This window comes from Streptomyces sp. NPDC003027 (assembly GCF_053591435.1).
Genome location: NZ_JBSFTU010000042.1, coordinates 1 through 52,792, shown reverse-complemented (window position 1 = coordinate 52,792; position 52,792 = coordinate 1). Strand labels below are relative to the sequence as shown.

Here is a 52,792-nt window from a genome sequence, read left to right as displayed (position 1 = left end):
CCCCAGATCGACCCCGAAACCGGCTGCTTCCCCCTCCCCCACACCCCCGGCCTCGGCATCGAACTCGACACCGACGCAGCAGCCGAACACCCCCAACAACAAGCCCGCTTCGACCTCTGGGCCGAAGGCTGGGAGCAGCGCAAGCCTCGCCCGGTCACCCGTTGAGCACCGCCGAACGTCCAGGAGGCCCCGTGCCCGACTCCCCCGTCCTCCCACCCCGGCGACCGGGCGAGCGGATCCTCGGCCCGCTGGGCCTCGCCGCCCCGGCCCTCTCCCCCGAGGACGCCTCCCCGCACGCCTTCCCGGACGGGGGGCGGTGGCGTATCGAGATTCCCTCCGTCGAGGGTCCCGAGGCGCTCGACACGGTGCTCCGGGAGGCGGAGCGGCTCGACGTCCCCGTCCACCGGGTCAGCCAGGGCAGCGGCGTCTGGATGCTCACCGACGCCGAGATCGACGAGATGGTGAAGTCCGCCGCCGGTTCCTCCGTGGAGCTCTGCCTGTTCACGGGCCCGCGCGGCACCTGGGACATCGGGGCCGCCACCCGGACCGACTCCCGGGGCGGCGGGCTGCGCGCCCGGGGCCACGACGCGGTCGCCGGCTGCGTGGAGGACGCCGTCCGCGCCACCTCCCTCGGGGTCACGTGTCTGCTGGTGGCCGACGAGGGCGTGCTGTGGACGCTGCACCGGGCGCGGGCCGCGGGCCTGCTTCCGGCCGACACGACCCTGAAGGTGTCGGCGCTGATCGGTCCGGTCAACCCCGCCTCGTACGCCGTGCACGAGCGGTTGGGGGCGGACTCGGTCAACGTGCCCAGTGACCTGACGCTGGATCAACTGACCGAGATCCGCCGGGTGAGCGGGGCTCCGATGGACATGTACGTCGAGGCGCCCGACGACCTCGGTGGCTATGTGCGCATGTACGAGGTGGCCGAGCTCATCCGCCGAGGTGCTCCTCTCTATCTGAAGTTCGGTCTGTCGAGGGCTCCTTCCGTCTACCCGTCGGGGGCGCACCTGCGGGAGACCGTTCTGGCGACGGCGCGCGAACGGGTGCGGCGCGGCAGGCTCGTCCTGGACCTGCTGGCGCGGCACGGGGCGGACGGCGCCATGTCGCCCCTCGGTTCACGTCTGCCCGGACCGCTGCGCAGGTTCCCCGCGGACGCCTGACCCGCCGGGGGCTCTCCTTCGCCCCCGGCGTGACGACGGCTCGACGTGCCGCGGGCCCGCACCCCACAAGGGGGTGCGGGCCCGCGGCACGTCGTGGTGATCACTGACCGGCCAGACCGGTGTGCGCGATTCCGCGCACGATCTGACGCTGGAACAGCGTGAAGACGATCAGCAGGGGCAGGCCCGCGATCACCAGCGAGGCCATCACCTGGGCGTACCGGACTCCGAAGCCGGACTGGACGTTGACCAGCCCGACGGGCAGCGTCATGGCGTGGGGGTCCGTGGTCACGAGGAACGGCCAGAGGAAGTTGTTCCATGTGGAGATGAACGTGAAGATCGCGACCGCGGCGAGCACCGGTCGTGACAGCGGCATGACGATCGTCCAGAAGACCCGCCAGCGGCCGGCGCCGTCGACGAAGGCGGCCTCCTCCAGTTCGCGCGGCACGCCTTCGAAGAACTTCACCAGGATGAACACCATGGCCGGCACGGCGACCTGGGGCAGGATGACGCCCCAGTAGGTGTCGACGAGCCCCATGCGGACCATCTGGGTGAACAGCGGTGCGATGAGGACCTGGGGCGGCACCACGATCCCGGCGAGGACCAGGCCGTACAGCAGCCTGCGGCCGCGGAAGTCGGTGCGCGTGAAGCCGTAGGCGGCCATGGCGCACAGGACCACGGTGAGCAGGGTGGTGGCGCCGGAGACGATGAAGGAGTTGACGGTCCAGCGCAGCAGTGTGCCGGACTCCCACACCTTGGCGTACGCCTCGAAGGTGATCCGCGAGCCGATCCACTCCAGCGGCGTCCTGGTCGTCTCCCCCTCCGGCTTGAGCGAGGTGGCGACGGCCCAGAGGAGTGGCAGGAGCCAGGCGGCGGCCGTCAGGAGCGCGGTGGCGAGCAGGGCGATCCGGCCGGCGGTCCAGCGAGGGCGTCGGCCCTCGGTCCGTCCGGTGCGTCCGGCACGGTCACGGGCGGTGGCGAGGCTCACTTGCCGGCCTCCTCTTTGCGCCGGGCCAGCCAGGGCTGGACCAGGGAGACGGTCAGGACGAGGGCGAAGAAGATGTAGGAGACGGCGGAGGCGTAGCCGATCCGGTAGCCGGTGAAGCCCTGCTGGTAGACGTACTGCAGGATCGGCCGGGTGGAGTCGTCGGGTCCGCCGCCCGTCATCAGGTAGACCTGGTCGAAGATCTTCAGCGAGGCGAGGACCTGGAGCACCAGGACGAGGCCGGTGGTACGGCGCAGGAGCGGCAGGGTGATGAGCCGGAGCCGCTGCCACGCTCCGGCGCCGTCGAGCTCGGCCGCCTCGTACAGATGCTGCGGCACGGCCTGGAGGGCCGCCAGGTAGAGCAGGAAGTTGAAGCCGACCGTCCACCACACGGTGGTCAGGACGATGGACAGCATGGCGTAGCGCTCGTCGCTCAGCCAGCCGATGGCGGGATCCAGGCCCACGGCCGCGAGGAGCTGGTCGGCGAGGCCGAAGTCCGGCGGGAAGATCATCTGCGAGAAGAGGAGGCACACGACGCCGGACGGCAGCAGGAAGGGGGCGAACCAGCTGATCCGCCACAGCCACTGGACGACGCGCAACTGGTGGGCGAGCAGGGCGAGGACGAGGCCGGCGGCCACCAGCGGGACGGTGGAGAGCACCGTGAACCACACGGTGTTCCACAGCGAGGACCACATCTGCGGGTCGGCCAGCGCCTCCGCGTAGTTGTCGAGGCCGACGTACTCCCCTCCCGTGCCGGTGATGTTCTCGCTGGTCACACTCATACCGAGGCCGCTGATCAGGGGCCAGACGAGGAAGAGGCCGTAGACGAGGAGAAAGGGGGCGACGAAGAGGAGCCCGTGCTCCGTCCACCCGCGCCGGACGGCTCCCGGCCGCGACGCCGCGCCGGCCGCGCGGCCCGTCCCGGCGGTCGGCCGCGCCGGGGCGGCGCTGGGGGTGAGAGTGGTCATGACGCGGCTCCGGGAAGGGGGTTGCGGGTGTCGAGAAGGCGCCGGAGCCGGAGCTTGGCCTCGGCCAGTGCCGCGCGGGGGGTGCGAGCGCCGATGAGGAGGGTGGAGAACACCTCGCCGAGTTCGATCCACATCCGGGAAGCGGAGCCGGCGAACCAGGCGGGCTCGTCGAGCACCACGTCGTCGATGACGTCGCGGTACGCCGACTGCGGTTCGAGCGCCAGATAGGCGGGATCGGCGAGGACGGGCCGGTACGCGGGGACGTGGCCGCCGGCCGCCCACTCCACGGAGTGCTTGAGCATCCAGGCGACGAAGGCGCAGATCGCCCGGTCCGTCACCGCGTCGCGGTCGCGCTGGTGCGGCAGTACGAAGGCGTGGGAGTCGGCCTGGGTCGTGGCCCGCCCGAAGAGGGCGGGAACGCGGGTCATCGAGAAGGGCGTCCCGTTGGTGCGGAAGGTGGTCACCTCCCAGTCGCCGTTGAGGTGGAAGGCGGTACGCCCCTGGCTGAAGATGCCCACGGAGGCGCCGTAGTCGGCGCGGCGCGCCCAGAGTCCCTCCTCCACGAGCGAGGCCATGAACTCCAGGACCCGCAGGGCCTTGGCGTCGTCGAGGGCGAGGCTCTTGCCGTCGGGCGAGAGCACCGCTCCGCCGGTCTGGGAGTAGAAGGTGGAGAAGAGCCGCCAGGGCGTGATGCAGTCGGGGCCGAGCGTCTCGGTGACGAGAGCGGGGGCCCCGGTGGCCTTCTTGGCGGCGCGCAGGGCTTCGGTGAACTCCGCCGCGCCCCTGACGGTCCTGAGCCGGTCGCCGTCCATCAGGCCTGCCTCGCGGCAGATCTCGGTCTGGTAGTAGAGCACCAGCGGGTGGGTGTCGAGGGGGACGGCGTACTGCCTGCCGTCGATCTGCCCGCGCCGCCAGAGATCCGGAGGGAAGTCGTCCGCGCGTATGCCGGCCTCGGCCAGCAGGTCGGACGGGAAGGGGTCGAGCAGCCGGCCGGGCCCGAAGCCCGCGAGCCGGGCCATGTGGAGGGCGGCCACCTCGGGGGCGCGTCCGCCGGCTCCGGCCATGCCGAGCTTGGTGTAGTAGGGAGCGCCCCACTGGAGGGTGGTGGCCTCCAGTTCGATGTCCGGCCGGGCGGCGCGGAAGGCGCCCAGCATGTTCTGCATGTTGACGCCGTCTCCGCCTCCGAAGAGGTGCCAGAAGCGCAGCGGCGTGCGGCCGGACGCCGCGGCGGAGGGCGCCGCGCAGCCCGTGGCCAGCGGGCCGAGCGCGCCGGTGGCGGCGAGGGCGCCCAGGGAGCCGGCGACCACACGGCGCCGGCTGGGGTGGGGTGAATGCATAGCGGCTCGTCTTCCCAGGGTGCTGGTCGATGGGACCGGGGACGGCGCGGGACCGCCCCCGGCAGGGCTTCACGGGGACCGGCGGCGGGCCGGGCGCCCGCGCCGGACAGAGCACTCTCGGCGCCCGCGACGGACAGCGCTGCCGGCGCCCGGCGGGGCGGCGACGGGCGCCGGCGCGAGGCCGGGGTGGACCCGCCGTACGGAGAGGCCGGCGTCCGGCCGGGTCGCGTGACGGGCCGTCAGACCAGGCGGATCATGGTCCAGGAGAGCGGCTCCAGGGTGACGGTCAGCGCGGAGTCGGCCAGCTCCGCGCCCTCACCGGCGTGGGGCGTGACCCGGTCCGGCGCGTCGAGGGTGTTGCGGGCCTCCGGGTCGGCATCGGCGAGGACGGTGTGCTCGACGATCTCACCGAGGTCCAGGCCGTTGAGCGCGACGCGCAGCGGCAGGGGCCGCTGCCGGTCGCGGTTGACGGCGAAGACGGTGATCGCGCCCGTGCGCGGATCGCGGACCGCCGTCGCGTGCAGCAGGGGCACCTCTCCGTACGCCGCCGTGGGGTACGTCGGGGAGTCGACCCGTACGTCGAGCACCTCGCCACGCCCGTGGCGAGCGGTCTGCGCGAAGGGGTGGAAGGTCGTCTGGCGCCAGGCGGGGCCGCCCGGTTCGGTCATGATGGGCGCGATGACGTTGACCAGTTGGGCGAGGCAGGCGACGGTCACCCGGTCCGCGTGGCGCAGCAGCGCGATGAGGAGGGAGCCGAAGACGACGGCGTCGGTGACGGAGTAGTTGTCCTCCAGGAGCCGGGGGGCTTCCGGCCAGTCGAGCGGGTTGGCCCGCGACTCCGCCTCGAAGCGGCTCATGTACCAGACGTTCCACTCGTCGAAGGAGAGGTTGATCTTCTTCTTCGACTTCAGCCGGGCGCCCACGTGGTCGCAGGTGGCGACCACGTTCTCGATGAACGACTCCATGTCCACGGCGGATGCCAGGAAGGAGTCGCGGTCGCCGTCCTTCTCCTCGTAGTAGGCGTGGAGGGAGATGTGGTCGACGAGTTCGTACGTCTCCTCAAGGACCTTCGCCTCCCACGCGGCGAAGGCCGGCATGGCCTGGCTGGACGAGCCGCACGCGACGAGTTCGACGTCCGGGTCGATCTGCCGCATGGCGCGCGCGGTCTCGGCGGCGAGCCGGCCGTACTCCTCCGGCGTCTTGTGACCGGTCTGCCACGGGCCGTCCATCTCGTTGCCCAGGCACCACAGCCGGATGCCGTAGGGCTCCTTGTCGCCGTGGGCGATCCGCAGGTCGGAGAGCGCGGTGCCGGAGGGGTGGTTGGCGTACTCCTGGAGTTCGATCGCCTCGGCCACGCCGCGCGTGCCGAGGTTGACGGCCATCATCGGCTCCGCCTCGGGGCCGGCCTTCTTCAGGAACGCCATGAACTCGCTCAGGCCGAACCGGTTGGTCTCCGTGGACCGCCAGGCGAGGTCGAGGCGGCGCGGCCGCTCCTCGACGGGGCCGACGGAGTCCTCCCACCGGTAGCCGGAGACGAAGTTGCCGCCGGGGTAGCGGATGGCGGTGACGCCGAGTTCGCGTACGAGGTCGAGGACGTCGGTGCGCAGCCCCGTCTCGTCCGCCGTGGGGTGGCCGGGCTCGAAGACACCGGTGTAGACGCAGCGGCCCAGGTGTTCGACGAAGGATCCGAAGAGGCGGGGGTTCACCTCGCCGACGGTGAAGGCCGGGTCGAGGGTGAAGCGCGCCGCGTGGGCCGGGGTCGGGGACATGACTTCCTTTCGGGGTACGGGGTTCGCCCGGTGGTGCGGGCGTGGGGATCAGCGGGCGAGCGCCGGCCAGCCGTCCGGGCGCCAGGAGAGCGGGGCGAGGCCGAGCTTGGGCGTGCCGCCGTCCCGCGCGTCGTAGTAGTGGTGGACGAGGATGTCGCGGCCCTGGTCGCGGAGCACCGACTGGCCGCCGGGGCCGATGTAGGTGCCGTGTCCGGCGAGGAGGACGTCTCCGCCGCCCCGGGTCATCGGCGTACCGTCGCGTCCGGTGTAGGGGCCGGTCGGTGAGGTGGAGCGGCCGACCCGGATGTTGTAGGTCGAGTCGGTGCCGGCGCAGCAGCGGTCGTAGGAGACGAAGAGGTAGTAGTGACCGCCGCGGCGCACGATGGACGGCGCCTCGACCGCGTAGGGCGCGTCCGGCCGGGTGGCCAGGTGGTGCACGGCCGCTCCCGCGACCGGGCGGCCGGTGCGGCCGTCGAGTTCGACCATGCGGATGCCGGTCCAGTGGGAGCCGAAGGACATCCACACCCTGCCGTCGCCCTCGACGATGCCGGGGTCGATGGCGTTGTACGGGTCGGCGGAGCCGCTCTCGAAGATCTTGCCCTGGTCGGTCCAGGTTCCGGGCCGGCCGGTGGGGGAGGTGGCGAGGCCGATGGCGGAGTGGTTGGAGCCGAAGGAGGACACCGCGTAGTAGAGCCAGTAGCGGCCCTGGCGGTGGACGATCTCGGGTGCCCAGGGGTCGCTCTGCGAGGAGTAGGCGCGCCACCAGGAGGGGAGGGCGGTGAAGGCCGATCCGGAGCGTTGCCAGTGGCGCCCGTCCCGCGAGGTGCGCGCCTCCAGCCCTCCGTGCGTGGAGTAGACGACGTAGGTGCCGTCCTCGAGCCTGATCGCCGACGGGTCGTGGACCACGGTGTCGCCGGTGACGGGCAGCGGATCGGGGTAGCCGGCGCTCGGGGTTGGTGCCGGCGCGGCGATCGCCGCGGGGGCCAGGCAGGCGAGGACGGCGGCGCCGGCGGCGAGGAGGGTCGCGGTGCGACGGCGGGCGGGGCGGTCGACGGGCATGGAGGAGCTCCTTCACCGAAGATGCGCACGGAGAGTTGTTCGAGATTACGAACAGTGATCGCTACTTCGGACGCGAAGCTAGACGGCCGGCAAGGGGTCGTCAATGGTTTGAGCAAAACTCCGAACGGCGTTCGAGATCGCGAACACGAAGGTGGGGCGAGCGGCCCGGTCGGGTCGGCCCCGACCGGGCGGGGCTCACGTCCGGCCGACCGTACCGTCCTCGACGGCTTCCAGTGCCTCGGGCATCGTCTCCCGGTCCGCACCGCCGCCGCTCCGGGCCACGGCCGCACGGCTCCGGCGTCCGGTGAGCCAGGTGGCGACCGGTTCGGTGTAGCGGGCGGTGAGGGGTCCGGCGATCACCAGGACGAGGACGTACGCGGTGGCGAGCGGACCGAGGGCGGGTTCGATGCCGGCGGTGACGGCGAGCCCGGCGATGACGATGGAGAACTCGCCTCGCGCCACGAGCGTGCCGCCGGCCCGCCAGCGGCCCTTGGCGGAGATCCCGGCGCGCCGGGCCGCCCAGTAACCGGTGGCGATCTTCGTACCGGTGGTGACCACGGCCAGGGCCAGGGCGGGGAGGATCACGGGCGGGATGCTGGCGGGGTCGGTGTGCAGGCCGAAGAAGACGAAGAACACCGCCGCGAACAGATCCCGCAGGGGGCTGAGGAGGCTGTGCGCTCCCTCGGCGACCTCGCCCGAGAGGGCGATGCCGACCAGGAAGGCGCCCACGGCGGCGGAGACCTGGAGCTGCTGGGCGATCCCGGCGACGAGCAGCGTCAGGCCGAGGACGACGAGCAGGAGCTTCTCGGGGTCGTCGCTGGAGACGAAGCGGGATATGTGGCGGCCGAAGCGGACCGCGAGGAAGAGCACGAGCCCCGCCACCCCGAGGGCGATGGCGAGCGTGAGGCTTCCCGCGGCCAGGCTCACGCCCGCCAGCAGGGCGGTGATGATGGGGAGGTAGACGGCCATGGCGAGGTCTTCGAGGACCAGGATGCTGAGCACCACCGGAGTCTCCCGGTTGCCGAGCCGCCCCAGGTCTCCCATCACCTTCGCGATCACGCCCGAGGAGGAGATCCAGGTGACTCCGGCCAGCACGACGGCGGCGACCGGGCCCCAGCCGAGGAGCAGCGCCATGGCGGCGCCGGGCAGGGCGTTCAGGGCGGCGTCGACCAGGCCGGCCGGGTACTGGGTCTTGAGGTTGGAGACGAGGTCGCTGGCGGTGTACTCGAGGCCGAGCATCAGCAGGAGCAGGATGACGCCGATCTCGGCGCCGATCGCGACGAACTCCTCGCTCGTGCCCAGCGGCAGCAGCCCGCCCTCGCCGAAGGCGAGACCGGCGAGGAGATAGAGGGGGATCGGGGAGAACCGGAAGCGGCCGGCGAATCGCCCCAGCAGGCCCAGGCCGAGGATGATGGCCCCGAATTCGATCAGGAAGACGGCGGAGGAGTGCACGCGATCACTCCCGGCCGAGGATCGCCGCGGCGGCTTCGACGCCCTCGCGGGTGCCGATCACGATCAGCGTGTCGCCACCCGCCAGACGGAAGTCCGGAGTCGGGGAGGGTATCGCCCCCGAGCGGCGCAGGATGGCCACGATCGACGCGCCGGTCTCGGTCCGTATGCGGGTCTCGCCCAGCACCCGGCCGTTCCAGTGCGACGCGGAGGACAGTTCGACGCGTTCGGCCACCAGGCCCAGATCGTTGGTGGAGAGCAGGTTCGGGCTGTGGTGCGAGGGCATCAACGCGTCGATCAGGGCCTCCGCCTCACGGGACGTCAGCTTCACCGAGAGCGCGCACTCGTCGGGATCGTCCCGGCGGTAGGCGTTCAGCGTCCGCGTCCCGTCCCTGTGGGCGACCACCGACAGCGGCTGCTGTTCGCGCGTGGTGAGGTCGTAACGGACGCCGATGCCGGGCAGAGGTGTACGGCTCAGGCGAGGAACAGGCACGACAAACCCCCAGGTCCGGGCTGGTTCAGCGGTGGGGGGGCGGGCCCGCGCGCCCCCTTGGCACCTTACCGGGACGCGCCGAAGGGCCACGAACGGTCTACAGCGCCGTCACGGAGTCCTCCGCCAGGGGGACGAAGGGCCGGAGGAAGTCCCCGCTGCCCCGGACGAGGCCGTAGGTGGACTCGGGGACCTCGAACCAGGCGCCCGGCAGTCCGCTGAGGGGTTCGGAGACGACGAGCCGGCTCTGGTCGGAGAAGTGGTCCAGGAACGTCAGGTCGGGGTGCAGCCCCCGGAGGGTCTCCAGTTCGGCGCTGTAGAACAGCGAACGCGAGCGTCGCTCGCTGGAGTAGCGGAAGGCCCACAGCCCGTCCCCGTCCGTCACCGCGATCGTCATCTGGAGCGGGTACTCCACGCCGTGCTCCCGGCCGAGCGTCTCCACGTGACCCGCCATCCGCGCCACGGCGGTGGGCGGGTCCTGGTCCAGCCCGTAGGTGAGGGCCAGGAAGAACATGACCTCGGAGTCCGTCGACCCCTCGATGTCGGCGAACAGGGACGGGTCGATGCGCAGGCACAGGTCCCGGCGCAGCCGGTTGAAGTCGGTGATCGCGCCGTTGTGCATCCACAACCAGCGCCCGTGGCGGAAGGGGTGGCAGTTGGTCTGCTGGATCGCCGACCCCGTGGACGCCCTGATGTGGGCGAAGAACATGTGGGAGCGGACATGGGCGGAGATCTCCCGCAGGTTGCGGTTGTTCCACGCGGGGCCGGTGTCGCGCACCACGGCCGGGGTGTCCATCCCCACGGTGTACCAGCCGATCCCGAAGCCGTCGCCGTTCGTGGTCTCGACGCCCATGCGGGAGTGCAGACTCTGATCGATCAGCGAGTGCGCCGGGCGGTACAGCAGGGAGTCGAGCAGCACCGGGGTACCTGAGTAGGCGAGCCATCGGCACATGCGGCGTTCCTTCCCTCGCCTCGTCCCCCATGACGCGTGGACCCCTCCATCATCACGCGCGCCCAACGGTGATCGCCAGACAGCGCGGCCACCGGCGAGGGGGCACCCGCAGGCGACCGGAGGACGAAGCCGAGCGGTGCCATTTCGCCGGTCCGGATATGCCGGCCGACTATCACGGTGGCGAGGCGAACCCGCTATTTTACGGCATCGCCGCAGCACTTCACCGGCTCGATGCCCCGTGCGAATGACAGCAGGACCGTAATGGCCCTCATGGGACGGACCGACACCGATGGGGGATATAAGAATCACATCAGCACCCGTCCCCGCCTGCGCGGACATCGACCGGCCCGGTCGGAAACGGGTGTCCGCGACACTTCCGCGCGCATGCGTTTATCACGCATGGATTCAGCCGTCCGCCCCGACACTTTCAGACTTTTCACACAGCGTTAACTCGGTGGGCTTTTACGGCTGTTAGCGTTCCTCAAGCCATTGACAGGAGTGTGAGAGGAGGCGCGAGATGCCAGCCACGGCGACCCGTTTCGTGGTCACCGTCCTGACCGCCCTCCTGTTGGCCCTGCAGTTCCCGGCCGTCGGCACCTCCCCCGCGTTCGCGCACGACGCCCCCGTGTCGGGCGCCGAACCTTCGCAGAGGCCCACGCCCGACGCGGCGGCGGAGGAGCGGGATCACATCACGTGCGATACACCCGACGGCGACACGAACGGACTTCTGCCCGCGCGTGACCGGCACCGCAGCACGGCCGGTTCCACGCTCGACACTCCCTCCCGTTCCCTGCTGCGGGGCGCCACCGCCGCCGCGCGGCCCCACGTGGGACTCTCTCCGTTCGGCGACGCGCACCGCGTATCGAGATCCTCCACCGCTCACTCGGCGGCGGCCCTTCAGGTCTTCCGCTGCTGAGCTGATCCGCGGCGTCCACCGACGTAGGTCCCACCCGGCCCGCACCGCCGTGCGCGTCGACGTGGGGTCATGTCGACGTGGCCGCCCGCGCCCCGTTCTCGTACGTACGCCGACGCGCCGACAACGGCGCGCCAGGAGGAACACTGGTATGCAGCCCCTCATCGAACACGCCCGATCCTTCCGCGAGCAGTCCGCCGAGCGTTCCGAGGAGTTCGCCCGTCTGGCCCAGGGCCAGTCCCCGCAGGTCCTGTTCATCACCTGCTCCGACTCCCGGGTCGTCCCCGCCCTGATCACCGGCGCCAAGCCCGGTGAACTCTTCGAACTGCGGACCGCCGGAAACATCGTCCCCCCGTACGCCTCGCAGCAGCCCACGGGCGAGGCGGCCACGATCGAATACGCGGTGGAGGTGCTGGGGGTCACGGACATCGTCGTCTGCGGCCACTCGCACTGCGGCGCCGTCGGCGCGCTCCTGCGCGGCGACGACCTGACCGCCGTACCGGCGGTGCGCGACTGGCTGGCGCACGCCGCTCCCCGCCCCGAAGGCACGGTCGAAGACCCGGCCGTCGCCGAGGCCGTACAGAGCCACGTCCTCACCCAGCTGCTCAGACTCCGCTCGTACCCCTGCGTCGAGAAGCGCCTGGCGGACGGGCGGCTGCGCCTGCGCGGCTGGTTCTACGAGGTCCACACCGGATCCGTCCTCGCGCATGACGCGCGCACCGACTCCTTCGAGGCGCTGTGAGCACGGCCGTCGGCCGGCGAGGGAAGAAGTTCCCCCATCTGCGGCAGGACTTCATGGCCTCGCTGGTCGTGTTCCTCGTCGCCCTGCCGCTGTGCGTGGGCGTCGCCGTCGCCTCCGGTGTCCCGGCGGAACTGGGCCTGATCACCGGCATCGTCGGCGGTCTCGTCACCGGCATGATGCGCGGCAGCAGTCTCCAGGTGTCGGGACCCGCCGCGGGTCTCACCGTGCTGGTCTTCGAGGCCGTCCAGACGTTCGGGCTGCCCGCTCTGGGCGTGATCGTGCTCACGGCCGGCCTGCTGCAACTGGCCATGGGCGCCCTCAAACTGGGGCGCTGGTTCCGGGCCATCTCGGTCTCGGTCGTCGAGGGCATGCTCGCCGGCATCGGACTCGTCCTCATAGCCGGCCAGCTGTACGCGGCGGCCGGCGCGGAAGCACCGTCATCCGGTCTCGGCAAGATAGCCGGACTCCCCAGCGTTCTGTTAGACGCCCTCGGAAGCACCTCGGCCCTCGCCTCTCTCGCCGTCGGGGCGGGGACCATCACCGTGATGGTGCTCTGGAACCGCATGCCCCGGCGCCTGCGGGCCGTTCCGGGCGCGCTCGCGGCGGTCGTGCTGGCGACCCTCGTCTCACTGGCGTTCGGCCTGCCGGTCGCCACGGTCGAGGTGCAGGGGCTGCTGGGCGCCATCCAGCCGCCCGGGCTCGACGCGTTCGGTGAACTGGCCACCTTGGGCATGCTCGGGACCGTCCTGGCGTTCACCCTGATCGCCTCCGCCGAGAGCCTGTTCAGCGCGGCGGCCGTCGACCGCCTGCACGACGGTCCGCGGACCGAGTACGACAAGGAGCTGATGGCCCAGGGCGCCGGCAACAGCGTGTGCGGGCTGCTCGGCGCGCTGCCCATGACCGCCGTCATCGTGCGCAGCTCCGCCAACGTCCGGGCGGGCGCGAAGACGAAGGCCTCCCGGGTCATGCACGGCGTGTGGCTGCTGCTCTTCGCGGCGCTCCTGCCGTCCGCCCTGGCCCTCATCCCGCTGCCCGCCCTCGCCGGCATCCTGGTCCACGCGGGCTGGAAGCTGATCCCGCTGCGGACGATCGCACCGCTGTGGCGGGAGCATCGCGGCGAGGCGGTGATCCTCGTGGTCACGGCTGTGGGCATCGTCGCCGTGAACATGTTCGAGGGCGTCCTGATCGGCCTCGCCCTGTCCGTGGCCAAGACGGCCTGGGAGGCCTCGCACAACCGGCTGGAGGTCGTCGACAAGGGCGCAGGGCCCGTCCAGGTGTACCTGTCGGGCAACGCGACCTTCCTGCGGCTGCCGAAGATCCTCGACAGCCTGGAGGCCCTGCCCCAGGACCGCCCCATCAAGCTGGACCTGTCCGGCGTGCACCACTTGGACCACGCCTGCCGCATGGCGCTGGAGAACTGGGCGGCCCGCCACAGCTCGGCCGGCACGGAGCCGGTCCATGTGACCGAGCTGTCGACAGTGAAGAGCGCGTCCGGCTGACACCGGGTCGGGCGGGGGCCGCTCCTCGGCCCGTGGCCGGCGCCTGCGGGCGCCCGGCCCGGGCCTCGGGGCGGCCCCTCCCGGCTTCGCGGACCGGAGTCGCAGCGGGCTTCGCGGACCGTACTCAGAGGTCGAAGTCGATGTGCTGCACGTCCGTGAAGCGCACCTCCTCCAGGCCGCCGGCGCGGCGGCCGCCGTCCTGGAAGTACACCTCCTTGAGGGCCTCGGCGGCGATCTCCTGGAGCCGGCGGTCGCCGGCCCCTTGCTCCTGCGCCTCGAAGAGGCGGGCGGCGTACCGCGGCGGGAGTGCCACGGTGAGGTGGCGGATCCGGTCCTGGTCGGTCGTGCCGATCGGAGCGGTGTAGCCGAGCCGGGCGCGGGTGTCGATGACGATGCCGCCCGTGGTGGCCGCCGTCCGCCTGGCTCTGGCGCGGATCTGCGGCTGCCACCGCTGGGTCACCTCGCGCTCCAGGCGCTCGGCGAGGTCCCGGCGGGGCTTCTTGATCTCGTCCTTCACATACCGCTCCACGGTGCGCTGGGACACCCGCAGCATCTGGGCGACGGCCCTCGTGCCCTTGAGCTGCCTGACCAGGTACCGCATCCGCGCACCGGCCGACTTCGGGATCGGGCGGGTGAACGCCCGCTGCACCGCCTTCTCCAGGCCGTCCCCGAACATGCTCATCGTGGTCCACCTACTCCCCGTCGTCCACGGTGGTGACGTCGCCGTCCTTGATGTAGCGGGCGAGGTTGAGCTCCTGGCCGTACCGCTCGCGTACGCCTTCGCCCCACAGCACGCTCTGGGTCCCCTCGTGCTTGACCATTCCCGGTGAGACACCGAGCCGGAAGCCGCCCGGCAGCGGCTTGCCGTCCCGGTACGGCAGGAAGTCCAGCGGAGACGGCCCGTCGGAGGCGTACACGGCGCAGTCGGAGAGGACCGCGACCGGGTACTGCCCCGTGGCGACCGCGTGCCGGACCATCTTGCGGTGCATGTTGACGCGTGTGCGGGAGATGACGGCGGCGCGGATGTCGGGCCGCCAGGTCGGACGGGACAGGGCCCGCCAGGGCTCGCCCGGCTTCCACCCCTCGCCGCGGGGACGTTCGCGGAGCTTGCCGATGCCGCCCTTCACGGTGGCCTTGATCGCGGACAGCACGATCGCCAGCTGCGGGTCGCGCAGCCGGTAGCCGTCCATGGCCGTCAGGAAGTCCTCCGGCGGCAGGTCGCCGGTGACGCCCAGGTCGGCCATGGTCGCCACATAGGCGTCGCGCAGCCGGTTGTACCAGCCGTCCAGGTAGCGCCCGTTCTCGTACCGTACGTACGCCTCGGCCGGTTCCACGTCGTAGCCGAGCTCCACGGCGTACGCCACCGTGGGCGTGGCGTACCACGCCGGCCCCTCGGGCCTCTCGCCCTTGGGTGTGAACGGGCTCGGCAGCAGGTCGCCTTCGAGGCGCCGCCACTCCTTGCCGACCAGCACGCGGGAGAGGTCGACGTGGGAGAGGTCGACCAGCCAGGAGCCGGGCAGCTTCGGGTCGAACCGCGGGTTCTCGACGTACGTCGGCGCTCCCAGGCCCACGATCGTGCCGTTCGCGCCCGCGGCGAAGGCCATGTTCACGTCGATGCCGACGAGGTGCCGCTTGAGGCACTCCTCGTCGGTGAGCGGCCGCGCCCAGTCGTACGCCTCCTCCATCAGCACCTCGGTCGGCGTGCGCCGGTGGAACCTCGGCAGGTCCGTGAGCAGCGGGTGGCCGTCGGGGGCCTCGCACGGCGCGCAGTCGACCGGGTCCTTCCCCAGTGAGCCCGGGTTGTGCTCGCTGTGCCGGACGCCGTGCTCGTCGGGCTCGCTCGCCCGCGTGGGCGGGTGGAGGGCGGTCATCAGCTCCAGGCCGGTGACGGCGGTGGAGCCTCGCGGCGTCATCACCCGGGACGCGTACGTGCCGAGGAGCCGGGCGAGGTCCGGGGGCGGCAGCTCCGCCGCGTCGCCCCAGTGCCGGGTGTCGAGCGCGCCCCAGGACGGGAGGCACAGCTGCACGCACGTACGGTGCGAGCCCTGCGCCGGGCGGTAGATCCGCGCCCACGGGCCGAACCCGCGCTTGGTCAACTGCCAGTCCGCGCGTGCCAGTTGCCTGACGACCTTGTGGCCGTCCGGCAGCCGCCCCGACAGGCGCTCCTCCTCACCGAGCCGGACCGGAAGGCCGTAGCGCAGGCAGGCGGCCTCGGTCAGCACGATCAGCGGGTCGGCGTCCTTGCCCGCCCCGCTGAGCCTGCGCGCGCCCAGTCTCGCGTCACGCAGCGTCCAGTCGACCAGCGCCGGGAGGGACTTGGCGGGCACGTCCAGGACGAGGCCGCCGACGCAGTACGCGAAGACCTTCCCGTCCTCGGCGTCCACGACGGCGAGGGGCCCGTGCTCGAAGCGGGTGTCGCCGGGGGCGGAGGCGGGGACGGGGGCGGGCTTCGCCGCGGTGGTGCGGGCGGCCTTCGGTGCGGCGCTCCCGGCGCGCGGGCGCGGGGACGTCGTCGCGGCGGCCGTGCGCGGCGTGGTTCGCCCGGTGGCCGGGGCCGGGGCCGGGGCGGGGGCGTCCGAGACCGGGGTGGGGAGCGAGGTGCGCGGTCGCGGCCGCGCGGACTCGGCCTCGCGGGGCCCGGGCGTGGTGGGGCGGAGCCCGGTCGTGGAGGCGGGTGCGGGGCCGGGCGCGGGCGCGGGCGGGGCCGCCATGTCCCGCGCGGCCGCCGTGTCCGGGGCCTCCGTGCCCCGCGCGGCCGGTGTGGAATCGGCCGGGTAGAGTTCCGCGAGCTTCTCCAGGAGGCGGGCGTACGCCTCGCGTTCCGGCGGTCTGGGTTCCGTCCGGCCGGCTTCCCACCCGCTGACGGTCGCGCGTCGCACCTGGAGGGCCGTGGCCACCTGGTCCAGCGTCAGGCCGTGCGCGGTGCGCAGCCGCTTGCGCTCGGCCGGTGGGGGCAGCGGGGAAGCGGACGCGATCAGCGCGTCGACGGCGTCGAACAACTCGGACATGGAACACCTCCGCCGCCACCCTAGCCCGCCCACCGTACGGATCGCGTACTTCTCGCGTACGGGTCGCGTACTGGCCGGTCTTGTCGGGCAGGCGACGGCGGTGGTTCGAGGGCCGCTCCGGCGCGGCCCCGCCGTGTCCGTACCGGTTCGCGCGGGGGCGGGAGCGGACGCTAGCTCACGGCGGCGACTCCGCCCATACGCCCGGGCCGCCGCCGCGCCACTCGATGAGGGGTGACTCCACCACTTCGTCCGGCCCCAGCTCAAGCCCGACGGAGGCCAGCAGATCCGCTACGTCCGCCACGCTCTCGGCCAGTCCGAGGATCCGGCCGTCCGCGCGGACGCGGCGGCCGCCGGTCGCGGAGGGCGGATGGACGACGACGGGCGGGTGACTGTGCATGAGCCCACGGTGGCTCCGCCACGGCCCGTACGCATCCGGCTTGCTCCAGACGGCGCACGCGGGGGCGGTCGACTGGGAGCGGGCGGGGCGCTCGGTTCAGGTCGTGCCGGTCGGCCCGGTCCGGTGGGCGGGAGTGTCGTCGGTGGACGCCAGCTCGGCCCGGAACGCGGTCACCGCGTCGCCGGTGACGGCCACCTCGAGCCCACCGTCGGACCGTACCTCGACGCGCACCCGGACGTCACCGGGCCGTCCCATGGCCACCCCCTGGCGGCCGGTGAAGTCGAGCCGCCCCCCGGGCGCAGGCACGATGCCGTGCCGTACCAGGTAGGCGCCGAGCGGGCCGTGGCCGTTGCCGGTGACCGGGTCCTCGGTGATGCCGATCGCCGGTGCGAACATACGGGACCAGGTGAGGAGCCGGGCGTCGCCGGTGGACCGGGTGAAGACGAAGAAGCCGTTGCTGCCCACCTCACGGCTCAGCGCCGTCAACGCCGAGGGGTCGGGTCGCAGCGCGTCGACGACGGCGCGGTCCCGGAGCTCCACGAGCACCTTGGAGTGGCCGGTCGACACGGTCTGGACGGGGGCGTTCTCCGCCAGGTCGGCGGTGCCGGCTCCCAGGGCCCGCAGCAGCCGGTCCACTCGGCCGCCGTCCAGCTCGGGCCCGAACTCCGCCCTTCCTTGGTGCATGCCGATCCGTACCCTCTCCCCGTCCCGGTGGACCTCCACCCGTTGGATCAACCCGGCGCCCGTCTTCTGCCGCAGCGATCCCGACGGCAGGCCGTACTCCACCGCGCGGGCGAAGTGCGCGCCCACGGTGGCGTGCCCGCAGGTGGGTACCTCGGTCGTGGGGGTGAAGAAGCGGACGCGCACGTCGTGGTCGGCGGCGTCGGCGGGCAGGACGAAGGCGGTCTCGGAGTTGTTGAGCTCCCGCGCGACCGCGAGCATCTCGGCGTCCGTCATGCCGTCCGCGCCCAGCACGACGCCCGCGGGGTTTCCCGTGAAGGGCGCCCGGGTGAAGGCGTCGATCTGATAGAGGATCCTCATCGTCGGCGGCCCCCTCGACCCGCGCACCGGGAACGGCCCGCCCGCGCCCCGGACCGGCTCACCGGTCCATCCCCTGCCGGTCGAGCGCGCCGGCGGCGGCGTCCTCGGCCAACCGGACCAGGGTGCGCACCGCGGAACCGGTGCCGCCCCTGGGGGTGCAGCCGTGCGGCGCGCCTTCGTGGAAGGCCGGTCCCGCGATGTCGAGATGGGCCCAGGGGACGCCGTCCGGCACGAACTCCTTCAGGAAGAGGCCGGCCACCAGGCCGCCGCCCATGCGCTCACCGGTGTTGGCGATGTCGGCCACCGGGGAGTTCAGGCTCTCCCGCAGGTGGCCGGGGAGCGGCATGGGCCAGGCCTCCTCCCCGGCCCGCCCGGCGGCGTCGACGACCTGGTCGCGGAAGGCGTCGTCGCCGGACATGACGCCGAAGACCCGGTGGCCCAGGGCCATCTTCATCGCGGCGGTCAGGGTGGCCACGTCCACGAGGGCGTCGGGTTCCTCCTCGCCCGCGCGGACGAGGGCGTCGGCGAGCACCAGGCGTCCCTCGGCGTCGGTGTTGATCACCTCGACGGTCTTTCCGCCGTACATCCGCAGTACGTCCCCCGGCTTGGTCGCCGAGCCGGACGGCATGTTCTCGGCGAGGGGGAGCCACCCGGTGACACCGGCCCGCAGCCCGAGCCGGGCGGCGGCCACCACGGCGGCGAAGACGGCGGCGGCACCGGCCATGTCGCGCTTCATGATCTCGTTGAAGCCGACCGGCTTGAGGGAGATGCCGCCGGAGTCGTAGGTGATGCCCTTGCCGACGAAGGCGAGGGTGGCCCGCGCGTCCGGGTGGCGGTAGGCGACCCTGACGAGGCGCGGCGGCCGCACCGAGCCCTGGCCGACGCCGAGGATGCCGCCGAAGGACCTCTCAGTGAGCGCCCGCTCGTCGAACACCTCGACATCGAGCCCGTACTCCTCGCCGGCCGTCCTCACGGCGGCGGCGAAGGTCTCCGGCGTGAGGTGGTTGGCCGGCATGTTGACGAGGTCGCGCGCACGGTTCGTCTCCTCACCGATCACGGTGCCGCGCCGGACACCGGCCGCGAGGTCGTCCCGGGTCTCGCCGGCCGCCGGGATCACCAGTTCGCCGACGGGAGCCTCACGGTCGGCGGGGGCACGGAAGGCGGTGAAGGCGTAGGAGCCGAGCAGGCCGCCGAGCGCCACCGCCTCCGCCGCCTCGGCGGTGGCGACCGGAAGCGCGAGGACGGCCCGCCCGGTGCCGGTCAGGGCGCGGGCGGCCACAGCGGCCGCCCGGCGCAGCGCCTCCGTGGTGGGCTCGCCGCCGTCGTCGGCGGACTCGCCCAGGCCGACCGCGAGGACCGTCTCGGCCTTGAGGTCCGCCGGCGCGGGCAGCTTGAGCGCCTCCCCCTCGGTGCCGGTCATGCCGAGGCAGCCGAGCGTCGCGGCGAGCCTGCCGCCGAACGCCTCGCTCACGGCTTCCGCGCCGGGGGCCGGAACCGGCCCTCCTGGGCTCGTCACGACGCCGATCACGACGCAGTCCGCGGGCAGCGCCCCGGCGATGGGATCGGCCACGGCAAGGATCGTCACGTCACACCGTCCTGTTCTCTGGTGGTTCGTCTGGCGGTTCGGGAGCGGGAGACATCGGCCGGCTACGACCGCGCCGGGTGGGAGGGCGGCGGCGGGTGGGCCGGTGCCGCGGGCGCCGGTTTCTTCCGGCGCGTCATGCCGACGCCGACGAGGACGATCAGCATTCCCGCGGCGACCCGGAGGCTGAAGGGTTCGTCGAGTACGAGGGCGCCCAGCCCGACCGAGACCACGGGCAGCAGATATCCGACGGTCGCGGCGTTGGTCGCGCCTTCGTCGGCGATGATCCGGTACGTGAGGTGGAAGGTGATCCCGGTGGCGAAGACGCCCAGGATCACCACCGCGATCAGGCCCCCGCGGCTGAGGTGCACGGGTTCCAGGCCACCGGCCGGCAGGCTCAGGGCGGTGAGGCCGGAGGCGGCGAGGAGCTGAGCCGTGGAGAGGGAGAGGGTCGCGTGCCCCTTTCCGACGAGGGCGCGTCCCATGTACGTGAAGCCGATCGCGTAGCTCGCCGCCGCGGCGACGATGGCGAGGGCGCCCCAGCCGACGACCCCGGCCCCCTGCCATGGGGCGAAGATCAGCACCACGCCGCCGAACCCCAGCAGCAGGCCGCCCCAGCGCAGCGGGCGGACCCCGCGCTCCGAGCCGATGGCGATACCGACGAGCAGGGACCAGAGCGGGGTGGTCGCGTTCAGTACCCCCGCCACGCCGGAGTCGACGGTCTGCTGGCCGATGCTGAACATCGCGAACGGCAACGCGTTGCACCAGAAGGCGGCCACGAACACACGGCCCCAGACGGCGCGTTCACGAGGCAGGCGCTGCCCGGACGCCACGCACAGCACCAGCAGCGTGCCGGTGCCCAGCAGGCAGCGGGCGAGGGTGACCTGTACCGGGGAGAGGGCCTCCAGGGCCAGCTCGATCCACAGGAAGGTCGAGCCCCACAGCAGGGCGAGCACCCCCATCCGGGCCAGGGCCCATGTCCTGCCTGCCGCACGGTGCACGCTCGTTCTCCTCCCAGGTCTGGCCCCGAGGCAACGATGCCGCCGACCGCACATAAGCACAATCAAAAGGTTCTGCATGACCATTAAGCTGTGCTACATGCTTGATCTGAGACGGATGCAGGTGCTGCGTGCGGTGGTCACCAGCGGTTCGGTGACCGCGGCCGCGGCGCACCTCGGTTACACGCCCTCCGCCGTGAGCCAGCAGGTGGCGGCGCTGGAGAAGGAAGCCGGGATCACCCTGCTCGAACGGGTGGGACGGGGCGTACGGCCGACCGCGGCGGGCCGGCTCCTCACCGAGCACACGGCGATCATCAGCCAGAACATCGCCGAGGCGGAGACGGCGCTGGCCGACCTGCGAGCCGGACGCACCGGCAGGCTGGCCATCCGCTACTTCACCTCGGTGGGCCCGACGCTCGTCGCGCCCGCCCTGGCCCGGCTCCGCCGCGAGCATCAGGGGCTGCGGATCGACCTGGGACTGATCGACCCGGAAGACCCGCTGGCGGAGGTCGAACAGGGCGATGCCGACCTGGCGATCGTGGTCCGGCCCCGCGGCGGTGGCAGGCAAGCGGGCATCCATCTGGTCCACCTGCTCGACGACGAGTACCTCGCCGCTCTCCCCGCCGATCACCCGCTCGCCGCGCGGCGCGTACTCGACCTCGCCGATCTCGCCGGCGAGCCGTGGATCGGCAGCGAACCGCCGGGGCCCTGCCTCGACGTCGTACTGGAGGCGTGTGCCGCGGCGGGCTTCAGCCCCGACGTCGTGGCGGAGAGCGAGGACTACGCCACCGCGCTCGGTTTCGTCGCGGCAGGCCTCGGCGTCGGACTCGTCCCCCGCCTCGGAGCGGCCGGGCGCCGCTCCGGCGTCGCCCTCCGCCGCGTCCGGCGACCGGAGCCGGTCAGGACCATCCACGCGGCGGTACGCGCGAGCACCCTGGACCAACCCGCCCTGCGCACGCTGCTCCACACGTTGGAGGAGGCCGCGCGGCACCCGGCACCGGCCACCGCCTCACGCGCGCACCGGTCCGGGACGCCGTGAGGCCGCGACCGCCCGGGAGGCGGTGAGGCCGCGACGGCCCGGGTGTCGTACGTCGGCTCGTCAGCGGCCGGGGTGTTCCCCCGGTCCCTGCCGGAGCGGAGCCAGCGGGGTGGGAGAGAGCGCGGACGTCTCCTCCCCCGGCTCGAGGAGGGTGTCCGCGGCGCCGACGATGAGGGGGTCGGGCGCGCCCACCGCTTCCGGGTCCTTGCTCGCGTAGTCGATGCGCGACAGCAGGCTGCGCATGGCCTCCAGGCGTGCCCGTCGCTTGTCGTTGCTCTTGACCACCGTCCATGGCGCGTGCTCGGTGTCCGTCGCCCTGAACATGGCGACCTTGGCGGTGGTGTAGTCGTCCCAGAGATCGAGCGAGGCCAGGTCGGTGGGTGAGAGTTTCCACTGCCGGACCGGGTCCACCTGCCGGATCGCGAAGCGGGTGCGCTGCTCGGATCGCGACACGGAGAACCAGAACTTCACCAGGTGGATGCCGTCCTCGACCAGCATGCGCTCGAACAGCGGGCACTGGTGGAGGAAGAGCGCGTACTCCTCGTCGGTGCAGAAGCCCATGACTCGTTCGACGCCCGCCCGGTTGTACCAGGAGCGGTCGAAGAACACGATCTCGCCGGGGGCGGGGAGGTGGGCGATGTAGCGCTGGAAGTACCACTGCCCCGCCTCGCGCTCGGTCGGCTTGTCCAGGGCGACGATCCGGGCGCCGCGAGGGTTGAGCCTCTCGGTGAACCGCTGGATGGTGCCGCCCTTGCCGGCGGCGTCCCGGCCCTCGCACACCACGACCAGCCGGGCTCCGGTGTCCTTGGCCCACCGCTGCAACTTGAGCATCTCGATCTGCAGGATCCGCTTGGCCCGCTCGTACTCGCCGCGGCGGATCTTGCGGTCGTACGGGTAGTTCTCCTGCCAGGTGCGGATGGGGTCGCCCGCGGCGCTGAGCAGGACGGGTTGCTCGGGGTGCGTGTCGTCCACGCTCAGCCCCTTCAGCAGGTTGCGCTCCTCGGCGGCCCGCTCGTCTCCACCGTTCGTCCCGCTCATGTGATCACCTCGTCGTCCGCAGCCCTGTCCCTACCAGTGTCTGCTGTGAAGAGGGAGAACGACGTAAACAGGGAAATCGGCGTGAATGGCGGAGGCCTTGGTGGCGTGGTCGTGTCTTGTGGTGGCGTGGCCGTGTCTCGTGGTGGCGTGCCGGCTCGCGGGCCGCCGGGACCCGGTCCGGCAGATGGTGGACCACCCGGGACAGCAGCGCGAGGCCGACCCGCTTGTGCATTCAGGTGATGAACGCACAACGGGCCGGAGGGGCGGGAAACTTGGGATTCAGCCGATGTCGGCGTGAAGTCTTGACGGCACGGTGGCCTGACGGTTGACTCGCCGCACCGCGTGCGGGGAGCGCTTCCTCCGCCGCTCCGCACCCGCTTCCCGAGCCGCCTTCCCGGCCGCTCCCCCATGGGGCACGGCGCCCCCGCCCCTCCCCGCACGCGTCGGCCCCGCGGCACGAACCCCGACCCCGCGCATCGCCCCTGTCGTACAGAAGGAGACGCAATGCCACGCCCCCGTCCCAGGAGCAGAACGAGTACGGCGTTGATCGCATCCATCGCCGTTCTCGGCGGCCTGCTCGCCGGCGCCCTGCCGAGCGCCGCGGCCGCCGAGGATCCCGTGCCCGTGGCCGTCGACCGCTTCGAGGGGGAGATCCCCTTCGCTCCCCCTCCCGCGGAGGGGATCTTCACCTGGGGCAGCGACGCCGACGACCATCCGAGCCTGCGGATCGCCGAGCGGGCCGACGCGCCCGAGGGCGACAAGGTGCTCGAAGGCGGCTACGACATCAGCGGCTGGGGCGGTTTCAGCCATGACTTCGCCTTCGACGCACCGGCCCACGACTGGACCGCGTTCAAGGGCGTCCGCTTCTGGTGGTACGGCCAGAACACCGCGCCGCTGCCGCCCGGTTCGGGCAAGCGCGTCCACTTCGAGATCAAGGACGGTGGCGCGAACGGCGAGGCGTCCGAACTGTGGACGACGTCGTTCACCGACGACTGGGAGGGGTGGCATCTCGTCGAGATCCCGTTCTCCGACTTCCAGTACCGCGCGGACTACCAGCCCGTCGGCGGCATCGACCAGATCCTCGGTCTGAACGAGATGTGGGGCTACGCCCTCACCCTGCCGCCGGGTTCCCCCGGTTCCTTCGCCCTCGACGGCCTGGAGCTGTACGGGAAGGCCGAACCGGCCCTGAACACCAAGGTCGTCACCGACGCCGCCGTGTACCCGGTCCGGGAGGGCGGCACCGCCCAGGTGCGGCTCTCGGTCGCCACCACGGGCTCCGGGCCGATCGACGAGCCGGTGACGGTCGCGTACACGACCGAGGGCGGCGCGGGCGGCGGCGCCGAGGCGGGCGAGGACTACACGCCGGTCACCGGCAGCGTCACCTTCCCGGCCGGCACGGCCTCCGGCACGTCCCGTTCGATCGCGGTGGCGACGACGAAGGACGGCGCCGCCGAGTCCGCCGAGACGATTCCGCTCACGCTGACCGTCACCGGGGCCAAGGCCCCCACGGAGACGCCTCAGGTGGTGGTGGACGGCCACGGCCTGCCCTACCTCGACAAGCGGCTGCCGGTGAAGAAGCGGGTGGCCGACCTGCTCGCACGGATGTCGCTCGCCGAGAAGGCCGGCCAGATGACGCAGGCCGAGCGGAACGCGCTCAAGTCCCCCGGGGACATCGCCTCCTACGACCTCGGCTCGCTGCTCTCCGGCGGCGGCTCCGTGCCCACGCCCAACGCGCCCGAGGCGTGGGCGAAGATGGTCGACGCCTACCAACTGCGCACCCGGGCCACCCGCTTCCAGATCCCGTTGATCTACGGGGTGGACGCGGTGCACGGACACAACAACGTCATCGGGTCGACGATCATGCCGCACAACATCGGCATCGGTGCCGGCCGCGACCCGAAGGTCGCCGAGAGGACGGGCGCCGTCACCGCCAAGGAGGTGCGGGCCACCGGCATCCCGTGGGACTTCGCGCCCTGCCTCTGCGTCACCCGGGACGAACGCTGGGGCCGCTCCTACGAGGCGTTCGGCGAGGATCCCGCCCTGGTGACCGCGATGGAGACCGTGATCAACGGCATGCAGGGCGCGCCGAACGGGAAGGACCTCGACCGCAACGACAAGGTGCTCACCAGCGCCAAGCACTTCGTGGGCGACGGCGGTACCGAGTTCGGCTCCTCGACCACCGGCTCGTACACGATCGACCAGGGCCTCACCAAGGTCACCCGCGAGGAGCTGGAGGCCGTGCATCTGGCGCCGTTCGCCGAGGCCGTCGAGCGCGGCGCGGGCACGGTCATGCCCTCGTACTCCTCGCTGGACGTCCTGGGTGACGACCGGGGCCCGGTGAAGATGCACGCCAACGCCGAGATGATCAACGGCGTCCTCAAGGAGCGGATGGGATTCGACGGATTCGTCATCAGCGACTGGCAGGCCATCGACCAGATCCCCGGGGACTATCCGAGCGATGTCCGTACGTCGGTCAACGCGGGCCTCGACATGATCATGGTGCCGACGAACTACCAGGACTTCACCCGGATCCTGGCGGAGGAGGTGGCGGCCGGGCGGGTCAGCCGGGCGCGCGTCGACGACGCGGTGTCCCGGATCCTGACGCAGAAGTTCAGGCTCGGCCTGTTCGAGCGGCCGTACGCGGACACCACCCACCTCGGAACGGTCGGCTCGGCCGAGCACCGCGCCGTGGCGCGCGAGGCGGTGGCCAAGTCCCAGGTGCTGCTGAAGAACGACGGCGCCGTGCTGCCGCTGAAGACGTCGCAGAAGGTGTACGTCGCCGGTTCCAACGCCGACGACCTCGGCAACCAGGCCGGCGGCTGGACCATCAGCTGGCAGGGCTCGTCCGGCCGGACGACGACGGGCACCACGATCCTCGAAGGGATGAGGAAGGCCGCCCCCGCCGCCTCCATCGCCTACTCCAAGGACGCCTCGGCCGCCACCGACGGCTACGACGTCGGCGTGGTCGTCGTCGGTGAGACGCCCTACGCCGAGGGCTTCGGGGACGTGGGCAACGGCCACGACCTCGAACTGAGCGCGGCCGACAAGGCGGCCGTCGACAAGGTCTGCGCCGCGATGAGGTGCGCGGTCCTGGTCGTCTCCGGCCGCCCCCAGCTCATCGGTGACCGGCTCGGCGCCATCGACGCCCTGGTCGCGTCCTGGCTGCCCGGCACCGAGGGGGACGGCGTCGCGGACGTCCTCTACGGCAAGCGCCCCTTCACCGGGCAGCTCCCGGTCACCTGGCCCAGGTCGGAGGCGCAGCTGCCGATCAACGTCGGTGACGCCGCCTACGACCCGCAGTTCCCGTACGGCTGGGGCCTGACCACCCTGTCCAAGGCGCCCGCCGGCGGGGAGCCCGCCCTGAAGGCCATCGCCCTCGCCGCCAGGGTGCTCCAGGCGGCCGGTCGCGGAACGTCGGTGGAAGGCAGGGAACTGGTCGCCGAGGCGCGGATGATCGTGCAGCGACGGATCGGCCAGGACATCACCGAGGCGACGGCCGGGCCGTTCGCCGAGGCGGACCATCTGCTCCTGACGGGCGACCTCACCGGCGCCGTCGGGAAACTGACGGCGGCTTACCGGGCCGCCTGAGGGCCCGGACAGGGAACGGGTGAGGCCCTGGAGGGAATCCTCCAGGGCCTCACCTTTCAGCGTGTCCGGTTTCAGGCGTGTCCGGTCAGGTCCGGATCACGGCCGAGGTCAGCCGATCGCCCAGCCGAATGCGCTGCCCCCGGCCGGAAGGCCGTTCTGGCCGGGCTGGTGCGCGGTCACCGTTCCGGTGGCGCCGGTACGGCCACCGGTGGCGTTGCCCCACGGCAGGGCGTACGCGGCACCGTGGGGTGTGGTGTGGGGCACGCCGACGTGGAGCCGGGAGGCCGTGACGCCGAGGTGGTTGCCGATGGCGTGGCCGGCCGTGGGGGTGCCGCCGAGGCCCGAGGCGTTGCCGGCCTCCAGCCAGAAGTCGGTGTCGCCGGGGGCGCCGAACGGGTAGAAGGTCTGCACCGCGCCCGCGTCCGAGGTGGTGCCGATGTCCTCACCGGGGATGCCGACCGCGAGGACGAGGGTGTTGGCGGCGCCGGGCTCGCGCGGTGACAGGTTCGCCAGGGCGACCTTCTGGCCGAACTTGTCGCCCGCCTCGGCTCCGCCCTGCACGTTCGGGACCTCGGCGTTGAAGTTGGCGGCCTGGGTGACCGCACCGGCTTCGGTGACGCGGAAGCTCTGGACCGCGCCGGCCTGGCTGACGTTGGCGGTGCCGACCGCCAGGGCCTCTCCGGGGGAGCCCACCGCGAAGACGGTGTCGGTCGCGGCGGCCGTGGCGGAGGGAGCGTACGCGACGGCCGCGACGGCCGCGCCGAACTGGTCGCCCGCCTCGGACGCGCCGGACACGAAGTCGTCGTCCTGGCTGATGCCCTGGATCGGGGTGGGGATGCCGTCGGCGTTCAGGCCGTGCTTGAGGACCTGCACGCCGCCCGCGTTGGCCAGGGTGCCGATCGCCTCGCCCGGCGAGCCGATGACCAGGTGGTTGGCGGAGGCGGCGACGGCGGCGCCGAACTTGTCGCCGGCCTCGGCGGTACCGCCCATGCCCGGCTTGTCCTGGTGGACGGCGGCGTTGACGCTGCCGCGCAGGTAATGGGCGCTGCCCGCGTCGGTGACGCTGCCCAGGTCCTCGCCGGGAACGCCGATCAGCAGGTACGGCTCACCGGCGGTGGTGTGTCCGGCGGCGACGGCGGCGCCGAAGCGGTCACCGGCCTCGGGGGCCGAGCCCAGGATCGAGCCGGAGCCGGTGCCCTGGACGAGGCCGACCGGGGCCTTGCCGGTGGACAGGCCGCCCGCGGCGCCGTAGAAGATCTGGGCGGCACCGGCGTCGGTGGTGGTGCCCACGTCCTCGGCCGGGACACCCACCAGGAGGTCGGTGTAGCCGTCCCGGTCGTGGTCGAAGGTGGCGAGGTTCTCACCGAACAGGTCGCCCGGCTCGGCGCCTTCCGACACGGCGGCGAGGTCCTGGTTGATCTCGGCGGTGCCCTTGCCGCCGCCGTACACGACCCGTACGGCACCGGCGTTGGCGTCGCCGCCCACGGTGGTCTTCGGCGCGCCGACGACCGTGTCCTCCACGCCGTCACCGTCGAAGTCCGTGATGCGCGGCTTCAGCGCCTGGTCGAGCTGGATGCGCGGAGTGGTGACGGTCGTGTCGGCGATGGGCTTCCCGGTGGCCTTCAGGAGCGTCTCGAGCTCGGTGACGCTCGCCCGCGGGTAGGCCTGCTTGAGCACCGCGAAGGCGCCCGCGACGTGCGGGGCGGCCATGGAGGTGCCGTTGTACGAGGCGTAGGAGTTGCCGCTGACCGAGGAGACGACGCTGCTGCCCGGCGCGAAGAGGTCGAGCAGCGGACCCCGGTTGGTGAAGGAGGACGGCTGGTCGCCGTCGGTGGTGCTGCCGACCGTGATGGCCGAGGAGATGCAGGCGGGCTCGCCCACCGCGTCGGCGTACGCCTGGTTGCCGCCGGCTATCACGGTGGCGACACCGGCGGCGCGCAGGTTGTCGATGACCGCCTTGCGGACGTCCGTGTCGCAGTGCGTCGTGTGCTTGGCGGCGCCCAGGCTCATGTTGGCCGCGACGACCGGCGTGCCGGACTGCCGGAGCCGCAGGACCTTCTCAAGGCCCGCGAGCTGGTCGCTGGTGTATGCCCTCACGCACGGTGCCTTGCCGGCGCCGCAGACCGCCTCGGTGCTGTTCTTGTGGAACACCTGGACGGCGACGATGCCGGCGCCGGGGGCGACACCGGTCTTGGGGGCTCCGGTCAGGCCCTGCCCGTTGCCGGCGGCGATACCGGCGACATGGGTTCCGTGATCGCACAGCCGGGTCCCCGCGCAGGGGCCGGTCTCCACGTCGGCCGAGCCCGGTCCCTCCTGCTGGTCGGTGCCGTCGGGGCACAGGCTGGTGACGCCGGCGGCGGCGTCGGTGGCCGAGAAGCACGCCTCGGCGATCACCCGGTCGCCGAGGAAGGGGTGGTTGACGGCGACGCCGGTGTCGATGACGGCGACTGCCGTGCCGGCGCCGTTCTGCCCCGCGGCGACGGTCTTGTCCGCGCCGATGAGCGGAATGGTCGAGTCCAGGCTGGGAGACGCGGCCTCGTCCTCGGTGACGCTCAGGACACCGGGCTGGGCGGCCAGCTTCGCCAGACCGGCCTTGTCCACGCGCAGCGTGGTGACGGGCACCGTGGACAGGGTCTGGAGGGCCTTGCCGGTCTTGCCCGCGCGGGCGGCGGCGGGCAGGTCGGCACGGCTCCTGGCGAGGACGTTGACCCTGACCGTGCCTCCGTCGGCGACCTCGTCGTGCAGGGCCGGATCGATGGGCCCGGCCGTCGTCGGGGTCGGCGTGTCAGCGCTCACCGGGGCGGCGTGGGCCGGTATCGCGCCGAGCGCCACGGCCACCATCGCCGTGACGACCGTGGACCATAGAGGTCGTTTCATGTCGCTCCATCGTGAAGCGGACAGTGGGGGATGCCCGCGTGATCATGCCTGGGAAAGGCGACACGGTATCGAACGGTCTATCGAAGGCGAGCCGGTACCCCCCTGCACCGAATGCCAGTTCGTCGCTCACGTGGCGGACACGCGCGTGATACACCGTGCGTTTCAGCGGGGAGGAATATAAGGTAAGGCTTACCTCTCTCGTGTGACTCGTGTGGAAGACGGGAAGTAACGTGCCGCTCTCGACCGCCCCCGCCGCCCCGGCCCCCTCCGCCGCGTCCGTCGCGTCCGTCGAGCCGCTCTCGGGTGTCTACCGGCGGCTCGGTGAGATCTCCCCCCTGGTGAGGATCCGGGCCGGCGACGCCCCTCGGGAGGCGGCGGCCGGATGGGTCGAGGGGCGTCGACTCGGCCGGGAGGCCGAGGCGGTGGAGCGCCTGGTCGCCGCCGAGGCGCGGCGCATCGAGCAGGCGTACGGAAAGGCTCCCCGGCGCGATGTCGCGGCGACCTGGGCGTTCCAGCGGTACGTGTTCACCGCCTGTCTCGCGATGAGCGGGCCCTGGTACCTCGAACGTCGGGTTCCGCGCGTGCCGCTGGAGCTGGTCGCGTACGGCTGGCAGGAGCGGGAGATGACCGTCGGCGCCGAGGCGCTGACATGTCTGGCGGGCGACCGGCTGGAGGGGCTGCCCGGCGTGCGCACCGCCGCCGGACCGGAGGCGCTGCGGGCCGAGTTGCGGTCCGCCGTCGCCGAGCATCTCGCCCCGGTGCTCGACGCCTTCCAGCCGCACGTCCGGCGCAGGCCGCACGCCCTGTGGGGCATGGTCACCGATCAACTCGCGGGCGGTGTCTGGCACCTGGGCCGGGCGCTGGGCGACGCGGGCGCCGCGACCGCGGCCGCCGACGCGCTGCTGCCCGGCTCCACACCGCCCTACGTGGGGGCCGCCGGGTTCCGGCCGTCGGCCGATCTGGACGGCGAGCCGACGCGGACCCGTACCAACTGCTGCCTGTACTACACGATCCGGCCGGACGAGCTCTGCGCCACCTGCCCCAGGAAGCGCTGAAAGGGGGCCGGGCACCTTCCGGTGCCCGGCCCCCTCGCGGTCAGGCGGTCACGCCTTCGCCGGGTCGACCTTGTAGGTCTTGGCGACGTCGTCGAGAACGGAGTTGGCGCCGTACAGGCCCACCGCGCTCATCCAGATCTTGTCGTCGACCTCGTGCTTGGCACCCTTCAGCTGCTTCCACAGCGGGTTGGCCTCGAACTTCTCCTTGGTCTGCTTGGAGAGTCCGGCCTCGTCGGCGTAGAGCGAGATGAAGATGTCGTCGGCGTCCATCTTCGCGATCTCCTCGTCCGACACCTCGGTGTTGAAGCCGGTGCCGGTGGCCGCGGCGGGCTTGCCGAAACCGAGGTCCTTGACGATCACGCCGATGTAGGTGTCCTCCTTGTAGATGCGCGTCGGGCCGTCCACGAATCGCACCACGGAAACCGTGGGGTTGGCGCCCTTCGCCTTGCGCACGCTGTCGCCGATGGCCTTGGCGCGCTTCTCGAAGGCGGCGATCCGCTCGTCGGCGGCCTTCTCCTGACCCATCGCCTTGCCGACGAGGCGCAGGTTGTCCTTCCACGTACCGCCGGTGGTCTCGGAGAAGACGGTCGGGGCGATGGCGCTCAGCTGCTTGTACAGCTTCTCGTGGCGCACCTTCGCGGAGAGGATGAGGTCCGGCTTGAGCTGGATGATCTTCTCCAGGCTCGGCTCCTCCAGGGTGCCGACCGGCTTGGCGTTCGCGGCGTACGTCTTGGCGTCGGCACCGAAGTAGGAAGGAAGGGACGCGCCGCTGCTCGCGATGGTGGTGTAGCCGACCACCTCGCCCTTGAGCGCGAGGGTGGCGTCGACGAACGTCATGTCGAGGGCGACGATACGCTTGGGCGCCTTCTTCACCTCGGTCTTGCCCATGGCGTGTTCGACGGTGCGGGGGAAAGCGGAGTCCGAGGCGGCGGGCGTCTCGCCGGCCTTCGTCTCGTCCTTCGTCTCGGAGCCGGCACCGCAAGCGGCGGTGGCGAGCAGTCCTGCGGTGACGGCGGCGGCTCCCACGGTGCGGCGGAAGCGGCCGAGCCAACGGGCTCTCATCAGGTGGTTCCCTTCTCTCACGGGGGGTGCAGCTGTAAGGATAGGCTCGCCTAACTTACGGCGGGGCAGTTCGGAGGAGATCGTGACCCAAGCGCTATCAGCGCCACCTCGGAAGGCGACCGCGCGGCAGCCGGCCGCGAAGGCGGAACGCGCGCGCAGACGCTGGACGGGCCTTCTCGTCCTGGCGGGACTGCTCGTGGTCGTCGCCGTTCTGAGCATCATGTTCGGTACGAAGTCACTGACGGCGGCGCAGGTGTGGCACGGTGTGTGGAGCCCCTCCGGGACCGAGGGCGATGTCATCGTGCGCAACCTGCGGCTGCCCCGCACGGCGCTCGCCGTCACCGCCGGTGTCGCGCTCGGCGTCGCCGGAGCCCTCATGCAGGGCCACACCCGCAACCCGATCGCCGATCCCGTCCTCCTCGGTGTCAGCGCCGGCGCGGGCCTGTTCGTGACCGGTGGCATCTTCCTGCTCGGGGTCACCACCCTGTACGGGTACGTGTGGTTCGGTTTCCTGGGGGCGATGCTGGCCAGCGTCGTCGTCTACCTGGTCAGCACCTTCTCCAAGGGCGGCGCGACCCCGGTGACCCTGGCTCTGGCGGGCGCCGCCGTCCACGCGCTCTTCACCGCGCTGACGGCGGGCGTCGTCCTCTTCGACCAGCAGGCGCTGGACGTCTACCGGTTCTGGACCGTGGGCTCGGTGAGCGGCCGGACCCTGGAACTCACCTTCCAGATGCTGCCGTTCGTCGCGGTCGGTCTGCTGGCCGCCGCCGTCAACGCCCCAGGCCTGAACGCGCTCTCCCTCGGCGAGGACGTGGCCAGGGCGCTCGGCGTGCGCATCGGCCTGACCCGGTTCACCGGCATGGCGGCGATCACCCTCCTCACCGGTGTGGCCGTCGCCGCCTGCGGGCCGATCGGCTTCGTGGGGCTGATGGCCACTCACATCGGCAGGTCCTTCACCGGTCCCGACTACCGCTGGGTGCTGGGGTACGCGGCGCTGCTCGGCGCCATCCTGATGCTGGGCGCGGACATCCTGGGCCGTCTGGTGGCCCGGCCGGGCGAGCTGCCCGTCGGCATCATGCTCGCCTTCATCGGCGCACCGCTCTTCATCTCGCTCGTACGCCGCAGGAAGCCGGTGCGACTGTGACAGTGGAATCGACAGCGAACACGAGGACGAGCGGCGACGACACCGCGCCCGGTGTGCGGCCCGGAAGGGGCGGGCCGGTCGTGCCGGGGCGCAGGCCGTTGCGGGTCGGCCCGGCCTCCGGGGTGTGGCGGCCGCGTACGGTCCTCGTACCGCTGGCCGCGGCCGTCGCCCTCTTCGCGGCCGTCGTCGTCAGCACGGCCCGCGGCGACTTCGCCATCCCGCTGCCGGACGTGGTCCGGGTCCTGTTCGGCGGCGGCGGCGAGGCGGACCGCCTGGTCGTCCTCGACTTCCGTCTCCCCCGGGCCGCCACGGGCGCGTTCGTCGGGGCGGCCCTCGGGCTCGCCGGCGCCCTGGTGCAGGGAGTCGCCCGCAACCCGCTCGCCAGCCCGGACATCCTGGGCGTGACGGCGGGCGCGGGCGCGGGCGCGGTGGCCGTGATCGTCCTCGGCGGGGAGTACGGCAGCGTCAGCGGCCCGCTCGCCGAGATCGGCGTCCCCGCCGCGTCCGTCGGCGGCGGACTCCTCGCCGCGGCGATCGTCTACCTCCTGGCCGTGCGGCGAGGGCTCTCCGGCTACCGGATGCTGCTGGTGGGCGTGGGCGTGCAGGCCGTCCTGTCCAGTGTGATCTCCTGGCTGCTCGTCAAGGCCTCGATCGTGGACGCGGGCCGGGCGATCCTCTGGCTCACCGGCAGCCTCAACGCCAGTACATGGGACAACGCGCGGGCCGTGGGCTGGGCGCTGGCCCTGCTGCTGCCCGTCGCCCTCGTCCTCTCCTTCTCCTTCGGGGCGCTGAACTTCGACGAGGACACGGCTCGCGGCCTGGGCGTACGGATGAACACCAGCCGCGCCACCCTGCTGCTCGTCGCGGTCCTGCTCACCGCGACCGCGACCGCCGCCGCGGGGCCGGTGGCGTTCGTGGCCCTCGCCTGCCCCCAGCTCGCGGTCCGGCTGGTGCGCACCGGCACCCCTCCCCTGCTCGCCTCGACGGTGCTCGGCGCCGCCGTCACCGTCTGGGCGGACGTCCTGGGACGTACGGCCTTCGGGAGGATCGAGCTTCCCGTGGGCATCCTCACCGCCGCCCTCGGCGCCCCCTACCTGCTCTACCTGCTCGTTCGGAGCGGAAAGGCCCGGAAGTCATGACGGAGACGAGCCAGACGAGCCAGACCGGTCAGGCCGGCCGCACGAGCGGGACGGACCGGTCCTCGACGGCGACCATGCCCACGGCGTCGACGGCCGGCGTGCGGCTGCGTGCCGAGAAGCTGTCCCTGGCCTACGGGGAGCGCACGGTCGTGCACGACCTGGACCTCGACATCCCGGACGGTTCGGTGACCGCCGTGATCGGGCCCAACGGCTGCGGCAAATCGACCCTGTTGCGCTCCTTCGGACGGCTGCTGCGCCCCAAGAGCGGGCATGTCCTGCTGGACGGAAGCCCGGTCCACACCCTGCCGACCCGCCGGGTCGCGGGGACCGTCGGCCTGTTGCCCCAGTCGCCCGAGGCGCCGGAGGGCATCACGGTGGCCGACCTGGTGGCGCGTGGCCGGCATCCGCATCAGAGCTGGTACCGCCGCTGGTCCTCCGACGACGAGGCCGCCGTGGAGCAGGCGCTGCGCAGCACCGGGACGTACGACCTGGCCGAGCGCACCCTGGACGAGCTCTCGGGCGGCCAGCGGCAGCGGGCCTGGATCGCCATGGCCCTGGCGCAGAACACGAAGATCCTGCTGCTCGACGAGCCGACCAACCACCTCGACCTGGCCCACCAGATCGATGTCCTCGACCTGGTGCGCGAGTTGCACCAGGACACCGGCCGGACGGTGGTGATGGTGCTGCACGAGCTCTCCCTCGCCGCGCGCTACGCCGACCGCCTGGTCGCGATGAAGGACGGCCGGATCGTGGCGCAGGGCGCGCCGGTCGACGTGCTGTCGGAGGACCTGCTGCGCGAGGTCTTCGACCTGGAGGCGAGGGTGCGGTACGACGAGGAGTGCGGCGCTCCTCTCGTCGTACCGCTGGGCCGGCACCACCGGAGAGCGGCCTCCGCCGACGCCTGACCCCTCACAGGCTCTTCAAGATTCAACTAGCGGATCCGAAACGGCAGTTCTCCGGACTGCCGTTTTCGGTCACGCCCGAGAACACCCTTTGCGAGCCTGCAAGGTTAGGCTAACCTAACCGTTAACCGACCAGGGGTCACCACTGGCCGGTGTCCGTCATGCCGTCACACGTACGACCCAAGGCACCACGACCGAAGGGCACTTCGCCATGCTGCGTGCTCAGCTCCTGGAACGTCAGGCGCTTCGCGAGTCCTCCGCCCGCACCTATGCCCGCAATCTGCCCGTGGCACCCGTTGCCGCCGCCGGCGCGGTCGTCACCGGTGCGGACGGCCGCACCTATCTCGACTGCCTCTCCGGTGCGGGAACACTCGCCCTGGGCCACAACCACCCCGAGGTCGTCGCCGCTCTCCAGTCCGCCCTCACCTCGGGCGCGCCGCTCCACACGCTGGACATGATCACCCCTCAGAAGGACGAGTTCAGCGCGGAGTTGCTGCGCAGGCTGCCCGGCACCCTGCGCGACGACGCCCGTCTGCACTTCTGCAGCCCGGCCGGCACCGACGCCGTCGAGGCCGCCCTCAAACTCGCCCAGCACGCCACGGGACGGCACGGGGTCATCGCCTTCACCGGCGCCTACCACGGCATGACGCTCGGCGCCTCGGCCGTCTCCGGGCCCGCCCGGATGCGGACCCCGGGGCCGGCCGACTCGCTCCCGGTCACCCGACTGCCCTACCCGTACGGCTACCGCTGCCCGTTCGGGGTGGGAGCCGAGCAGGCCGGGGAGTTGTCCGCCCGTCTTCTGGAGAGCTACCTCACCGACCCGAGCAGCGGCGTCGCCACACCCGCCGCCGTCATCCTCGAGGTCGTCCAGGGCGAGGGCGGCGTCGTCGAGGGGCCGGACCACTGGCTCCGGGAGATCCGCCGGATCACCGCCGAGCACGGCGTCGTGCTGATCATCGACGAGATCCAGACCGGGATCGGCCGCACCGGCCACTTCTGGGCCTGCGAGCGGGCCGGTGTCACCCCGGACGTCCTCGTCACCTCCAAGGCGGTCGGCGGCGGACTTCCCCTCGCCCTCATCGCCTACCGCCCCGACCTCGACACCTGGCGGCCGGGCGACCACACCGGCACCTTCCGGGGCAACACCCTCGCCATGATCGCCGGAGAGATCACCCTGCGCACCGTCGCCGAACAGCAGCTCGCCGAGCGGGCGGAGAAGCTGGGCGAACGGATCCGCCACGGACTGCGCGAGATCGCCCGCACCCACCCGGTCCTCGGCGAGGTCCGGGGCCGGGGGCTGATGATCGGGATCGAGGTCGTCGACCCGGACGGCCCGCCGGACCGCCTCGGCTCCCTGCCCGCCGACCCCGCCTTCGCCCGCGCCCTGCGCGCCGCGTGCCTGGACAACGGCCTGATGCTGGAGCTCGGGGGCCGGGAGGACACCGTGGTGCGCCTTCTGCCGCCGCTCGTCCTCACCGACGACCAGGCCGACTCCGTCCTCGGCCGGCTGGGCGCGGCGGTGGAGACCGTGGAGCGTGCGGCGTGACGCTCCTCCGTCCGACCGGGGGCGCCGACGGCGCTCCCGACTCCCGGCAGCCCCGTGGCGTCGAGACCGCCGTCGCCGGCGGGCACGAAGGACCGCACGTCCTGCGCTCGTTGACGTGGACCGTGCTCGGCGCTCTCGCCGAGGGCGCGACCGCCCGCAGCGGGCCGCTGCCCTCGGGCGGGCCCGACGCGGTCGCCGACGCCATGGCCGCCGCCTGCGGGCCGGTCCTGCCCGAGGAGGGGATCGGCGCCGAGGCCGCGCTCGCCGGCCTGGTCCGCGCGGTCGCCGCCGGCGCCGCCGACCCGTCCGACCCGTCCTGCGTCGCCCATCTGCACTGCCCGCCGCTCGCCGTCGCGGTCGCGGCGGATCTCGCCGCCTCCGCGCTCAACCCCTCGATGGACTCCTGGGACCAGGCGCCCGCCGCCGCGGTCCTCGAACAGCGCACCACCGAGGCCCTGGCCGCGCTGGTCTACTCGGACGCCCCGGCTCCCGACGCGCTGATCACCAGCGGGGGTACGGAGTCCAACCTCGTCGCCCTGCTGCTCGCCCGGGAGCGCGCGCGGGCCCTCGGCGCCCGTCCGCTCCAGGTCCTGACCGGAGCCAACGCCCACCACAGCGTGCACCGGGCCGCCTGGATGCTGGGGCTTCCCACGCCGGTGGTCGTCGAGTGCCGCGCGGGCCGTATGGTGCCGGCCGCGCTCGACCGCGCCCTGACCCAACTCGGCCGGGGGCCCGCCCTGGTCGTCGCCACCGCCGGCACCACCGACGAAGGACTCATCGACCCGCTTCCCGAGCTCTCCCAGGTCGCTGCCTGCCACGGCGCCGAACTCCATGTGGACGCCGCCTACGGCGGCCCCCTGCTGTTCAGCGACCGGCTCGCCCCGCGCCTCGCGGGCCTCGACGCCGCCGTCTCCGTCACCTTCGACCTGCACAAGCTGGGCTGGCAGCCGGTGGCCGCCGGAGTCCTCGCGGTCGCCGACACCGCCGCCCTCGACGCGCTCTCCCTGCGCGCCGACTACCTGAACGCCGACGACGACACCGAGGCCGGGCTGCCCGACCTGCTCGGCCGCTCGATCCGTACCTCCCGCCGCCCCGACGCCCTCAAGATCGCGGCGACGCTCCAGTCGCTCGGCCGCCAGGGGATCGGCTCGCTCGTCGAGCACTGCGTCCGTACGGCGGAGGAGTTCGCGGCGGCCGTCGACGCCCATCCCGCGCTGCGCAGGCGTCCCGGGGACATCGGCATCAGCACGGTGCTGTTCCGGCCCGCGGCCGCCGACGCGCTCCCCGACGACCAGGGTGACGCGCTCGTCGCGGCGGTCCGGCGGGATCTGCTGGCCGCCGGCCGGGCCGTGCTCGGCCGCGCCCGGGCCGCGGACGCGGACGGCACCCCGCGTCTGTGGCTCAAGGCCACCCTCCTGCACCCGCGCAGCCGAGCCGCCGACCTCGCCGGCCTGCTCGAACTCGTCACCGACACCGCCGGCGGCACCGCCGGCACGGACGCCCGCCGCCCCCACCCCCCGACACACACCGAGCCCCAGACCGCGACCGATACCGACACCGAGACCGCGGCAGCCGCCGGCGCCACCGGCTCCGGCACCGTCACGCTCGCTGCCGACGCCCGCCCCACCGGAGGACCCCGATGACGCCCGCACCCGCCGAAGAGCCCCTGGATCTCCTGGGGGTGGGCACAGGACCGTTCAACCTGTCGCTCGCCGCCCTGGCCGACGGCGTACCGGGACTGCGCACCGCGTTCTACGAGCAGCGCCCCTCGTTCCACTGGCACCCCGGCCTCCTGATCGAGGGCGCCACCCTCCAGGTCCCCTTCCTCGCCGACCTGGTGAGCCTGGTCGAGCCGACGAGCCGCTGGTCGTTCCTGAACTACGTCAAGACCCGGCGGCGCCTGTTCCCGTTCTACTTCGCCGAGCAGTTCCACATCCACCGCGCCGAGTACGACCACTACTGCCGGTGGGCCAGCCGGGAGCTGCCGTCGGTCCACTTCGGCCACCAGGTCGACACCGTCCGCTGGGACGCCGGACAGGACGCGTTCGCCGTGGACTTCACCCGTCTCGACGCGGACGGTGACGCGCAGGCCGTCGGCCGTACGTACGCCCGGAACCTCGCGCTCGGCATCGGCACCGCCCCGCACGTGCCGGAGGCCCTGCGGGCGCTCGCCGACGACCCGGGCACGCTCGTCCTGCACTCGGCCGACTACCTGGCCCACCGGGACCGCCTGCTCGCCGCCCGCCATGTCACGGTCGTCGGCTCCGGGCAGTCCGGCGCGGAGGTCCTGCTCGACCTGCTGCGCGCCCGCCCGGAGGGCCGGGAGGGCCTGACCTGGCTCGCGCGCACCCCGGCGTTCGCGCCGATGGAGTACAGCAAGATCGGCCTGGAGCAGTTCACCCCGGACTACACCCGCTACTTCCACAGCCTGCCCGAGGCCACCCGCGACCGGCTGCTGCCCAGTCAGTGGCAGCTGTACAAGGGCGTCAGCGGCGACACGCTCGGTGAGATCCACGACGAGCTGTACCGCCGCGGCCTGGACGGCACCTGGCCCGACGTCACCCTCACCCCCGGAGTGGCCGTCCAGCGGGCCACCCGCGTCGGCGACCGGATCGAACTGGACGTCGAGCACGGGGACCAGCAGGCGCGCGGCCGGCTCGTCACGGACGCCGTCGTCCTCGCCACCGGCTACCGCGAGCGGCCCGTCGACGGTCTGCTCGCCGCCCTGCGGCCGTACATCGTGCGCGACACGGCCGGCCGGCCGGAGGTCGACGAGCAGCAGCGGCTGCGGCTCGCCCCGGAGATCGGCGGGTCCGTCTACGTCCAGAACGCCGAGCGGCACACGCACGGCGTCGGCACCCCCGATCTCGGGCTCGCGGCCTGGCGGTCGGCCGTGATCCTCAACTCGCTCACCGGCGAGGAGACCTATCTCCTGCCCGAGCGCACCGCCTTCACCACCTTCGGCCTCGGCGGTCTCGCCGCACCGGGCCACGATGCCGAACTCACCACCACCAGCACCGGAGGACGTTCGTGACCGAGCAGATATCCCCGCGGGACCGTGCGCTTGCCTGGCGACGGGCCGGCACCCTGATCACCGAGAAGATGCTCGGCGAACTCTCCTACGAGTTCCTCTTCGAGCCGGTCGCCGACCCCGAGCCGGTCTCGGAGGGCGTCGAGCCGGCCTGGCGCCTCGATCTCGCCGATGGTGTGACGTATCGTTTCCGCGCCCGCCACGGCGCCTTCCGCTGCTGGGTCGTCTCCCCCGGCACCGCCACCCGCCACACCGCCGACGGCGCCTGCGCGCCGGCCGACGACCCGCGGATCCTCGTCACCGACGCCCGCGCCGTGCTCGGCCTCGCCGGGATGCGGCTCGCCGACGTCCTGAGCGAGCTGACCGCGACCGTCTCCAACGAGGCGCTGCGCCTGGCCGCGCCGATCACCGCCGCCGAGCTGGCCGCCCTCCCCTACGACCGCGCCGACGGCCACCTCACCGGCCACCCGCGCATCGTCGTCAACAAGGGCCGGGTGGGCTTCTCCGCCGCCGACCGGGAGCGGCTCGCCCCCGAGGCGCGCACCCCCTTCCGGGTGCGCTGGGCGGCCGTCCACCGTGATCTCGCCAGCTTCCGTTCCGTCCCCGGCCTGGACGAGGCCACGCTGCTCGCCGAGGAGCTCGACGAGGAGACGCGTGCGGCGTTCACCGAGCGCGTCACCGCGAGCGGCGGGGACCCGGCCGACTTCGTGTGGATGCCGATCCACCCCTGGCAGTGGGACGAGATCATCGGCACCCTCTACGCCGCCGAGATCGCCACCGGCCGCATCGTCCTGCTCGGCGACTCGGCCGACTCGTACGTGCCGCACCAGACCGTCCGCACGCTCGCGAACGTCACCCACCCCACGCGGCGGGACGTGAAGACGGCCTGTTCGGTGCGGAACACCCTCGTCTACCGCGGCCTCAACTCCGCCGCCACCCTGGCCGGCCCGGCCGTCACCGAGTGGCTGCTGTCGATCCACGAGAACGACGAGCTGCTGCGCGACGAGTACCGCTTCGACCTCCTCGGCGAGGTGGCCGCGGTCTCGGTCCGCCACCCGCTCTTCGGCTCGCTCCCCGATCTGCCGTACCGCTTCCACGAGACGCTCGGCGTGCTGTGGCGCGAGCCCCTGCGCACCCGCGTCGGCGCGGACGAGCGGGCGATCTCGCTGGCCACGCTCCCCTACCGCGACCACGAGGGCGAGAGCGTCGTCGCCCATCTGATCCGTACGTCCGGCATGACGCCCGAGGCGTGGTTCGGCAAGCTCTACGACCTCATCCTCACGCCGCTGCTGCACTGGCTCTACCGGTACGGGGTCGCGTTCTGCCCGCACAGCCAGAACCTCATCCTCATCACCGACCCGGACGGCCGTCCGCTCCGTGTGATGATCAAGGACTTCGCGCAGGGCGTCGACCTCGTCGACAGCGACCTCCCGATCCACGACACGCTGGGCGAGGAAGCCCGCAAGGACATGCTGCGCTGGCCCGCGCCGCTCATGGCGCAGTCGCTGTTCTCGTCCGTCTTCTCCGGGCAGATCCGTTTCCTCGCGGAGATCGCCCACGACGACTTCGGCTATCCGCGCGCCGCGATGTGGGAGCAGGTCCGGGGCATCATCCGCGCCCACGCCGACCGCTTCCCCGAGGACGCCAAGCGCTACCCGGACCTGGACCTGTTCGCCCCCGACGTCGAGCGGGTCTGCCTCAACCGCGAGCACCTCGCGGGCGAGGGCTTCGAACGGGTCGACCGGGACGAGGAGTTCGACGTCCGCTTCGGCCGCGTCCCCAACCCCCTGCACGCGCCGGACCCGGAAGGCGCCTGGTGACCCCGGTGACCTCCGACGCCTTCTGGAAGCGCCCCGCCGGGCCGCGTACCCTCGCGGCCCGTGCGGAGGCCGGCTCCCGGCTGCGGGCGGAGCTCGCCGCCCGGGGGCCGCGCCGGCTGACGCTGCTCGCGCCCGACCCGCACGCCCGCTTCGCGGCCGTCGACCTGGACGGCGACTTCGCCCTCGGGTCGGTGCTCGACGACGGCTACGGCGCCTGCACCTACCTCTACGCCTGGACGGTGGACCGCGCGACGTCCACCGCGCCCGAACTCCAGCGCTACTACGACACCTTCTCCGACCTCGTGCTGCGTCCCGACGCGGCGACGCTGCTGCCGCAGCCCGGTGAGGACGGCAGCTGGTACGTGGTCTGCGACGCGGTCTGGCCGGACGGCGCCCCGGTGCCGGTCGCGCCCCGGACCGTGCTGCGGGAGCGGCTGGCCGCCGCCGAGGAGCTCGGCATCGTGCCGTCCGTGGGCCTGGAGCACGAGGTCACCTTCTACGACGCCGGCGGCGCACCGCTCACCTCCCACGGCATCGACTACGCCCTGGGCGGTACGGAGCCGCTCGCCCCGCTCCTGCGCGATCTGCGCGCCACCCTCCACGAGGCGGCGCTGGGCGTGGAGTCGGCGCGGGCCGAGTGCCATCCCGGGCAGTACGAGGTGGTGCTGCGGCACCGCGACGCGCTGGCCGCCTGCGACGACGCCATGGTGCAGCAGACCCTCGTCCGGCAGACGGCGGCCCGGCACGGCGTCACGGCGTCCTACCTGGCCGCCGAGGGTCCCGGGCAGGGCAGTTCGTGCCATGTCCACCTCTCCCTCAACGACGCCGAGGGCCGCAACCTCGGCCCGGAGGAGGGAGATCCGCGCCGGCCGGGCCCGCTGCTCGCCTCCTTCCTCGCCGGGGTGCTGCGGGCGGCCGGCGAGCTGACCCCGGTGTGGGCGCCGACGGTCAACTCGTACGTACGGCTGCGGACGGGCGACTTCGCGCCCACCGAGGTCCGGTGGGGCGTGGACGACCGGACCGCCTCCGTACGGCTGGCCGGCAGCGGGCCGTCGCTGCGGCTGGAATGCCGCTTCCCCGGTGCCGACGCACAGCCCCACCTCGCCGTGGCGGCGCTCCTCGCCGCCGGCCTGTCCGGCATCGAGGACGGTCTTCCGCTGCCCGAGGCGGGCGAGCGGACCGGCAGACTGGCGACCACGCCCTGGCAGGCGCTGGAACGGTTCACCACGTCGAAGCTCCCCGCCCGCCTCCTCGGGCAGGAGCTGGTCGACCACTACGCGGCCCTCTTCCAGACCGAACTCGACGCCTGGTGCGACGGTGTCACCGACTGGCAGCGCCGCCGCGGAGCCCTGCGGTCATGAGCGCCCCGACCACGGGCGCACCGGCCGCGGCGAACTCCCTCAAGGAGCTCGCCGCGGCCCCCGGTCTGCTGTCGCTGCTCGGCTGGAGCCTCGTCGGCCGTCTCCATCTCTCCGCGACCCTGGTGGCGCTCCTGGTCGTCGCGGCCGACATCACCGGCTCCTACGCCACCGCGGGGCTGGTCTCCGGCGCGCTCGTCCTCGGCCAGGGGCTCACCGCGCCGCTCCGGGGCCGGACCGTCGACCGGCGGCCCGCCGCCCGCCTGCTGATGTGGACGTCGGTGGTGTACGGGGCGGGTGTGGCCGCGCTCGCGGCCGTGCCGGCGCGGGCGGGCTGGGAGCTGCTCGCCGGTGCCGCGTTCCTCGTCGGTCTGGCGTGTCCGCCGTCCACCCAGGTCTCGCGTGCCAAGGTCGCCCAGCTCGCCCGAGGGGGGCTGCGGCGGCGCGCGTTCACGCTCCAGGCCACGGTCAACGAGCTCGTCCTGGTCACCGGGCCCGGCGCCGCGTCCCTCGCCATCGCGGGCGTGGGGGCCCGCGGCGCGGTCGCCGTCTGCGGGGCGCTGGCCGCCGTGGGCGGGTTCGGCCTGGCCGCGGCCGTACGCCGCGCGGGGGTCGACGCACCGCCCGTGGCCGAGCCGGCCGACGAAGGCGCGTCGAGGGGTTCGCTGCTCCGCGACCCGGCGGTGCTCCGGTCCGTCGCCGCCGTGACCGCGCTCATCGCGGGCTTCGCGATCATCGACTTCGTGCTGGTCTCCTGGTCGCACCAGCGCGGCAGCCCGGCCCTCGGCGGTGTCCTCACCGGTGTCTGGGCGGCCGGGTCGGCGGCGGGCGGCCTCGCCGCCACGCTCTGGCCCGACGGCGCGGTGAACCTGCGCCGCCGGCTGCTGCTCGTGGCCGCGGGGGTGGCGCTGCTCCTTCCCGCCCTGGCCACGCCGCTGACCGGCGGCAGTCCCTGGGCGGTGGCCGCGGCGCTCGCCGTGGGCGGCATGGTGATCCCGCCCGCTCTCGCCGCCCTCTACGACCATGTCGCGGACAGCGCGGGACCGGCCCGTCGCGGGGAGGCGTTCGGCTGGATCGCCACCGCCACGACGGCGGCGTCGGCGGCCGCCAACCCGCTGGCCGGGGCGGCGCTCGACCGCTGGGGGCCGTGGGCGCCGGTGGCGGTCGCCGTGGTCGCCTGCTGTCTCGCGACGGGGTTGGTCGCCGGGGCGCGGAAGCTGCCCGTGGCGGCGAACGGGAAGGTGCCCGCCGTCTCATGAGCCGTCAGGCGGAGCTCGTGGCGAACCGCCCGACCGGCCGTCCGGGGGCGCCGCGCCGCCGGGCCGTCCACCGTGGTGCGAGGGAAGGGGGAACCGTGGAGCGCCCGATCGTCTCGGACATCCGGTACGACACGTCCTCGGCACACATCACCGTCACCGGGTTCCCGGGCAAGCCGGTCGACATCGCCGGTCTGGTCCAGCGGCTCGGGCAGGCGGGAGTGCGCCCCGAGATGCTGCGCCTGGGGCCTTCGCGCGGCGCGCCGGGCTTCACCGACCTCTCCTTCGTGCTGGCCCGCCGCGACGCCGCCCGCGCGCTCGACGTGCTGAGCGTGGGCGCCGGGCGGGCCGTGCCGGAGTGCGACGAGATGGTGGCCCGCGTCCGGCTCACGGGTACGGGCCTGCGCACGGCGCCCGCCGTGACGGCCGCCTTCGCGGAGGCGCTGTCCCGGGCCGATGCCCGCATCCTGGCGATCTCCTCGACGGCGGCCGGGGTCACGGCGGTGATCCGCGCCGCGGACGTCCCCGCCGCGGTGCGGGCGCTGCGGGCGGCGTTCGGCCTCGACGAGGATGGGGCGGGCCGCGGTGCCGGGAGCGCGCCGGGGGTGTTCCCGAGCGCATGAGCACCACGTCCGGAACCCTTCTGACCCTCAGTACGTACGTCCTGTCGCGCACCGGCAAGGACGCCCGGGCGCGGCTCGCGGAACGCCTCGCCGGGCGCGGTCTGCGCCTGTGGCACGCGACGGTCCTGTCCGCGCTGGACACGTACGGGGCGCAGGTGAAGAGCGAGTTGGCGGCCCGTCTCGACATCCACACCACCGACCTCGCCCGGGTCGTCGGCGACCTGGTGAAGGCGGGCTATGTCACCTGCGCCCAGCGCCCCGAGGACCGGCGGCTGATCGAGGTCGCCCTGACCCCGGAGGGCCGATCGGCTCTGACCGGGATCAGCGCCGAACTCACCGCCGTGGACGACGACCTCCTCGCCCCTCTCTCCGCCGCGGAACGCCTCCTTCTGGAGTCCTTGCTGCGCCGCCTGTTCGCCCACATCTGCCGATCGGCAGGCGGCGTCGCACCGGACTGACGGGCCACGGCCGGCACCAGGGCGGCAAGAGGGCGGGGCGACGACAGCGGGTCCACGGCGCCGCACGCCGTGGACCCGCTCTCCGCCGCGACCGGCTCTCTCAGGGACGGGCGGACGCCTGCGGGGCGCGCCGGACGCCGACGGCCGCGAGCACGGCCCCCGCGACACAGAGCGCACCGGTGACGAGGACGGCGGTGTGGACGCCGTTCATGAACGCCTGCCCGCTGCCCTCGACGACCGCCGCCCTCAGGTCGGCGGGCATGGTGCCGGAGACCGGAGACACGCCCATCGCGACCGCGTCCTTCGCCTCCGCCATGCCGTGGGCGATCGGCGCGGGCACTCCGGCGGCGGTCAGTTCGCCCGTCAGCGTGGCACCGACACGGGCACTGATCAGCGACACGAGTACGGAGGTGCCGAGCGCCCCGCCGATCTGCAACGCCGTGGCCTGCAGGCCGCCCGCCACACCGGCGTCCTCGACGGGGGCGTTGCCCACGATGGCCTCGGAGGAGGCGGCCATGACCATGCCGACGCCCAGGCCGAGCGCGACGAAGGGCGGCCAGAGCGCGGCGTACGAGGAGTGCGCGCCCCAGCCGAGCATCCCGAAGGACGCGCCGGCCTGGAGGGCCATGCCGAGCGGCATGGAGAGCCGGGCGCCGAACCTGTCGGTGAGGGCGGCACCGATCGGTGAGGCGACCACGGAGGCCAGGCTCAGCGGCAGGGTCCGTACACCTGCCTCGACCGGTGTGAATCCCCGTACGTTCTGCAGATAGAGCATGACGAAGAAGATCAGGCCGAGCAGGACGAAGAAGTTGACAGCCGTGATGACGGTGCCGATGGTCAGGGCGGGGTGGCGGAAGAGCCGCATCGGCAGCAGGGGGTTCCCGACCCGCGTCTCGTGGCGCCCGAAGATCAGCAGGACCGCGACGCCGGCGGCGAGCGTGCCGAGGGTGGACGGCGAACTCCAGCCCCATGTCTCGCCCTTGACGACGCCGAAGACGACCACGAGCAGGCCGAGCGCCAGCAGGAGGACACCGGGAACGTCGAACGCGCGGTGGCCGGTGGGGTTCTTGCTCTGCGGCAGCACGAGTGCGCTGAAGACGAGGGCGACGACGCCGATGGGGGCGTTGATGTAGAAGACGGACTCCCAGTTGACGTGCTCGACGAGCAGGCCGCCGACGATGGGGCCGAGCGCCGTCGAGACGGACGAGACCATCGCCCAGACGCCGACCGCCATGCCGAACTTCTTCGGCGGGAACACCGCGCGCAGCAGCCCGAGCGTGTTGGGCATCAGCAGGGCGCCGAAGAAGCCCTGGAGCGCGCGGAAGGCGATGACGCCGTCGATGGAGCCGGCAAGGCCGATGGCGACGGAGGCGAGGGTGAAGCCCGCCACTCCGATCAGGTAGTAGGTGCGCCGGCCGAAGCGGTCGCCCAGTTTGCCGCCGAGGATCAACGCCGCGGCGAGGGCGAGGAGATAGGAGTTGGTGACCCACTGGAGGTCCGCCGTGGAGGCGTGGAGATCGCGGCCGATCTCGGGGTTGGCGATGGAGACGACACTGCCGTCGAGGCCGACCATGAACAGGCCGAAGGCGACGGCTGTCAGTGTCAGCCAGGGGCGGGAGCGGAGGCCGCCGCGTGTCGGCTCCGGAGGAGAGTGGGCCGGCACGACGACGATGTCGGGGGTGTAGGAGGGCATGGTGAGGTGTCTGGTCCTTCTGATGACGGGCGGGAGCCCGGGGACGAGGTGAAAGGCCGTCGATCTCAGTCGACGGCCGGGCGGATCCGCCGGGCCAGCTCCTCGAGCGCGGGCATCGCCCCCGCGAGGGAAGCGCGCGCCTCGTCGTCGAGGGCGTCGAGGCCGGCCAGGACGTATCCGCGGAACAGCTCTTCGACGGCGGAGACCCGGGACAGGGCCTCGTCCGTCACCCGCAGATGGGCGACGCGCTTGTCCGCCGGGTCCTGCTCCCGCAGCAGCAGGCCGCCCGTCACCATCTGCGACACCAGGGCGCTGACGTTGTTGGGCTTCATCAGCAGCGCCTCGGCGGCCGCCCTGACCGTGATCCCCGGGCGCTCGCGCACCAGCCGCAGGATCGCCAACTGGCCTTCCGGGGGCTTGGGATGAGGGAAGTCCTGGTCGGCTCGGCGCTCCAGGGCGCGGTGGAGGTCGGGCAGGAGACGGACGATCGCCGCGGCGGTCCGCCCCGGATCGTGGGGACCGCGCGCGCCGTCGATGTCGTTCCGCATGAGCCAAAACTACCTATGGAGACATAGGTATGTCAACATAGTGAATGTGCCACCCCGCTCAGGTCCGCGGGTGCCGCTCAGGGGCTGCTGTGACGGGGGCGGGAGTACTCCTCGTCGGTGACCTTGTCGCCCCACTCGGTGTCGGGCGAGTCGTCCCCTCGCCCCTCCCAGAGGGCGAGGTGGGTCATGAACCGGTCCGGAGAGGCGCCGTGCCAGTGCTCCTCGCCCGGCGGCGTGTGGACGGTGTCCCCCGGGTGGACCTCGATGACCTCTCCGCCGCGCGACTGGATCAGGCAGACGCCGGAGACGATGTGCAGGGTCTGGCCGAGGGCGTGCACATGCCAGTCGGTACGGGCGCCGGGGGCGAAGCGCACCATGTCGGCGCGCATCCGGGACGGCTCCTCGCCGGCGTAGATCACGTCCCACCAGGCATCGCCGGTGAACCACTCGTCCGGGGCCTTGCTCGTCGGCTGCTGCTTGAGGATGTCCATGCCGTGTCTCCTTGCTCCGACACCGCTTCGCTACGAGCCGCCGCTTCCGCACGGCGCCGCTTCGCCACGGCCCCCGCTCGGAGGCCGTGAGTGGGCGCGGTCGGGTCACACGACTCCGCGCCGGCGGGTCAGCAGAACGCCGAGCGCCACCATCGCGACTCCGAGGGCCAGGTGGAGCCAGTTGTCGGCATCGTTGACCGGGACGAAGTTCGCCTTGCTGTCGAGGTCGATGACGAGGCCGTAGATCCACAGCGCCAGGTAGACGACACCGCCGCCGATCAGATACCGCCGGGCGCCGAGGGGCGTGCGGGCCATGAGCACTCCGGCGATGCCGAAGAGCAGATGCACCAGGTTGTGGAGGACCGACACCTGGAAGATGCCCAGCAGCTGCGCTCCCGAGTGGTGCTCGGCGAACTCGAGCGAGTCGTAGTCGGTGGTCACTCCCGGGACGAAGCCCAGGATTCCGACCAGGAGGAACACGACCCCCATCAGCAGGGCGGCCTGCTGCACCGCGGTGCGCGCGCCCCGGGCCATGCCACGAGTCCCGGCCATGGCACTTCGCCTCCTTCGCGAGGCCGAGTGCCCGGGGCTCCGTCGCCCCGGGTGGTCGCCGCTCACTCGGCGTCGTTCCGCTGGCGGCTACCCAGCTTCGCGGCGATCAGCCGCCGACGGGGGCCGTTTGTCCACGAGTCCGCCCGGCGTCCGCTCCGGAACGCGCGGGTGACGCCATCCATTCGTCGGCCAGCAGGGACCAGACCTCGGTGTCGTGGCGGATCCCGTTGTGCGGATGCTTGGAGCGCAGCACACCGTCCAGACGCATGCCCGCCCGGCGTGCGACCGCACGGCTGCGGGCGTTGCCGGAGCTGGTGAGCCACTCGACGCGCTGTATTCCGCGTTCGACGACCGCGTACTCGATCAGGTGGCGTACGGCCGCGGAGATCAGTCCGAGTCCTTCGCCCGCGGGCTCGGCCCAGACCCCGACCTCGCAGTTGCCGGTCCGGGCGTCGAAGCGCGCGAACATCACGCCGCCGACGAGCGTGCCGTCCAGCCAGATGCCGTAGATCCGGGCGGTGTCGGCGGCCGCCTGGTCGGCGTACTTCTGCAGCGTGGCGCGCGCCGAGGGCAGGTCGGTGGAGAGCGAGGCGAAGGGGATGAACTCGTCGAGGTTGGCGCGGGCGCGGTCCATGTGGGCCAGGAACTCCTCGGCCTGCCAGGGCTCCAGCGGGCGGAGTTCGGCGGCGAGGGTGTCGGAGAGGCGTATCGCGAACATCGGGGCGGCTCCGGGGAGTCGGCGGGCGGTGAGTCCTGCGTGGCGTCAGTGCTGCGTAGGCGGTCGGTGCTCCGTAGACGGTCGGTCCTCCGTAGAGCAGCGAACGGCGGCGTCGGGGTGCGTACCAAACGCTTGCTATGTACGATACCCGCATGCCCCCCGCACGTGGAGACCACGACGCCCGCCGACGCGATGTCTCCGAGGCCGTCTGGCGCATCCTCGCCGAACACGGGTTCGGTGGCTTGACCCTGCGCGCCGTGGCGGGCGAGATGGGCGCGACCACCGGCCTGCTCACCCACTACTTCCCCAACAAGCGCGCCCTGGTCCGCACCGCGCTCGAGGTGCTCGCCGAGCGGACGGAACAGCGGCCGCGCCGCAGCGGGCCCACGCGGGGCGCCGCCGCCCTGCGGACCCTGATGCTCGACGTGCTGCCGCTCACGCCCGAGGCCGCCGCGACCAACCGGATCTGGGTGGCCTCCTGGGACGTCGCGCTTGCGGATCCCGACCTCGCCGCCGAGCACGCCGAGCGCTACCGCCGGTCGCGGGCCAGGCTGGCCGCGCAGGTCGCCGGCGCCCAGCGGCGTGGCGAACTGCCCGCCGACACCCCGCCCGAGGATCTGGCGGCGGCGGCCCAGAGCTTCGTCCTCGGGCTGGTCGTACAGGCGCTCTTCGCTCCGGCGGAGTACCCGCCGGAGCGACAGATCCGCTTGGTGGACGACTGGTTGGCGCAGCTGCGGGCCACGGCGGCGGCGCCCGCGCCTCCGCGCTGACGCCCGGCCGCCGCGCCCGCCCTCCCGTCAGGTCACGGGTGCCGGGGCCGGCACGGGACCGGGCAGCGGGCCGGGCTCCGGGTGCGGCTCGGGGGAGGGAGCGGGGGCAGGCTCCGGGTCGGGTTGGGGCTGCGGCGGCGCCGGAGGCACCGGGTCGGGCCCGCCAGGCCCGGGAACCGGCCCGGGCAGGGGTCCCGGCTGCGGTCCGGGCCCCGGGCCTGGCGCCGGAGTGGGGCTGGGCGGTACGGGATCGTTCGGCGGGGTCCCCATGAGATACCTCTGCTCGTCGCTGTCGGTGTCCCTGCGGCGCGTACCCCCGCGACATCGGCTGACACCCGGCGCGACGGACGGTGACCGGCGGTCGTCGACGGCCTTCGCCGCCCTCGCGGTCGACCGCGCGCACGGGGGCCGGGCGGGAAACCGCGCTTCATCGGGGATCACAGCCATGGAGCGGGCTTTTCCGGGAAGACGCCCGGCGTGGGACATGCTTCCGCGCCCATGAAGGAGATTTGGACATGGCTACCGGCACCGTCAAGTGGTTCAACGCGGAGAAGGGCTTCGGCTTCATCGCTCAGGACGGAGGTGGCCCGGACGTCTTCGTCCACTACTCGGCCATCGACGCCGCGGGATACCGAGAGCTCGACGAGGGACAGAAGGTCGCCTTCGACGTCGTCCAGGGCCCCAAGGGCCCCCAGGCCGAGCACGTCACCCCCGCCTGAGTCACCCGACCCGCTCCCGAACCCTCCCGCCCCGCGCGACCGGCGCGGGGCCCGTCTGTGTGGACGCCCTCGACGCCCTCCCCTCGGGCCCAGGGGCGGGGAGGACTGCCGGGGAGGTTTCCGGGTATGCGCGCGTCGTGACTCCGGAGCACGATGTAGATCACGACCCTGACCGCGACCGTTCCGAACCCTGGGACTCCATGGACGAGGTGGCGTCCCGGCTCCTCCAGGAGATGGGAGAGGCGGCCCGGCGGCTGCGCCGCGGTGCCGCGCGGTTCGGGCAGGGACCACCTCCGCCGGAGACCAAGGACCACAGCCGCGCCACTTAGCGCACCCCACCGCACCGCTCGGACGACACGAACGACGCCCCCCGGGGGGGACGGCCGCGCCTCCGACCCGGGTGATGTCGCCGAAGAGGAGGGGCGGTGCGAGGAAAGGAGCCGACCATGCCCCAGGACGCCCATGACCAGGCTGCCGCCGACGCGGCGACGCCGGACGACGAGGCACGTGGCGACGACGTCTACCAGCCGGTCAACGCCGACGTCGACAACCGCCCCGACGACGAGCTCGATCTCGAGAACGCCATCGGCGCGGACGAGCTCGACGACATGCTGGACCAGGGCTACGCGCCCCCGGACCGCCCCCACGCCGTGACCCGGCACGGAACGACCGGCCGGGAACAGAGCGAGGGAGAGTCGCTCGACGAGCGCCTCGCGCAGGAGGTCCCCGACACCGAGCCGCCGCCCGGGGACGGCATCGGCGATCTCCCGGGCGGCGACGGCGAACCCGTGGACCAGGAGTCGGGCGCGACGCGCGCCGGCCGGCTCGCTCCGGTGGACGAACCGTCACCCCGGCGGAACGTCGGTGTCGTGGCCCGGGACGTCGGCATCGACGGCGGAGCGGCCGCGGCCGAGGAGGCCGCGATGCATGTCGACACGGGGATCGAGGACGAGGGAGAAACGGGAGACGGCGAGGGCACCGAGGCCGGGCAGGGCAGCTGAACCCACGCCTCCGCGGGGCGGGAGGGCGGGAAGGAGCGCGGCTCCTGCCCGCCCTCCCGTCTGCGGTGCCCCGGTTGGCGGGCGTCCGGTTTGTCACCCCCGGCGACGGGCACGCGCCGGAGTACGGAAACGGTACGGAGACCCGCTCCGTACCGCGTCGAGCCGGAAGGAGGCAGCGATGAACACCCCGCAGCGAGGAAGCAACAAGTCCGGTCCGAAACTGGACGACGAGCGGAAGAAGGAAGTCGAGGGACAGGTGCGGTCCGGCCACCCCACGCGCGCGGAGGAATGGCACGACCCCGAGCCACCCGCCGACGAACCGCCGTACCAGCGGGGCGAGAGGGACGAAGGAGCCTGACCGCCGCCGGGACGCGACGTCCGAGATGACGCCCCTCCCCACCACGCATTGGGGGACACCATGGAACTCGGCTTTCTCAAGCCGCTCTTCGACCGCCCAGGCCCCTGGGCATCGGTCTACGTCGAAACCACCCGAGCGACCGAGGACGCGGCGAAGATGCAGCAACTGCGCAATCGCTCCGTCGCCGGCCGGCTCGTCGACGAGGGCGCCGCGCCCGCCACCGTGCGAGCGGTGATGGACAGGCTCGCCCAGGAACCCGTCTCCGGGACTCCCCCGGGCCGCGCCCTGTTCGCCACGGGCGACGAGGTCGTCCTCGACCTGCCCCTCGCACAGGCGCCGCCCGCCGAGGACGTGACGTGGTCGACCCTTCCCCACGTCGCGCCGCTCGTCGTGCTGCGCGGCGAGGACCTCACGTGTCTCGTCGCCTACATCGACCGCACGGGCGCCGACCTGGAGCTCCGGCAGGCGCACCGCCGTGAGAGCGTCGGACAGGCGCAGGGCAAGGAGTGGCGGGGCCGGGGCCACCGCAGCATTCCCGCGGACCGGTACGAATGGCACTACCGCAACAAGGTCGAGAAGACCTGGGACGAGACCGCCGACATCATCGCGTCGGAGCTCGTCCGGCAGTGGCCGGAGAACGATCCGTCGCTGCTCGTGCTGACCGGTGACCCCCGCGAGCGCCGAGCGGTGTACAGCCGGCTGCCCCAGCACATCCAGGCCGTCGCCGTCGAGGCCGGCAGCGGCGGCAGGCAGGCCGGTTCGTCGACGAGCGTCCTCGACGAGCAGATCGAGGAGGCATGCGACCGGTACGCGCGCGAGCGGATCCAGAACGCGCTCGACCGCTTCCGGATCGGGCGCGGCAGGCCGGGCGAGCACCGGACGTCGAGCGTGGACACCGGACCGGGTCAGGCCGCCGAGGGCATTCCCGCGGTGGTCGACGCCGCCCGCAAGCACCAGGTGGCGACCCTGCTGATCGACCGGAACGCCTCGGACGCGGGGCGGCAGGTCTGGATCGGTCCCGGCCCCGACGACGTCGCCGTACAGCGCGGTGACGCCCGGGCGGTCGGAGTCGCCGAGCCCGAACAGGCGCGCGCGGACGATGCCCTCCTGCGGGCCGCCGTCGCCGCGGACTGCGAGGTCCTGGTCGTCCCCGAGGGGATGGGCGGACCGGCGGGCGGCCTGGGGGCGGTACTCCGCTGGAGCGACTGAAGCGCCCGAACGGCGCGGGGAAAGGACGCGTGGGGCCCTCGGCGAGGGCCCCACGCGTCCTTCCCGTGCGCCGCCTGCGCCGCGTGCGTTCGGCGCACGTGTGCGGAGCGCGTCCGGCGGACGGCCTTCCGGAAGACGTCCGGCCTTTCCGCGGACGACGCTGCCGGGGCGGCTTCGGCCGCCCCGGCAGCGTCGATGGGATCAGCTCGGGTCACCCGGCCACGGGCGGGTCCCACTTGCCGACCGGCGGCGTCCCCGTGTCGGTCCCACCGGCGTCGCCGGGGGTGATGCGGCCGCGCCAGCCGCCGCTCTCCGTGCCGCGTTCCTCGATGAAGCCCTTGAACCGCTTCAGGTCACCCTTGACCCGGCGGTCCAGCACACCCATCGCGTCACCGGCCTTCTCCGCCATGCCCTCCGGCTCGAAGTCCATCGCCAGACTCACCCGCGTATG

Annotated in this window: 46 protein-coding genes and 2 pseudogenes; 25 read left to right on the top strand and 23 right to left on the bottom strand. The window is 72.9% G+C overall.

From position 1 onward, the window contains the following. Positions 1-165 (top strand): annotated as a pseudogene (locus tag ACWDX6_RS25285) (mandelate racemase/muconate lactonizing enzyme family protein); the annotation flags it as partial. Between the two features lie 26 nt (positions 166-191). Further along, on the top strand, positions 192-1,160 hold the full coding sequence (locus tag ACWDX6_RS25280; protein ID WP_451487170.1) for a hypothetical protein: 969 nt from the start codon (positions 192-194) through the stop codon (positions 1,158-1,160). 100 nt (positions 1,161-1,260) lie between these two features. Here ACWDX6_RS25280 and ACWDX6_RS25275 read toward each other — a convergent pair whose 3' ends face one another. The 8 genes from ACWDX6_RS25275 to ACWDX6_RS25240 all read right to left on the bottom strand — a co-directional run bounded on the left by ACWDX6_RS25275 (position 1,261) and on the right by ACWDX6_RS25240 (position 10,166). Continuing rightward, positions 1,261-2,145: a carbohydrate ABC transporter permease gene (locus ACWDX6_RS25275; RefSeq protein ID WP_451487169.1), complete on the bottom strand. Its 885-nt coding sequence runs from the start codon at positions 2,143-2,145 to the stop codon at positions 1,261-1,263. Then, positions 2,142-3,110, bottom strand: coding sequence for a carbohydrate ABC transporter permease (locus ACWDX6_RS25270; protein WP_451487168.1), 969 nt, complete (start codon positions 3,108-3,110; stop codon positions 2,142-2,144). The genes ACWDX6_RS25275 and ACWDX6_RS25270 overlap by 4 nt, the downstream gene beginning before the upstream one ends. Then, positions 3,107-4,447, bottom strand: coding sequence for an extracellular solute-binding protein (locus ACWDX6_RS25265; protein ID WP_451487167.1), 1,341 nt, complete (start codon positions 4,445-4,447; stop codon positions 3,107-3,109). Before ACWDX6_RS25265 ends, ACWDX6_RS25270 begins: the two co-directional genes overlap by 4 nt. A 239-nt stretch (positions 4,448-4,686) precedes the next feature. Next, complete coding sequence (gene arfA / locus ACWDX6_RS25260; protein WP_451487166.1) at positions 4,687-6,216, bottom strand: arabinosylfuranosidase ArfA; 1,530 nt, start codon at positions 6,214-6,216, stop codon at positions 4,687-4,689. Positions 6,217-6,264: 48 nt separating this feature from the next. After that, complete coding sequence (locus ACWDX6_RS25255; RefSeq protein ID WP_451487165.1) at positions 6,265-7,275, bottom strand: arabinan endo-1,5-alpha-L-arabinosidase; 1,011 nt, start codon at positions 7,273-7,275, stop codon at positions 6,265-6,267. Between the two features lie 195 nt (positions 7,276-7,470). After that, positions 7,471-8,727 carry a cation:proton antiporter gene (locus ACWDX6_RS25250; RefSeq protein ID WP_451487164.1) on the bottom strand — a complete coding sequence of 419 codons (1,257 nt, stop codon included), beginning with the start codon at positions 8,725-8,727 and terminating at the stop codon, positions 7,471-7,473. Positions 8,728-8,731: 4 nt separating this feature from the next. Next, positions 8,732-9,217: a cation:proton antiporter regulatory subunit gene (locus tag ACWDX6_RS25245; protein WP_451487163.1), complete on the bottom strand. Its 486-nt coding sequence runs from the start codon at positions 9,215-9,217 to the stop codon at positions 8,732-8,734. A gap of 97 nt (positions 9,218-9,314) precedes the next feature. Then, positions 9,315-10,166 (bottom strand): class II glutamine amidotransferase, encoded by an 852-nt coding sequence (locus ACWDX6_RS25240; RefSeq protein ID WP_451487162.1) that lies wholly within the window; start codon positions 10,164-10,166, stop codon positions 9,315-9,317. Positions 10,167-10,683: 517 nt separating this feature from the next. Between ACWDX6_RS25240 and ACWDX6_RS25235 the strand changes: the two genes are divergently transcribed. From ACWDX6_RS25235 to ACWDX6_RS25225, 3 genes are all read left to right on the top strand, one after another. Then, positions 10,684-11,082: a hypothetical protein gene (locus tag ACWDX6_RS25235; protein WP_451487161.1), complete on the top strand. Its 399-nt coding sequence runs from the start codon at positions 10,684-10,686 to the stop codon at positions 11,080-11,082. Between the two features lie 148 nt (positions 11,083-11,230). Then, a complete protein-coding gene (locus ACWDX6_RS25230) occupies positions 11,231-11,821 on the top strand; it encodes a carbonic anhydrase (protein WP_451487160.1) in 591 nt (196 codons plus the stop codon). Further along, positions 11,818-13,320: a SulP family inorganic anion transporter gene (locus ACWDX6_RS25225; RefSeq protein WP_451487159.1), complete on the top strand. Its 1,503-nt coding sequence runs from the start codon at positions 11,818-11,820 to the stop codon at positions 13,318-13,320. The genes ACWDX6_RS25230 and ACWDX6_RS25225 overlap by 4 nt, the downstream gene beginning before the upstream one ends. A gap of 124 nt (positions 13,321-13,444) precedes the next feature. On the opposite strand, the gene tpg is transcribed toward ACWDX6_RS25225, so the two are convergent. From tpg to ACWDX6_RS25195, 6 genes are all read right to left on the bottom strand, one after another. Further along, positions 13,445-14,002: a telomere-protecting terminal protein Tpg gene (gene tpg / locus ACWDX6_RS25220; RefSeq protein WP_451487158.1), complete on the bottom strand. Its 558-nt coding sequence runs from the start codon at positions 14,000-14,002 to the stop codon at positions 13,445-13,447. A gap of 10 nt (positions 14,003-14,012) precedes the next feature. Continuing rightward, the gene (gene tap, locus ACWDX6_RS25215; protein WP_451487157.1) at positions 14,013-16,328 is read right to left on the bottom strand and encodes a telomere-associated protein Tap; all 2,316 of its coding nucleotides are present in this window, start codon (positions 16,326-16,328) and stop codon (positions 14,013-14,015) included. A gap of 175 nt (positions 16,329-16,503) precedes the next feature. Continuing rightward, a complete protein-coding gene (locus ACWDX6_RS25210; RefSeq protein ID WP_451487156.1) occupies positions 16,504-16,725 on the bottom strand; it encodes a hypothetical protein in 222 nt (73 codons plus the stop codon). Between the two features lie 96 nt (positions 16,726-16,821). Next, a complete protein-coding gene (locus ACWDX6_RS25205) occupies positions 16,822-17,766 on the bottom strand; it encodes a PhzF family phenazine biosynthesis isomerase (protein ID WP_451487155.1) in 945 nt (314 codons plus the stop codon). Between the two features lie 58 nt (positions 17,767-17,824). Further along, on the bottom strand, positions 17,825-19,351 hold the full coding sequence (locus tag ACWDX6_RS25200; protein WP_451487154.1) for a leucyl aminopeptidase: 1,527 nt from the start codon (positions 19,349-19,351) through the stop codon (positions 17,825-17,827). A gap of 62 nt (positions 19,352-19,413) precedes the next feature. After that, positions 19,414-20,310, bottom strand: coding sequence for a DMT family transporter (locus tag ACWDX6_RS25195; protein ID WP_451487172.1), 897 nt, complete (start codon positions 20,308-20,310; stop codon positions 19,414-19,416). A gap of 136 nt (positions 20,311-20,446) precedes the next feature. Here ACWDX6_RS25195 and ACWDX6_RS25190 point away from each other — a divergent pair, with 136 nt between their 5' ends. Further along, entirely contained in the window at positions 20,447-21,385 is a 939-nt protein-coding gene (locus ACWDX6_RS25190) for a LysR family transcriptional regulator (RefSeq protein WP_451487153.1), read from the top strand. Positions 21,386-21,445: 60 nt separating this feature from the next. Here the strand turns inward: ACWDX6_RS25190 and ppk2 are convergent, their stop codons facing one another. Beyond that, complete coding sequence (gene ppk2 / locus ACWDX6_RS25185) at positions 21,446-22,423, bottom strand: polyphosphate kinase 2 (protein ID WP_451487152.1); 978 nt, start codon at positions 22,421-22,423, stop codon at positions 21,446-21,448. 504 nt (positions 22,424-22,927) lie between these two features. Here ppk2 and ACWDX6_RS25180 point away from each other — a divergent pair. Further along, the gene (locus ACWDX6_RS25180) at positions 22,928-26,011 is read left to right on the top strand and encodes a glycoside hydrolase family 3 N-terminal domain-containing protein (RefSeq protein ID WP_451487151.1); all 3,084 of its coding nucleotides are present in this window, start codon (positions 22,928-22,930) and stop codon (positions 26,009-26,011) included. 108 nt (positions 26,012-26,119) lie between these two features. On the opposite strand, the gene ACWDX6_RS25175 is transcribed toward ACWDX6_RS25180, so the two are convergent. Continuing rightward, the gene (locus tag ACWDX6_RS25175) at positions 26,120-28,888 is read right to left on the bottom strand and encodes a S8 family peptidase (RefSeq protein ID WP_451487150.1); all 2,769 of its coding nucleotides are present in this window, start codon (positions 28,886-28,888) and stop codon (positions 26,120-26,122) included. Positions 28,889-29,118: 230 nt separating this feature from the next. On the opposite strand from ACWDX6_RS25175, the gene ACWDX6_RS25170 reads away from it, so the two are divergent. After that, complete coding sequence (locus ACWDX6_RS25170; protein ID WP_451487149.1) at positions 29,119-29,943, top strand: (2Fe-2S)-binding protein; 825 nt, start codon at positions 29,119-29,121, stop codon at positions 29,941-29,943. 48 nt (positions 29,944-29,991) lie between these two features. Here ACWDX6_RS25170 and ACWDX6_RS25165 read toward each other — a convergent pair whose 3' ends face one another. Next, entirely contained in the window at positions 29,992-31,005 is a 1,014-nt protein-coding gene (locus tag ACWDX6_RS25165; RefSeq protein ID WP_451487148.1) for an ABC transporter substrate-binding protein, read from the bottom strand. An 82-nt stretch (positions 31,006-31,087) separates the two neighbouring features. Here ACWDX6_RS25165 and ACWDX6_RS25160 point away from each other — a divergent pair, with 82 nt between their 5' ends. The 11 genes from ACWDX6_RS25160 (at position 31,088) to ACWDX6_RS25110 (ending at position 44,282) form a co-directional block, all read left to right on the top strand. Next, positions 31,088-32,149 (top strand): FecCD family ABC transporter permease, encoded by a 1,062-nt coding sequence (locus tag ACWDX6_RS25160; RefSeq protein WP_451487147.1) that lies wholly within the window; start codon positions 31,088-31,090, stop codon positions 32,147-32,149. Positions 32,150-32,229: 80 nt separating this feature from the next. After that, a complete protein-coding gene (locus ACWDX6_RS25155; RefSeq protein WP_451487146.1) occupies positions 32,230-33,288 on the top strand; it encodes a FecCD family ABC transporter permease in 1,059 nt (352 codons plus the stop codon). Positions 33,289-33,362: 74 nt separating this feature from the next. Further along, the gene (locus ACWDX6_RS25150; RefSeq protein WP_451487171.1) at positions 33,363-34,193 is read left to right on the top strand and encodes an ABC transporter ATP-binding protein; all 831 of its coding nucleotides are present in this window, start codon (positions 33,363-33,365) and stop codon (positions 34,191-34,193) included. A 208-nt stretch (positions 34,194-34,401) separates the two neighbouring features. After that, positions 34,402-35,736, top strand: a complete 1,335-nt coding sequence (locus ACWDX6_RS25145; RefSeq protein ID WP_451487145.1) for a diaminobutyrate--2-oxoglutarate transaminase family protein — start codon at positions 34,402-34,404, stop codon at positions 35,734-35,736. Next, positions 35,733-37,379 carry a pyridoxal phosphate-dependent decarboxylase family protein gene (locus ACWDX6_RS25140; protein WP_451487144.1) on the top strand — a complete coding sequence of 549 codons (1,647 nt, stop codon included), beginning with the start codon at positions 35,733-35,735 and terminating at the stop codon, positions 37,377-37,379. The genes ACWDX6_RS25145 and ACWDX6_RS25140 overlap by 4 nt, the downstream gene beginning before the upstream one ends. After that, positions 37,376-38,770, top strand: a complete 1,395-nt coding sequence (locus tag ACWDX6_RS25135) for a lysine N(6)-hydroxylase/L-ornithine N(5)-oxygenase family protein (protein WP_451487143.1) — start codon at positions 37,376-37,378, stop codon at positions 38,768-38,770. The genes ACWDX6_RS25140 and ACWDX6_RS25135 overlap by 4 nt, the downstream gene beginning before the upstream one ends. After that, positions 38,767-40,587, top strand: a complete 1,821-nt coding sequence (locus tag ACWDX6_RS25130) for an IucA/IucC family protein (RefSeq protein ID WP_451487142.1) — start codon at positions 38,767-38,769, stop codon at positions 40,585-40,587. The genes ACWDX6_RS25135 and ACWDX6_RS25130 overlap by 4 nt, the downstream gene beginning before the upstream one ends. After that, positions 40,584-41,948: a hypothetical protein gene (locus ACWDX6_RS25125; RefSeq protein WP_451487141.1), complete on the top strand. Its 1,365-nt coding sequence runs from the start codon at positions 40,584-40,586 to the stop codon at positions 41,946-41,948. The genes ACWDX6_RS25130 and ACWDX6_RS25125 overlap by 4 nt, the downstream gene beginning before the upstream one ends. Continuing rightward, positions 41,945-43,204: an MFS transporter gene (locus tag ACWDX6_RS25120; protein WP_451487140.1), complete on the top strand. Its 1,260-nt coding sequence runs from the start codon at positions 41,945-41,947 to the stop codon at positions 43,202-43,204. The genes ACWDX6_RS25125 and ACWDX6_RS25120 overlap by 4 nt, the downstream gene beginning before the upstream one ends. Then, the gene (locus tag ACWDX6_RS25115; RefSeq protein WP_451487139.1) at positions 43,201-43,824 is read left to right on the top strand and encodes an ACT domain-containing protein; all 624 of its coding nucleotides are present in this window, start codon (positions 43,201-43,203) and stop codon (positions 43,822-43,824) included. Before ACWDX6_RS25120 ends, ACWDX6_RS25115 begins: the two co-directional genes overlap by 4 nt. Further along, entirely contained in the window at positions 43,821-44,282 is a 462-nt protein-coding gene (locus ACWDX6_RS25110; protein ID WP_451487138.1) for a MarR family winged helix-turn-helix transcriptional regulator, read from the top strand. The genes ACWDX6_RS25115 and ACWDX6_RS25110 overlap by 4 nt, the downstream gene beginning before the upstream one ends. A gap of 100 nt (positions 44,283-44,382) precedes the next feature. On the opposite strand, the gene ACWDX6_RS25105 is transcribed toward ACWDX6_RS25110, so the two are convergent. The 5 genes from ACWDX6_RS25105 to ACWDX6_RS25085 all read right to left on the bottom strand — a co-directional run bounded on the left by ACWDX6_RS25105 (position 44,383) and on the right by ACWDX6_RS25085 (position 48,284). Beyond that, positions 44,383-45,975, bottom strand: coding sequence for an MFS transporter (locus ACWDX6_RS25105; protein ID WP_451487137.1), 1,593 nt, complete (start codon positions 45,973-45,975; stop codon positions 44,383-44,385). Between the two features lie 65 nt (positions 45,976-46,040). Then, positions 46,041-46,523 carry a MarR family winged helix-turn-helix transcriptional regulator gene (locus ACWDX6_RS25100; protein WP_451487136.1) on the bottom strand — a complete coding sequence of 161 codons (483 nt, stop codon included), beginning with the start codon at positions 46,521-46,523 and terminating at the stop codon, positions 46,041-46,043. A 77-nt stretch (positions 46,524-46,600) separates the two neighbouring features. Next, the gene (locus ACWDX6_RS25095) at positions 46,601-47,014 is read right to left on the bottom strand and encodes a (R)-mandelonitrile lyase (protein WP_451487135.1); all 414 of its coding nucleotides are present in this window, start codon (positions 47,012-47,014) and stop codon (positions 46,601-46,603) included. Positions 47,015-47,119: 105 nt separating this feature from the next. Further along, complete coding sequence (locus ACWDX6_RS25090) at positions 47,120-47,566, bottom strand: DUF4383 domain-containing protein (protein ID WP_451487134.1); 447 nt, start codon at positions 47,564-47,566, stop codon at positions 47,120-47,122. 106 nt (positions 47,567-47,672) lie between these two features. Further along, on the bottom strand, positions 47,673-48,284 hold the full coding sequence (locus ACWDX6_RS25085; RefSeq protein WP_451487133.1) for a GNAT family N-acetyltransferase: 612 nt from the start codon (positions 48,282-48,284) through the stop codon (positions 47,673-47,675). 152 nt (positions 48,285-48,436) lie between these two features. Between ACWDX6_RS25085 and ACWDX6_RS25080 the strand changes: the two genes are divergently transcribed. The 6 genes from ACWDX6_RS25080 to ACWDX6_RS25055 all read left to right on the top strand — a co-directional run bounded on the left by ACWDX6_RS25080 (position 48,437) and on the right by ACWDX6_RS25055 (position 52,341). Then, on the top strand, positions 48,437-49,054 hold the full coding sequence (locus tag ACWDX6_RS25080) for a TetR/AcrR family transcriptional regulator (protein WP_451487132.1): 618 nt from the start codon (positions 48,437-48,439) through the stop codon (positions 49,052-49,054). A 515-nt stretch (positions 49,055-49,569) separates the two neighbouring features. Then, positions 49,570-49,773: a cold-shock protein gene (locus tag ACWDX6_RS25075; protein ID WP_403295886.1), complete on the top strand. Its 204-nt coding sequence runs from the start codon at positions 49,570-49,572 to the stop codon at positions 49,771-49,773. Between the two features lie 200 nt (positions 49,774-49,973). Then, a complete protein-coding gene (locus ACWDX6_RS25070; RefSeq protein WP_451487131.1) occupies positions 49,974-50,102 on the top strand; it encodes a hypothetical protein in 129 nt (42 codons plus the stop codon). Positions 50,103-50,219: 117 nt separating this feature from the next. Further along, the gene (locus ACWDX6_RS25065) at positions 50,220-50,774 is read left to right on the top strand and encodes a DUF5709 domain-containing protein (RefSeq protein ID WP_451487130.1); all 555 of its coding nucleotides are present in this window, start codon (positions 50,220-50,222) and stop codon (positions 50,772-50,774) included. Between the two features lie 178 nt (positions 50,775-50,952). Next, positions 50,953-51,132, top strand: a complete 180-nt coding sequence (locus tag ACWDX6_RS25060) for a hypothetical protein (protein WP_451487129.1) — start codon at positions 50,953-50,955, stop codon at positions 51,130-51,132. Between the two features lie 60 nt (positions 51,133-51,192). Beyond that, positions 51,193-52,341: a baeRF2 domain-containing protein gene (locus ACWDX6_RS25055; protein WP_451487128.1), complete on the top strand. Its 1,149-nt coding sequence runs from the start codon at positions 51,193-51,195 to the stop codon at positions 52,339-52,341. Positions 52,342-52,552: 211 nt separating this feature from the next. Here ACWDX6_RS25055 and ACWDX6_RS25050 read toward each other — a convergent pair. Beyond that, a pseudogene (locus tag ACWDX6_RS25050) lies at positions 52,553-52,792 on the bottom strand (hypothetical protein); the annotation flags it as partial.

What these genes read in the sequence shown, in the direction of transcription:
- ACWDX6_RS25270 (WP_451487168.1), bottom strand. Translation starts at nt 3,110, where the DNA reads ATGACCACTCTCACCCCCAGCGCCGCCCCGGCGCGGCCGACCGCCGGG.
- ACWDX6_RS25265 (WP_451487167.1), bottom strand. Translation starts at nt 4,447, where the DNA reads ATGCATTCACCCCACCCCAGCCGGCGCCGTGTGGTCGCCGGCTCCCTG.
- arfA (WP_451487166.1), bottom strand. Translation starts at nt 6,216, where the DNA reads ATGTCCCCGACCCCGGCCCACGCGGCGCGCTTCACCCTCGACCCGGCC.
- ACWDX6_RS25255 (WP_451487165.1), bottom strand. Translation starts at nt 7,275, where the DNA reads ATGCCCGTCGACCGCCCCGCCCGCCGTCGCACCGCGACCCTCCTCGCC.
- ACWDX6_RS25240 (WP_451487162.1), bottom strand. Translation starts at nt 10,166, where the DNA reads ATGTGCCGATGGCTCGCCTACTCAGGTACCCCGGTGCTGCTCGACTCC.
- ACWDX6_RS25235 (WP_451487161.1), top strand. Translation starts at nt 10,684, where the DNA reads ATGCCAGCCACGGCGACCCGTTTCGTGGTCACCGTCCTGACCGCCCTC.
- ACWDX6_RS25230 (WP_451487160.1), top strand. Translation starts at nt 11,231, where the DNA reads ATGCAGCCCCTCATCGAACACGCCCGATCCTTCCGCGAGCAGTCCGCC.
- tpg (WP_451487158.1), bottom strand. Translation starts at nt 14,002, where the DNA reads ATGAGCATGTTCGGGGACGGCCTGGAGAAGGCGGTGCAGCGGGCGTTC.
- tap (WP_451487157.1), bottom strand. Translation starts at nt 16,328, where the DNA reads ATGTCCGAGTTGTTCGACGCCGTCGACGCGCTGATCGCGTCCGCTTCC.
- ACWDX6_RS25210 (WP_451487156.1), bottom strand. Translation starts at nt 16,725, where the DNA reads ATGCACAGTCACCCGCCCGTCGTCGTCCATCCGCCCTCCGCGACCGGC.
- ACWDX6_RS25205 (WP_451487155.1), bottom strand. Translation starts at nt 17,766, where the DNA reads ATGAGGATCCTCTATCAGATCGACGCCTTCACCCGGGCGCCCTTCACG.
- ACWDX6_RS25195 (WP_451487172.1), bottom strand. Translation starts at nt 20,310, where the DNA reads ATGGGGGTGCTCGCCCTGCTGTGGGGCTCGACCTTCCTGTGGATCGAG.
- ACWDX6_RS25190 (WP_451487153.1), top strand. Translation starts at nt 20,447, where the DNA reads ATGCTTGATCTGAGACGGATGCAGGTGCTGCGTGCGGTGGTCACCAGC.
- ppk2 (WP_451487152.1), bottom strand. Translation starts at nt 22,423, where the DNA reads ATGAGCGGGACGAACGGTGGAGACGAGCGGGCCGCCGAGGAGCGCAAC.
- ACWDX6_RS25180 (WP_451487151.1), top strand. Translation starts at nt 22,928, where the DNA reads ATGCCACGCCCCCGTCCCAGGAGCAGAACGAGTACGGCGTTGATCGCA.
- ACWDX6_RS25175 (WP_451487150.1), bottom strand. Translation starts at nt 28,888, where the DNA reads ATGAAACGACCTCTATGGTCCACGGTCGTCACGGCGATGGTGGCCGTG.
- ACWDX6_RS25165 (WP_451487148.1), bottom strand. Translation starts at nt 31,005, where the DNA reads ATGAGAGCCCGTTGGCTCGGCCGCTTCCGCCGCACCGTGGGAGCCGCC.
- ACWDX6_RS25150 (WP_451487171.1), top strand. Translation starts at nt 33,363, where the DNA reads ATGCCCACGGCGTCGACGGCCGGCGTGCGGCTGCGTGCCGAGAAGCTG.
- ACWDX6_RS25145 (WP_451487145.1), top strand. Translation starts at nt 34,402, where the DNA reads ATGCTGCGTGCTCAGCTCCTGGAACGTCAGGCGCTTCGCGAGTCCTCC.
- ACWDX6_RS25135 (WP_451487143.1), top strand. Translation starts at nt 37,376, where the DNA reads ATGACGCCCGCACCCGCCGAAGAGCCCCTGGATCTCCTGGGGGTGGGC.
- ACWDX6_RS25120 (WP_451487140.1), top strand. Translation starts at nt 41,945, where the DNA reads ATGAGCGCCCCGACCACGGGCGCACCGGCCGCGGCGAACTCCCTCAAG.
- ACWDX6_RS25115 (WP_451487139.1), top strand. Translation starts at nt 43,201, where the DNA reads ATGAGCCGTCAGGCGGAGCTCGTGGCGAACCGCCCGACCGGCCGTCCG.
- ACWDX6_RS25110 (WP_451487138.1), top strand. Translation starts at nt 43,821, where the DNA reads ATGAGCACCACGTCCGGAACCCTTCTGACCCTCAGTACGTACGTCCTG.
- ACWDX6_RS25105 (WP_451487137.1), bottom strand. Translation starts at nt 45,975, where the DNA reads ATGCCCTCCTACACCCCCGACATCGTCGTCGTGCCGGCCCACTCTCCT.
- ACWDX6_RS25100 (WP_451487136.1), bottom strand. Translation starts at nt 46,523, where the DNA reads ATGCGGAACGACATCGACGGCGCGCGCGGTCCCCACGATCCGGGGCGG.
- ACWDX6_RS25095 (WP_451487135.1), bottom strand. Translation starts at nt 47,014, where the DNA reads ATGGACATCCTCAAGCAGCAGCCGACGAGCAAGGCCCCGGACGAGTGG.
- ACWDX6_RS25090 (WP_451487134.1), bottom strand. Translation starts at nt 47,566, where the DNA reads ATGGCCGGGACTCGTGGCATGGCCCGGGGCGCGCGCACCGCGGTGCAG.
- ACWDX6_RS25085 (WP_451487133.1), bottom strand. Translation starts at nt 48,284, where the DNA reads ATGTTCGCGATACGCCTCTCCGACACCCTCGCCGCCGAACTCCGCCCG.
- ACWDX6_RS25080 (WP_451487132.1), top strand. Translation starts at nt 48,437, where the DNA reads ATGCCCCCCGCACGTGGAGACCACGACGCCCGCCGACGCGATGTCTCC.
- ACWDX6_RS25075 (WP_403295886.1), top strand. Translation starts at nt 49,570, where the DNA reads ATGGCTACCGGCACCGTCAAGTGGTTCAACGCGGAGAAGGGCTTCGGC.
- ACWDX6_RS25070 (WP_451487131.1), top strand. Translation starts at nt 49,974, where the DNA reads ATGGACGAGGTGGCGTCCCGGCTCCTCCAGGAGATGGGAGAGGCGGCC.
- ACWDX6_RS25065 (WP_451487130.1), top strand. Translation starts at nt 50,220, where the DNA reads ATGCCCCAGGACGCCCATGACCAGGCTGCCGCCGACGCGGCGACGCCG.
- ACWDX6_RS25060 (WP_451487129.1), top strand. Translation starts at nt 50,953, where the DNA reads ATGAACACCCCGCAGCGAGGAAGCAACAAGTCCGGTCCGAAACTGGAC.
- ACWDX6_RS25055 (WP_451487128.1), top strand. Translation starts at nt 51,193, where the DNA reads ATGGAACTCGGCTTTCTCAAGCCGCTCTTCGACCGCCCAGGCCCCTGG.